The 57,129-nt window shown below is 72.0% G+C and carries 52 protein-coding genes, 1 pseudogene and 1 riboswitch (2 of these 54 running past the window's edge); of the genes and pseudogenes, 30 read left to right on the top strand and 23 right to left on the bottom strand.

Translation table 11 applies throughout. The annotated features are described in order from the left end of the window. From OG782_RS09565 to OG782_RS09550, 4 genes are all read left to right on the top strand, one after another. Window positions 1-1,177, top strand: the 3' portion of a protein-coding gene (locus tag OG782_RS09565; protein ID WP_406458959.1) for an NYN domain-containing protein. Its footprint begins 185 nt before the window's first position; only the last 1,177 of its 1,362 coding nucleotides appear in the window; its start codon lies off the left edge, out of view; the stop codon is at window positions 1,175-1,177. 284 nt (window positions 1,178-1,461) lie between these two features. After that, entirely contained in the window at window positions 1,462-2,487 is a 1,026-nt protein-coding gene (locus tag OG782_RS09560) for an NlpC/P60 family protein (RefSeq protein WP_406449280.1), read from the top strand. A 237-nt stretch (window positions 2,488-2,724) separates the two neighbouring features. Continuing rightward, a complete protein-coding gene (locus tag OG782_RS09555; protein ID WP_406449278.1) occupies window positions 2,725-3,756 on the top strand; it encodes an NlpC/P60 family protein in 1,032 nt (343 codons plus the stop codon). A 42-nt stretch (window positions 3,757-3,798) separates the two neighbouring features. Next, window positions 3,799-5,052, top strand: coding sequence for a hypothetical protein (locus tag OG782_RS09550; RefSeq protein WP_406449276.1), 1,254 nt, complete (start codon window positions 3,799-3,801; stop codon window positions 5,050-5,052). On the opposite strand, the gene OG782_RS09545 is transcribed toward OG782_RS09550, so the two are convergent. Beyond that, complete coding sequence (locus tag OG782_RS09545; protein WP_406449274.1) at window positions 5,009-6,280, bottom strand: glycosyltransferase 87 family protein; 1,272 nt, start codon at window positions 6,278-6,280, stop codon at window positions 5,009-5,011. The two genes, OG782_RS09550 and OG782_RS09545, sit on opposite strands and share 44 nt — an antisense overlap. Before the next feature lie 154 nt (window positions 6,281-6,434). On the opposite strand from OG782_RS09545, the gene OG782_RS09540 reads away from it, so the two are divergent. Continuing rightward, window positions 6,435-7,577, top strand: a complete 1,143-nt coding sequence (locus OG782_RS09540) for a glycosyltransferase family 4 protein (RefSeq protein WP_406449272.1) — start codon at window positions 6,435-6,437, stop codon at window positions 7,575-7,577. A 49-nt stretch (window positions 7,578-7,626) separates the two neighbouring features. On the opposite strand, the gene OG782_RS09535 is transcribed toward OG782_RS09540, so the two are convergent. After that, on the bottom strand, window positions 7,627-9,423 hold the full coding sequence (locus OG782_RS09535; protein WP_406449270.1) for an AMP-dependent synthetase/ligase: 1,797 nt from the start codon (window positions 9,421-9,423) through the stop codon (window positions 7,627-7,629). 277 nt (window positions 9,424-9,700) lie between these two features. On the opposite strand from OG782_RS09535, the gene OG782_RS09530 reads away from it, so the two are divergent. The 6 genes from OG782_RS09530 (at window position 9,701) to OG782_RS09505 (ending at window position 14,684) form a co-directional block, all read left to right on the top strand. Next, window positions 9,701-10,507 (top strand): metallophosphoesterase, encoded by an 807-nt coding sequence (locus OG782_RS09530; protein WP_406449268.1) that lies wholly within the window; start codon window positions 9,701-9,703, stop codon window positions 10,505-10,507. A 117-nt stretch (window positions 10,508-10,624) separates the two neighbouring features. Continuing rightward, window positions 10,625-11,074, top strand: coding sequence for an SRPBCC family protein (locus tag OG782_RS09525; protein ID WP_406449266.1), 450 nt, complete (start codon window positions 10,625-10,627; stop codon window positions 11,072-11,074). Between the two features lie 4 nt (window positions 11,075-11,078). Then, window positions 11,079-12,299, top strand: a complete 1,221-nt coding sequence (locus OG782_RS09520) for an ArsA family ATPase (protein ID WP_406449264.1) — start codon at window positions 11,079-11,081, stop codon at window positions 12,297-12,299. An 83-nt stretch (window positions 12,300-12,382) separates the two neighbouring features. Beyond that, window positions 12,383-12,841 (top strand): DUF5304 domain-containing protein, encoded by a 459-nt coding sequence (locus OG782_RS09515; protein WP_406449262.1) that lies wholly within the window; start codon window positions 12,383-12,385, stop codon window positions 12,839-12,841. A 73-nt stretch (window positions 12,842-12,914) separates the two neighbouring features. After that, a complete protein-coding gene (locus OG782_RS09510; protein ID WP_406449260.1) occupies window positions 12,915-13,856 on the top strand; it encodes an ROK family glucokinase in 942 nt (313 codons plus the stop codon). 78 nt (window positions 13,857-13,934) lie between these two features. After that, window positions 13,935-14,684 (top strand): endonuclease/exonuclease/phosphatase family protein, encoded by a 750-nt coding sequence (locus OG782_RS09505; RefSeq protein ID WP_406449258.1) that lies wholly within the window; start codon window positions 13,935-13,937, stop codon window positions 14,682-14,684. A gap of 26 nt (window positions 14,685-14,710) precedes the next feature. Here the strand turns inward: OG782_RS09505 and OG782_RS09500 are convergent, their stop codons facing one another. Next, complete coding sequence (locus OG782_RS09500; RefSeq protein WP_406449256.1) at window positions 14,711-15,385, bottom strand: hypothetical protein; 675 nt, start codon at window positions 15,383-15,385, stop codon at window positions 14,711-14,713. Beyond that, on the bottom strand, window positions 15,378-16,157 hold the full coding sequence (locus OG782_RS09495; RefSeq protein WP_406449254.1) for an alpha/beta hydrolase: 780 nt from the start codon (window positions 16,155-16,157) through the stop codon (window positions 15,378-15,380). Before OG782_RS09495 ends, OG782_RS09500 begins: the two co-directional genes overlap by 8 nt. A 196-nt stretch (window positions 16,158-16,353) precedes the next feature. Between OG782_RS09495 and OG782_RS09490 the strand changes: the two genes are divergently transcribed. From OG782_RS09490 to OG782_RS09470, 5 genes and pseudogenes are all read left to right on the top strand, one after another. After that, a complete protein-coding gene (locus tag OG782_RS09490) occupies window positions 16,354-17,124 on the top strand; it encodes a lysophospholipid acyltransferase family protein (protein ID WP_406449252.1) in 771 nt (256 codons plus the stop codon). Between the two features lie 37 nt (window positions 17,125-17,161). After that, entirely contained in the window at window positions 17,162-18,385 is a 1,224-nt protein-coding gene (gene macS, locus OG782_RS09485; protein WP_406449250.1) for a MacS family sensor histidine kinase, read from the top strand. Next, window positions 18,382-19,077 carry a response regulator gene (locus OG782_RS09480; protein WP_406449248.1) on the top strand — a complete coding sequence of 232 codons (696 nt, stop codon included), beginning with the start codon at window positions 18,382-18,384 and terminating at the stop codon, window positions 19,075-19,077. Before macS ends, OG782_RS09480 begins: the two co-directional genes overlap by 4 nt. A 16-nt stretch (window positions 19,078-19,093) precedes the next feature. Next, window positions 19,094-19,213 (top strand): annotated as a pseudogene (locus OG782_RS09475) (6-phosphofructokinase); the annotation flags it as partial. 121 nt (window positions 19,214-19,334) lie between these two features. Continuing rightward, window positions 19,335-20,339 carry a 2-hydroxyacid dehydrogenase gene (locus OG782_RS09470; protein WP_406449246.1) on the top strand — a complete coding sequence of 335 codons (1,005 nt, stop codon included), beginning with the start codon at window positions 19,335-19,337 and terminating at the stop codon, window positions 20,337-20,339. A 35-nt stretch (window positions 20,340-20,374) separates the two neighbouring features. Here the strand turns inward: OG782_RS09470 and OG782_RS09465 are convergent, their stop codons facing one another. From OG782_RS09465 to OG782_RS09455, 3 genes are all read right to left on the bottom strand, one after another. Beyond that, window positions 20,375-22,243: an anthranilate synthase family protein gene (locus tag OG782_RS09465; protein WP_406458957.1), complete on the bottom strand. Its 1,869-nt coding sequence runs from the start codon at window positions 22,241-22,243 to the stop codon at window positions 20,375-20,377. Between the two features lie 124 nt (window positions 22,244-22,367). Beyond that, window positions 22,368-22,424, bottom strand: coding sequence for a trp operon leader peptide (locus OG782_RS09460; RefSeq protein WP_073735655.1), 57 nt, complete (start codon window positions 22,422-22,424; stop codon window positions 22,368-22,370). Between the two features lie 81 nt (window positions 22,425-22,505). Further along, on the bottom strand, window positions 22,506-25,253 hold the full coding sequence (locus OG782_RS09455) for an N-acetylmuramoyl-L-alanine amidase (protein WP_406449244.1): 2,748 nt from the start codon (window positions 25,251-25,253) through the stop codon (window positions 22,506-22,508). A 206-nt stretch (window positions 25,254-25,459) separates the two neighbouring features. On the opposite strand from OG782_RS09455, the gene OG782_RS09450 reads away from it, so the two are divergent. Both OG782_RS09450 and OG782_RS09445 read left to right on the top strand, forming a co-directional pair. Then, window positions 25,460-26,806 (top strand): class II 3-deoxy-7-phosphoheptulonate synthase, encoded by a 1,347-nt coding sequence (locus OG782_RS09450; RefSeq protein WP_406449242.1) that lies wholly within the window; start codon window positions 25,460-25,462, stop codon window positions 26,804-26,806. 170 nt (window positions 26,807-26,976) lie between these two features. After that, window positions 26,977-27,285, top strand: a complete 309-nt coding sequence (locus OG782_RS09445; protein WP_406449240.1) for a bacterioferritin-associated ferredoxin — start codon at window positions 26,977-26,979, stop codon at window positions 27,283-27,285. A gap of 31 nt (window positions 27,286-27,316) precedes the next feature. Here OG782_RS09445 and bfr read toward each other — a convergent pair whose 3' ends face one another. Continuing rightward, window positions 27,317-27,796: a bacterioferritin gene (bfr, locus tag OG782_RS09440; protein ID WP_073735557.1), complete on the bottom strand. Its 480-nt coding sequence runs from the start codon at window positions 27,794-27,796 to the stop codon at window positions 27,317-27,319. Between the two features lie 154 nt (window positions 27,797-27,950). On the opposite strand from bfr, the gene OG782_RS09435 reads away from it, so the two are divergent. Beyond that, window positions 27,951-28,583: a sulfite oxidase-like oxidoreductase gene (locus OG782_RS09435; RefSeq protein WP_406449238.1), complete on the top strand. Its 633-nt coding sequence runs from the start codon at window positions 27,951-27,953 to the stop codon at window positions 28,581-28,583. Window positions 28,584-28,607: 24 nt separating this feature from the next. On the opposite strand, the gene OG782_RS09430 is transcribed toward OG782_RS09435, so the two are convergent. From OG782_RS09430 to thiO, 6 genes are all read right to left on the bottom strand, one after another. Beyond that, a complete protein-coding gene (locus tag OG782_RS09430; protein ID WP_406449236.1) occupies window positions 28,608-29,156 on the bottom strand; it encodes a DUF4396 domain-containing protein in 549 nt (182 codons plus the stop codon). 101 nt (window positions 29,157-29,257) lie between these two features. Continuing rightward, window positions 29,258-30,115 carry a deoxyribonuclease IV gene (locus tag OG782_RS09425; RefSeq protein ID WP_406449234.1) on the bottom strand — a complete coding sequence of 286 codons (858 nt, stop codon included), beginning with the start codon at window positions 30,113-30,115 and terminating at the stop codon, window positions 29,258-29,260. 6 nt (window positions 30,116-30,121) lie between these two features. Continuing rightward, window positions 30,122-32,098, bottom strand: a complete 1,977-nt coding sequence (gene pknB / locus OG782_RS09420; protein WP_406449232.1) for a Stk1 family PASTA domain-containing Ser/Thr kinase — start codon at window positions 32,096-32,098, stop codon at window positions 30,122-30,124. A 113-nt stretch (window positions 32,099-32,211) separates the two neighbouring features. After that, window positions 32,212-33,006 carry a thiazole synthase gene (locus OG782_RS09415; protein ID WP_406449230.1) on the bottom strand — a complete coding sequence of 265 codons (795 nt, stop codon included), beginning with the start codon at window positions 33,004-33,006 and terminating at the stop codon, window positions 32,212-32,214. Window position 33,007: 1 nt separating this feature from the next. Continuing rightward, window positions 33,008-33,226: a sulfur carrier protein ThiS gene (gene thiS / locus OG782_RS09410; protein ID WP_406449228.1), complete on the bottom strand. Its 219-nt coding sequence runs from the start codon at window positions 33,224-33,226 to the stop codon at window positions 33,008-33,010. Further along, window positions 33,223-34,401 (bottom strand): glycine oxidase ThiO, encoded by a 1,179-nt coding sequence (thiO, locus tag OG782_RS09405; RefSeq protein WP_406449226.1) that lies wholly within the window; start codon window positions 34,399-34,401, stop codon window positions 33,223-33,225. The genes thiS and thiO overlap by 4 nt, the downstream gene beginning before the upstream one ends. After that, a riboswitch (TPP riboswitch) is annotated at window positions 34,398-34,511 on the bottom strand. Its footprint overlaps the gene before it by 4 nt. Before the next feature lie 128 nt (window positions 34,512-34,639). Between thiO and OG782_RS09400 the strand changes: the two genes are divergently transcribed. The 5 genes from OG782_RS09400 (at window position 34,640) to OG782_RS09380 (ending at window position 39,163) form a co-directional block, all read left to right on the top strand. Then, window positions 34,640-35,884, top strand: a complete 1,245-nt coding sequence (locus OG782_RS09400; protein WP_406449224.1) for an NAD(P)/FAD-dependent oxidoreductase — start codon at window positions 34,640-34,642, stop codon at window positions 35,882-35,884. A 97-nt stretch (window positions 35,885-35,981) separates the two neighbouring features. Beyond that, window positions 35,982-36,347, top strand: coding sequence for an Rv2175c family DNA-binding protein (locus tag OG782_RS09395; protein WP_406449222.1), 366 nt, complete (start codon window positions 35,982-35,984; stop codon window positions 36,345-36,347). Between the two features lie 98 nt (window positions 36,348-36,445). Continuing rightward, window positions 36,446-37,099, top strand: coding sequence for a thiamine phosphate synthase (gene thiE / locus OG782_RS09390; protein ID WP_406449220.1), 654 nt, complete (start codon window positions 36,446-36,448; stop codon window positions 37,097-37,099). Between the two features lie 151 nt (window positions 37,100-37,250). Continuing rightward, window positions 37,251-38,168, top strand: a complete 918-nt coding sequence (gene metF, locus OG782_RS09385; RefSeq protein ID WP_406449218.1) for a methylenetetrahydrofolate reductase [NAD(P)H] — start codon at window positions 37,251-37,253, stop codon at window positions 38,166-38,168. Window positions 38,169-38,218: 50 nt separating this feature from the next. Then, entirely contained in the window at window positions 38,219-39,163 is a 945-nt protein-coding gene (locus OG782_RS09380; protein ID WP_406449216.1) for a hypothetical protein, read from the top strand. A gap of 57 nt (window positions 39,164-39,220) precedes the next feature. On the opposite strand, the gene OG782_RS09375 is transcribed toward OG782_RS09380, so the two are convergent. The 5 genes from OG782_RS09375 to OG782_RS09355 form a co-directional block, all read right to left on the bottom strand. Then, entirely contained in the window at window positions 39,221-40,735 is a 1,515-nt protein-coding gene (locus tag OG782_RS09375; RefSeq protein WP_406449214.1) for a phytoene desaturase family protein, read from the bottom strand. Between the two features lie 31 nt (window positions 40,736-40,766). Continuing rightward, entirely contained in the window at window positions 40,767-41,384 is a 618-nt protein-coding gene (locus tag OG782_RS09370; RefSeq protein WP_406449212.1) for a DUF4126 domain-containing protein, read from the bottom strand. A 357-nt stretch (window positions 41,385-41,741) separates the two neighbouring features. Then, window positions 41,742-42,353: a TetR/AcrR family transcriptional regulator gene (locus OG782_RS09365; RefSeq protein WP_406449210.1), complete on the bottom strand. Its 612-nt coding sequence runs from the start codon at window positions 42,351-42,353 to the stop codon at window positions 41,742-41,744. A gap of 29 nt (window positions 42,354-42,382) precedes the next feature. Continuing rightward, on the bottom strand, window positions 42,383-44,470 hold the full coding sequence (locus OG782_RS09360; RefSeq protein WP_406449208.1) for a YhgE/Pip family protein: 2,088 nt from the start codon (window positions 44,468-44,470) through the stop codon (window positions 42,383-42,385). Further along, the gene (locus OG782_RS09355; RefSeq protein ID WP_406449206.1) at window positions 44,442-45,284 is read right to left on the bottom strand and encodes an ATP-binding cassette domain-containing protein; all 843 of its coding nucleotides are present in this window, start codon (window positions 45,282-45,284) and stop codon (window positions 44,442-44,444) included. Before OG782_RS09355 ends, OG782_RS09360 begins: the two co-directional genes overlap by 29 nt. 170 nt (window positions 45,285-45,454) lie before the next feature. On the opposite strand from OG782_RS09355, the gene OG782_RS09350 reads away from it, so the two are divergent. From OG782_RS09350 to OG782_RS09340, 3 genes are all read left to right on the top strand, one after another. Next, window positions 45,455-45,982 carry an SAV_6107 family HEPN domain-containing protein gene (locus OG782_RS09350; RefSeq protein ID WP_406449204.1) on the top strand — a complete coding sequence of 176 codons (528 nt, stop codon included), beginning with the start codon at window positions 45,455-45,457 and terminating at the stop codon, window positions 45,980-45,982. Between the two features lie 99 nt (window positions 45,983-46,081). Further along, window positions 46,082-46,840 carry a class I SAM-dependent methyltransferase gene (locus OG782_RS09345; RefSeq protein ID WP_406449202.1) on the top strand — a complete coding sequence of 253 codons (759 nt, stop codon included), beginning with the start codon at window positions 46,082-46,084 and terminating at the stop codon, window positions 46,838-46,840. A 284-nt stretch (window positions 46,841-47,124) separates the two neighbouring features. Further along, window positions 47,125-47,523: a DUF3040 domain-containing protein gene (locus tag OG782_RS09340; protein ID WP_406449200.1), complete on the top strand. Its 399-nt coding sequence runs from the start codon at window positions 47,125-47,127 to the stop codon at window positions 47,521-47,523. Window positions 47,524-47,804: 281 nt separating this feature from the next. Here the strand turns inward: OG782_RS09340 and OG782_RS09335 are convergent, their stop codons facing one another. The 4 genes from OG782_RS09335 to OG782_RS09320 all read right to left on the bottom strand — a co-directional run bounded on the left by OG782_RS09335 (window position 47,805) and on the right by OG782_RS09320 (window position 53,475). Further along, a complete protein-coding gene (locus tag OG782_RS09335; RefSeq protein ID WP_406449198.1) occupies window positions 47,805-50,216 on the bottom strand; it encodes a DUF3488 and DUF4129 domain-containing transglutaminase family protein in 2,412 nt (803 codons plus the stop codon). Between the two features lie 10 nt (window positions 50,217-50,226). Next, on the bottom strand, window positions 50,227-51,612 hold the full coding sequence (locus OG782_RS09330; protein ID WP_406449196.1) for a DUF58 domain-containing protein: 1,386 nt from the start codon (window positions 51,610-51,612) through the stop codon (window positions 50,227-50,229). Beyond that, window positions 51,612-52,661: an AAA family ATPase gene (locus OG782_RS09325; protein ID WP_406449194.1), complete on the bottom strand. Its 1,050-nt coding sequence runs from the start codon at window positions 52,659-52,661 to the stop codon at window positions 51,612-51,614. Before OG782_RS09325 ends, OG782_RS09330 begins: the two co-directional genes overlap by 1 nt. A 250-nt stretch (window positions 52,662-52,911) precedes the next feature. Then, window positions 52,912-53,475, bottom strand: coding sequence for a beta-class carbonic anhydrase (locus OG782_RS09320; protein WP_406449192.1), 564 nt, complete (start codon window positions 53,473-53,475; stop codon window positions 52,912-52,914). 381 nt (window positions 53,476-53,856) lie between these two features. On the opposite strand from OG782_RS09320, the gene rsmH reads away from it, so the two are divergent. The 3 genes in view from rsmH to OG782_RS09305 are tightly spaced (at most 49 nt apart) and all read left to right on the top strand, a layout consistent with a single transcriptional unit that may run on beyond the window. After that, window positions 53,857-54,822: a 16S rRNA (cytosine(1402)-N(4))-methyltransferase RsmH gene (gene rsmH / locus OG782_RS09315; RefSeq protein WP_406449190.1), complete on the top strand. Its 966-nt coding sequence runs from the start codon at window positions 53,857-53,859 to the stop codon at window positions 54,820-54,822. 49 nt (window positions 54,823-54,871) lie between these two features. Continuing rightward, window positions 54,872-55,489: a septum formation initiator gene (locus OG782_RS09310; protein ID WP_406449188.1), complete on the top strand. Its 618-nt coding sequence runs from the start codon at window positions 54,872-54,874 to the stop codon at window positions 55,487-55,489. Window positions 55,490-55,493: 4 nt separating this feature from the next. Beyond that, window positions 55,494-57,129, top strand: partial view of a penicillin-binding transpeptidase domain-containing protein gene (locus tag OG782_RS09305; protein WP_406449186.1) — the 5' portion only. The gene runs 362 nt beyond the window's last position; the window shows 1,636 of its 1,998 coding nt (coding positions 1-1,636); it begins with the start codon at window positions 55,494-55,496; its stop codon lies beyond the right edge, outside the window.

The raw sequence follows: 57,129 nt of genomic DNA, 5'->3' as shown, positions 1-57,129 counted from the left end.
CCGGCGCGCCAAGTTCGCCGGGAACGCCATGGCGGCCGCGCTCGAGGGCGACGCTGCGTTCCGCCGGCGCATCGGTGAACGGCTCAGGGAGACGCAGCCGGAGCTGGCCGCCGCCCTGGAGGCGGGTTCACCGCCCGCCGCCGCCGACCCCGTCGACGTGGCCGCCGCGGCCTATGTGCTGCGTCCGGCGGGCTGGGCGAAGCTGGTCGCCGCCGCGGGCGAGGAGGTCCAGCGGGCCGACGCCGAGCGGGCCGACGAGGAGAGCCGGCTCGAACTGGAACGGCTGCGCGAGGAACTCGACCGGGCCCGGTCCCAGACGAAGAGCGAGACGGAACGGCTCCGCGTCGAACTGGACGCGGCCCGCAAGGAGGCCGAGTCGCTGCAGCGCAAACTGCGCAGCGCGGCCAACGAGGTGAAGCGCGGCGAGGCGGCGCTGCGCCGGGGCAGGGCCGAGAGCGACGCCGTAAGGGCCGAGGCGGCCGCCCAGGTGTCCGCGGCCGAGAGCGAGACCCGGCGGCTGCGGGCGCGGCTCGGCGAGGCGGAGGCGTCCGCCGAGGCGGGTCGCAGGGCCGCAAGGGAGGGGCGCTCCGTCGAGGACATGCGGCTGCGGCTGCTGCTCGACACGGTGCTCGACGCGGCCTCCGGGCTGCGGCGCGAACTGGCCCTGCCGCCCTCGTCGATGCGTCCCGCGGACGGTGTCGACGCGGTCGAGCCGGGGCGGATGTCGCCCAAGGACATCGCGGCCAGGGCTCTTTCGGAGACCGATCCGGCGCTGCTGGACCAGTTGCTGGCGCTTCCGCAGGCCCATCTGATCGTGGACGGCTACAACGTCACCAAGACCGGCTACCCCCAGATGCCGCTGGAGAAGCAGCGGTTGCGGCTGCTGGGAGGTCTGTCGATGCTGGCGGCCCAGACGGGCGCCGAGATGACCTGTGTCTTCGACGGGGCCGAGCTGGCCGCGCCGGTGCTGCTCGCGCCGCCGCGCGGGGTGCGGGTGCTGTTCAGCAAGCCGGGTGTCACGGCCGACGAGCTCATCCGTCAACTGGCGCGCGCCGAGCCGTCCGGACGGCCGGTCGTGGTGGTCTCCACCGACCGCGAGGTGGCCGACGGCGTGGCGAAGGCGGGAGCCAGGCCCGTTGCGTCCGCCTTGCTCCTGAAGCGGCTTTCGCGCGTCTAGCGGGATTTGTTGAGACTTGCCGGAAATGACGGAACGGACCGTCAAGTCGCCGCTACGCGCCGTGTGATGTGGGTAAAGAAGTGCCTGCTGCGGCGAGATTTTTCCTGTGGGGATTTGAACTGATCACAAGATGGTCACTAAGGTCGGGCCTCGAACCTTCGCACGGTTGATCACCCATCCGGGGTGGCAGTGAAGGAACCGCCGAGGCCGTGACGTCACGGAGCCGGGGATCTCATCCTCCCCGGAACCCGGTAGGCGGCTCGAGGAAGAAGGAGCTCGCCTTCGTGGGGTCCCACCGTCGTCCCAAGCCGCCGAGCCGCACCCGCGTGACCGTGCTCACCGCGACCGCCGCCGCGGCCGTGGCCCTGACCTCCCAGGCCGCGCACGCCGACCCCAAGCCGACCAAGAGCGAGGTCAAGGCGAAGGTCGACAAGCTCTACCACGAGGCGGAGGCGGCCACCGAGCTGTACAGCGGGGCCAAGGAGAAGCAGGAGAAGCTCGAGAAGCAGATCGGCGCACTCCAGGACAAGGTGGCCCGCGGTCAGGAGGAGCTCAACACGCTCCGCTCCGGCCTCGGTTCCCTCGCCGCCGCGCAGTACCGCTCCGGAGGCATCGACCCCTCCGTGCAGCTCTTCCTCGCTTCGGACCCGGACAGTTTCCTCGACCAGGCCTCCGCGCTGGACCAGCTGACGGGCAAGCAGGCCGAGTCGCTGGCGAAGGTCCAGGAGAAGCAGCGGGCCCTCGCGCAGGAGCGCAAGGAGGCCCAGGACAAGCTGAGCGACCTCGCCGACGTCCGCAAGACACTCGGTGAGAAGAAGAAGCAGCAGCAGACCAAGCTCGCCGAGGCGCAGAAGCTGCTCAACACCCTCACCGCCGCCGAGCGCGCGAAGATGCGCCAGGACGACCAGCGCGCCAGCCGCGCCGCCGGTGAGCGGGTCGACCTCGGCAACGAGGCCCCCGCCTCCGCGCTCGGCGCCGCCGCGCTCCAGGCCGCCAGCACCCGGGTGGGCATGCCGTACGCCTACGGGCACACCGGCCCCAGTTCCTTCGACTGCTCGGGTCTGACCCAGTGGGCCTACGCCCAGGCCGGTGCCAACATCACCCGCGTCACGCAGACCCAGATCAACCAGGGCACCCAGATCGCCCGCAGCCAGCTCAAGCCGGGCGACCTGGTCTTCTTCAGCAACACCTCGCACGTGGGCCTCTACGCGGGCAACAACACCGTGCTGCACGCGCCGAAGCCGGGCGCCTACGTGCGCTACGAGTCGATGAACACCATCGGGGCCTACCAGACCGCGGTGCGCATCTGACCACGCCCGAACGGGCGAATTCCCGCGCCCCGTACTGACGGCCGCCCCGCCGGAGACCACAGGTCACCGGTGGGGCGCCGCTGTGTGCGCCTCCTGTGCGACCGGCGCGGCCTTCGTCCGCTCCGTGATCGCGCGACTACTGTCTGCCTGCTGTGCAGCTCCCGTTCGTCGGTCCGCCCGCCCCGGGTGGCAGGGGCTGCGCGCGTCTGCGTACAGCGGAAGGGAGTGCGGCGTCCTGTGGTGTCCCATCGCCGTTCCACACAGCCCGGCGTCAGCCGGAGCGTCCGGGTCACTGTCCTGTCGGCCGCGGCGGCGACCGCTGCCGCCGCGCTCGGCGCGGCCACCGCGAACGCCGAGCCCCATGACACCCCGCAGGCCGCCGGCGCCCGGGTCGACCGCCTCTTCGCCGAGGCCGAGCGGGCCACCGAGCAGTACAACGAAGCGGGTGAGAACGCCGGACGGCTGCGCGGTGAGGTGAGCCGCGCCCAGGACCGGGCCGCCCGGGGCCAGGAGCGGATCAACCGGATGCGTACGGAGCTCGGCTCCGCCGTCCGTGCGCAGTACCGTTCCGGCGGCATCGACCCCTCGCTCGCGCTGCTGCTCTCCTCCGACCCCGACACCTACCTCGACCGGGCCGCCGCCCTGGGCCGGGTGAACGACCACCGGGCCACCGTCCTGGCCGGACTGCTCAGGGCCCAGCGGGCGCTCGCCCAGACGCGTGCGGAGGCTGCCCGCTCGCTCGCCGGACTGGAGCGCAACCGCGAGGCTGTCGCCCGCCACAAGCGGACCGTCGAGCGCAAGCTCACCGAGGCCAGGCGGGTGCTGAAGTCGCTGCCCGGCGCCGACCGGGCGGCCTTCGAACGGGCCTCGCGCACCGGCCGCGGCATCGGGGCCGGTCCGGCGGCCGGTCTGCCCGCGGGCTCGGCGCGGGCGGCAGCCGCCGTCATGGCCGTTCAGCGGGCGCTGGGCCGCCCGTACGTCTGGGGCGCGAACGGACCCTCCGGGTTCGACTGTTCCGGGCTGATGCAGTGGGCGTACGCCCAGGCCGGGGTGAGCCTGCCGCGGACCTCCCAGGCCCAGCGGTACGCCGGCCGCATGGTGCCGCTGTCCGAGGCCCGCCCCGGAGACCTGGTCACCTACCGGGCGGACGCCAGCCACATCGGGATGTACGTCGGCAACGGCCAGGTCATCCACGCCCCGTACCCGGGCGCCCCGGTCCGCTACGACCCGGTCGGCATGATGCCGGTGTCCTCGGTCACCCGGGTCTGACCTTCTGCTCGGATACCCGGGACAGCCCTTACCCTCGGTCCTGTGGCTGATCAGGGGCGTACCGCGGGGCGGGCGCGCGGTGGACGACGGCGCGCGGCGGGTGCCGTGCTCGCCGCGCTTCTGTGCGCGGCCGCCTGCACGGCCCCGGGGGACCGGGCCCCCGACACCGCCGCCCGCGACATCCGCGCCACGCTGGAGCGCCGTGCCGCCGCCGTGCTGGACCACGACCCTGCCGCCTACGCCGCCGTCGTGGACCCGGACGCCACGGCCCTGCGGGCCGCCCAGCGCCGGGAGATCGGCCACCTCGCGGACGTGCCGATCGGCTCCTGGACGTACCGCCTGACGGACCTCGCCGCGCACGGCGCCGACCGGGCCACCGCCGACGTCCGGCTCGGCTACCGGATCAAGGGATACGACAGCGCGCCGGTCTCCGTCGACCGGGTGCTCGCCCTGGAGCGGGACCCGGCGGACGGACGCTGGTACATCACCGCGGACGAGGCCGCCGACGGCGGGGGCAGGCAGCTCTGGGAACAGGGCGACATCGAGGTGGTGCGCGGCACGCACAGCCTGGTGCTGGGCGTCGGCCGCTCCCGGGAGGAGCTGGACGGGATCGCCGCCACCGCGGACCGGGCGGTGCCCGACGTCTCCGCCGCCTGGCCGGAGCGCTGGGCCGGGCGGGTGGTGGTGCTGGTCCCGGACACCGTGAAGGACATGGCGGAGCTGCTCGGATCGCCCGCCGCGAACTACCGGGGCATAGCGGCCGTCACCACCGGCGAGACCGGGGGCTCCGGTAAGGCGCCCGCCGACCGGGTGATCGTCAACCCGGAGGCGTACGCGATGCTCGGCGCCTTCGGGCAGAGCGTCGTCCTCACCCACGAGACCACCCATGTGGCCACCCGTACCCGCACCTCCGCGGCCACCCCGGCCTGGCTCTCCGAGGGCTTCGCGGACTGGGCGGCCTACCGGGACCAGGAGCGCACCGCCGACGAGATCGCGCCCGAACTGGCCGAGGCCGTCCGCGGCGGCGACGTGCCCGCCGCGCTGCCCACCGACGAGGACTTCGGCTTCGCCGGTGACGCGGACCGGCTGGCGAGGGCGTACGAGGGCGGCTGGCTGGCCTGCGAGCTCATCGCCGACCACTGGGGCGAGGCGAAGCTGTTCGCCTTCTACCGGGCCGTCGGGGGGCACCCGGGGCGCGACGGAGCGGTGGAGCAGGCCCTGCACGAGGTGCTCGGCACGGATCCGCAGGACTTCACGGTGCGCTGGCGGGAGTATCTGGAGAGCCGGCTCGGCTGAGCGGGGGCGCGGCGGGTGCCGTGCCCCCGGCCGGGACAGCGCCGGCCGGGCCGCGCACCGTGTCCCGCCACAGCCGCGCGCACGCGACCAGACACGCCGCGACCAGCAGCCCGTTGCGCAGGAACATCAGGGTCACGCCCGTCGCGTCGCTGGTCACCACATGGATGAAGCCGAGCGGGAACTCCAGCTGGGTGACGCCCGTCGCCACCAGCACCAGACCGGCCGGCCAGGCCATCCGGCTCTCCCGGAAGACCAGGCACACCGCGGCCAGCCCGACCAGCCACAGCATGTACTGGGGGCTGATCACCCGGCTCGTGGTGGTGAACAGCAGCACCGCGGTGAACGCCGCGTCCGCCGGCGTACTCACCCCGAACGTGCGCGCCCGCAGCCGCCACACCAGCAGCCAGCCGAACGCGATCACGCTCAGCCCCAGCGCGAGCGTGCTCACCAGCGGCACGTGCGGACCGAGGAACTCCAGCGACCCGTAGTGCAGCTCCACCCGGCCCTGCCAGCCGAACTGCCGGGCCACATGGAAGACCAGCGCCCCCAGTGACTCGACCTCGGTGCCCCGGTCGCGCTGGAAGCCCAGGAACGCCAGCGCGCCCGGCGCCGCCGCGGTGCACAGCACCAGCAGCCCGGCCGCCACCCCGGCCGCCGTCGTCCACGCCAGACGCGTCCGGCGCCCGGGGGCCGTACCGGCGAGCAGCAGCACCGGCCACACCTTCAGCAGCGCCCCGAACGCCGCCAGCGCGCCCAGCACCCGCGGACGGCGCACCCCGGCCAGCAGCGCGGCCACCGCGACCGCCGTCACCATCACGTCGTACCGGGCGTACGCGGTCGTGCCGAGCAGCGGCACCCCCGCCACCCACACCCACACCCCGGCCGTCCGCCGGGCGGCGCCCCGGCTCGCGTACATCAGCAGACCGAGCACCAGCGCGTCGCACAGGAACGCCAGGACGAAGAAGGCCGAGGCGTAGTCCAGGAAGGGCAGCAGGGCGGGGGAGAGGATCGCCAGCGCCGCGACCGGCGGGTACTGCCAGGTGACATCGGACTGCGGATAGCTGCCCGACCTCAGCACGTCGTACCAGCCGTGGTAGATCACCGACACATCGCTCGTCACGTCCGGGCCCGGCAGCGTGATCACCTTGATGACACAGAGCAGCAGCAGAGCTCTGGTGAGTGCCCACACCGCGAACGCCGCCGGACGTGTGCCGCTCGAACCCGTCATGCCCTGCCCTCGTCCGTCGTGTCGGTCGTACGAGGAGCCATGATGCCCGGCCCGTCCGTGCGCGGGCCGCAGGGCCCGGTCCCGGTCGCCCCGTGGCGTCGCGGCGCAGCTCGGACCGGGCCGCGGGCAGGGCTGCCCGGTACTGTCGGCGGCGATGGACAAGACCTTGATCGTGACCAATGACTTCCCGCCCCGCCCCGGTGGCATCCAGGCGTTCCTGCACAACATGGCGCTCCGGCTGGACCCGGAACGGATCGTCGTCTACGCCTCCACCTGGAAACGCGGCCCCGAGGGCGCGGCGGCCACCGCCGCGTTCGACGCGGAGCAGCCCTTCACCGTGGTCCGCGACCGTACGACGATGCTGCTGCCGACCCCGCGCGTCACCCGGCGCGCCGTGCAGCTGCTGCGCAGCCACGGCTGTTCGTCCGTCTGGTTCGGCGCCGCGGCCCCGCTGGGGCTGATGGCACCGGCGCTGCGCCGGGCCGGCGCCCGCCGGCTGGTGGCCACCACCCACGGGCACGAGGCCGGCTGGGCGCAGCTGCCCGCCTCCCGGCAGCTGCTGCGGCGGATCGGCGAGTCCACGGACACCATCACCTACCTCGGCGAGTACACCCGCTCCCGGATCGCCGCCGCGCTCACCCCGGCCGCCGCCGGCCGCATGGTGCAGCTGCCGCCCGGCGTCGACGAGAAGACCTTCCACCCGGACTCCGGCGGCGACCGCGTCAGGGCCCGGCTCGGGCTCACCGACCGGCCCGTCGCCGTCTGTGTGTCCCGGCTGGTGCCCCGCAAGGGCCAGGACACCCTGATTCTCGCGATGCCCGCGATCCTGGCCCGGGTGCCCGACGCGGTCCTGCTGATCGTCGGCGGCGGACCGTACGCCGGGGACCTGGAGAAGCTGGCCGAGCGGACCGGGGTGCTGGACTCGGTGCGGTTCACCGGACCGGTGCCGTGGGAGGAGCTGCCCGCGCACTACGGGGCCGGTGACGTCTTCGCGATGCCGTGCCGCACCCGGCGCGGTGGCCTGGACGTGGAGGGCCTCGGGATCGTCTACCTGGAGGCGTCCGCGACCGGGCTGCCGGTGGTGGCGGGCGACTCGGGCGGCGCTCCGGACGCGGTGCTCGACGGCGAGAGCGGGTGGGTGGTGCGCGGCGGTTCGGCCGAGGAGTCGGCGGAGCGGATCGTCGCGCTGCTCGGTGACGCGGAGCTGCGCCGGCGGATGGGGGAGCGGGGCAGGGCCTGGGTCGAGGAGAAGTGGCGCTGGGACCTGCTGGCGGAGCGGCTCAGGGAACTGCTCTGAACGTGCGAAGGGGCCCGCAGAGCGGGCCCCTTCGCACGCGGCACAGGCGTCAGGCGCGGTAGATCGACTCCACCTCGTCGGCGAAGTCCTTCGCCACGACGTTCCGCTTCAGCTTCAGCGACGGCGTGATGTGGCCCGCCTCCTCGGTGAACTGGGCGGCCAGGATGCGGAACTTGCGCACCGACTCGGCCTTGGACACGGCGGCGTTGCCGTCGTCGATCGCACGCTGCACCTCGGCCAGCAGCTCCGGGTCCTCGCGCAGCGACACGGCCGTCGATCCGGCCGGCTTGCCGTGCTCCTCGGCCCAGTGGCGCAGGAACTCCTCGTCCAGCGTGACCAGGGCGCCCACGAACGGGCGGCCGTCGCCGACCACCATGCACTCCGCCACCAGGGCGTGCCCGCGGATGCGGTCCTCGATGACGGCGGGGGCGACGTTCTTGCCGCCGGCCGTGACGATGATCTCCTTCTTGCGGCCGGTGATCGCGAGGTAGCCGTCCTCGTCGAGGGTGCCGATGTCACCGGTGTGGAACCAGCCGTCGGCGAGCGCCTCGGCCGTCGCCGTCTCGTTGTTCCAGTAGCCGGAGAACAGGTGCTCGCCGTGGAGCAGCACCTCGCCGTCGTCGGCGATGCGCACGACGGAGCCGGGCAGCGGCTGGCCGACCGTACCGATCTTCTGCCGGTCCCACGGGTTGAAGGCGGTGGCCGCGCACGTCTCGGTCAGGCCGTAGCCCTCCAGGACGGTGAAGCCGATACCGCGGTAGAAGTGGCCGAGCCGCTCACCGAGCGGCGCACCGCCGGAGATCGCGTACTCGCCGCGTCCGCCGAGCACGGCCCGCAGCTTGCTGTAGACCAGCCGGTCGAAGACCTTGTGCTTGAACTTCAGGCCCATCGACGGCCCCTGAGGCGTGCCCAGCGCGCGGCTGTAGGCGATCGCCGTGTTCGCGGCCTTGTCGAAGATCTTGCCCTTGCCGTCGGCCTGCGCCTTGGCCCGCGCCGAGTTGTAGACCTTCTCGAAGACCCGCGGCACCCCGAGGATCAGGGTCGGCCGGAACGAGGCCAGTTCGTCGGTGAGGTTCTTGATGTCCGGTACGCAGCCGAGCTTGATCGGGGCCATCACCGAGGCGACCTCGACCAGCCGTCCGAAGACGTGCGCGGCGGGCAGGAAGAGCAGGACGGAGCATTCGCCGGTACGGAAGAGGGGCTTGAGCCGCTCCACCACGTTGCCGCACTCCGCGAAGAAGCTGCGGTGCGTCAGCACACAGCCCTTGGGGCGGCCGGTGGTGCCCGAGGTGTAGACGATGGTGGCCGGGTCGTCGGCGCGGGCGCTCACGCTGCGCAGGTCCACGGTCTCCTCGGAGACCTCGGCGCCGGAAGCCGTGAGCGCGTCGACCGCGCCCTTGTCGATCTGCCACACATGGCGCAGCTCAGGCAGCCGGTCGCGCACCGAGGCCACGGCCTCGGCGTGCGCGTCGCTCTCCACCAGGACCGCGACCGCTCCGGAGTCGCCGAGGATCCACTGGACCTGCTCGGCGGAGCTGGTCTCGTACACCGGCACGGTGACGGCGCCCGCGCTCCAGATCGCGAAGTCCAGCTGCACCCACTCGTAGCGGGTGCGGGACATCAGGGCGACCCGGTCGCCGGGCTCGACACCGGCGGCGATCAGTCCCTTGGCGGCGGCCCTGACCTCGGCCAGGAACCGTGTGGCGGTGACGTCCGTCCAGACGCCCGCCACTTTGCGGCTCATCACCGCGACATCGGGATGCTGAGCGGCATTGCGGCGGATGAGATCCGTCAGGTTGCCGTCCGAGGGGACCTCGTACAGGGCCGGAAGGCTGAACTCGCGCAAGACTGCTGCTCCTCATCGGGCTCCGGTGCCACGGCTCTGTGTGACGCACCGGCGCGGTCCGAGACGGCGGGTGCTCAGTGGGGTGAGCACGACTGGACTGCCCGGACGTTACCCACCAGTACTCGGTTCCGGATAGGGGGTTCCGGCCAGATGTCTTATGCATCACACATATCGGTGGTCCTCATCCGCACAGTAGTGCACCCAGGCCCGCTCATGGAGGTAACCGCAGGTCCGGGGCCTCTACCCAGGTGGACGCCATGGTTCTAGGGTGATCTTCATGCCAGCCGGAACGAACAGCCGGGGGGCCGCCCCCCGGCGGCGCACCCGTATCCACGTGGTCAGTGACGTGCACGGCAACACCGAGGCCCTGGCCCGCGCCGGGGACGGCGCCGACGCCCTCGTCTGCCTGGGTGACCTGGTGCTCTTCCTCGATTACGCGGACCATTCCCGCGGCATCTTCCCCGACCTGTTCGGTGTGGAGAACGCCGACCGGATCGTCGCCCTGCGCACCGCACGCCGCTTCGAGGAGGCCCGGGACTTCGGCCGGGAGCTGTGGGCGGGCATGGACCGCAACGCGGCGATCACCGGAGCGGTACGCAAGCAGTACGCCGAGATGTTCGCCGCGCTGCCCACCCCGACGTACGCGACCTACGGCAACGTCGACATCCCCGGCCTGTGGCCCGAGTACGTCCGCCCCGGCACCACCGTCCTGGACGGCGAGCGTGTCGAGATCGGCGGCCGCGTCCTCGGCTTCGTCGGCGGCGGCCTGCAGAGCCCGATGCGCACCCCGTACGAGATCAGTGACGAGGAGTACGCGGCGAAGATCGAGGCGGTCGGCCCGGTCGACGTGCTCTGCACCCATATCCCGCCCGATGTCCCCGAGCTGACGTACGACACCGTGGCGCGCCGCTTCGAGCGCGGCAGCCGCGCCCTGCTCGACGCCATCCGCCGCACCCGCCCCCGCTACTCGGTGTTCGGTCACGTCCACCAGCCCCTGGTCCGCCGGATGCGGATCGGCGCCACCGAGTGCGTCAACGTCGGCCACTTCGCCTCGACCGGCCGGCCGTGGGCCCTGGAGTGGTGACCGCACCCCCCGCCGCTCCCGGCCGGGCCCTGGGACAAGGCGCCGCGCACACGCGATAGCCTTCTGGCGGCAGGCCTCTGCCGACCGACCGGCACACCGCACTGGAGGGCCACAGCGATGGCTGAACACACCAGCTCGAGCATCACGATCGAGGCGGCGCCGGCCGACGTCATGGGTGTGATCGCCGACTTCGACCGCTATCCGGAATGGACCGGCGAGGTCAAGGAGGCCGAGGTGCTCGGCACCGACGGCCAGGGCCGCGCCGAGAAGGTCCGCCTCGTCCTGGACGCCGGTGCGATCAAGGACGACCACACCCTCGCGTACACCTGGATCGGCGACTACGAGGTCAGCTGGACCCTGGTCAAGTCCCAGATGCTGCGCGCCATCGACGGCTCCTACGCCCTGGCGCCGCTCGGCGACGGCGACCGTACCGAGGTCACCTACCGGCTGACCGTCGACGTCAAGATCCCGATGCTCGGCATGATCAAGCGCAAGGCCGAGAAGGTCATCATCGACCGCGCCCTGGCCGGTCTGAAGAAGCGCGTCGAGTCCGTCCCGAAGGGCTGAACCGGTGCGTACGGTCCTGGTCACCGGGCTCGGCGGCGCCGGCCGTACCACCGTCGCGGCGGCCACCGCGCTGGCCGGGGCCCGGCAGGGCTCACGCACCCTGCTGATCTCCGCCGACGCCGTACCCGGCTTCCCCCCGGCCACCGAGCCCACCCGGGTCACCGGTGAGCTGTGGTCCGTACGCATCGACTCGGGCGAGCACTTCCGCAGCGAACTGCTGTCCCTCCAGGACCAGTTGTCCGGCATGCTCGATCTGCTCGGCGGCAACCGGCTGGACGGCGAGGAGCTCACCGAGCTCCCCGGCAGCACCGAATTCGCCCTGCTGCACTCCCTGCGCCGCGCCGCCCACGGCGACTGGTCCGGCGCCGGCTACGACCTCCTCGTCGTCGACCTGCCGCCGCTGCGCGAAGCCCTCGCCCTGCTGGCCCTGCCCGGACAGCTGCGCCGCTACCTGCGCCGGCTGCTGCCCCAGGAACGCCAGGCCGCCCGCGCCCTGCGCCCGATGCTCGCCCAGCTGGCCGGGGTGCCCATGCCCGCCCAGTGGCTGTACGAGGCCGCCGCCCGCCGCGACGCCGAGCTGGCCGGGGTCCAGGCGCTGATCGAGGACCGCGCCACCACACTCCGCCTCGTCGCCGAACCGGGCCCGGCCGCCGAGGACGCCCTGCGCACCGCCCGGACCGGACTCGCCCTGCACGGGCTGCGCGTCGACGCCCTGGTGGCCAACCGGGTGCTGCCGCGGCACTCGTCGGACCCGTGGTTCGCCGGCCTCGCCGCGCAGCAGGACAAGTGCCTGGGCCACTGGCGCGAGGAGTGGGCCGCCGGCGATCCGCCGGTGCAGGTGCCGCACCTCGGCCGTGACCCGCAGGGCCCCGACGACCTCACCGCCCTCACCGGCGCGGACGACGTGCTGGCGGTGCCGGTGGACGGCCGGGACGGCGGCCGCGCCGAGGACCCCTGGTGGATCGAGGAGGCGGGCGCCCCGGACGGCACGGACAGCGCCGACGGGATACTCGTCTGGTGCCTGCGGCTGCCCGGCGCCGTCAAGAAGGACCTCCACCTGGTGCGCCGAGGCAACGAACTGCTCCTGACCGTCGGCCCGTTCCACCGCATCGTGCCCCTGGAGTCCGCGCTGCGCCGCTGCACCGTCTCCGGCGCCGCCCTCACGGACGGGGTGCTGCGCGTCCGGTTCACCCCGGACCCCGCGCTGTGGCCCAGGACGAGCTGAACGGCCTACCACCGTTCGGGTAACGTCGGTAGTACGTGTCCGGTATGCCGGACCGCCGGCCATCCACGTCGCAGGAGTCCGCCATGAGCGAAGCCACCGATCGTCCCGTCGACGACGACGCGTGGGCGCAGGCCTGCGCCGAGGACCTCGCCGCCGAGAAGGCCCGCCGCCGTGCCGAGTACGGCCCGCCGCCCGGCTCCGCGGCCGAGGAGCTGCGCAAGCTGGTCGACGCCGTGGCCGACAAGCTCGGGTCGCTCCAGACGCCGCTGCTCGGCGCTGCGGCCCAGGGCGCCGTGCAGCAGGTCATCAGGCAGGCGAAGTCCGCCGTCGAGCCCGTCATCGAACGCAATCCAGAGGTTTTCGACCACATCGCCGCGGCCGGCAGCGAGCTTCTCGCCGCCTATCGCTCCGCGGTCGAGGGTCAGGAGCGCCGCTGGACCCAGGGTGCGGGGGATCCCGCAGGCGCGGAAAAGAAGGCGGACGACCCCACCGACCCCCGTGACGAGGGGCCGGCCGCCGGCGAACACATCGACCTGGACTGACCGGCGCCGCCTGGGCGGGGTCCGTCCTCGGGTACGGTTGCCTCAGCGGGGCTCGACCGGAACTGAGGGATTCATGGGACTCACCATCGGCGTCGATATCGGCGGCACGAAGATCGCAGCTGGAGTGGTCGACGAAGAGGGCCACATCCTCTCGACCTTCAAGGTGCCGACCCCGCCGACGGCCGAAGCCATCGTGGACGCGATCGCGGCGGCGGTGTCCGGCGCGAGCGAGGGGCACCCGGTCGAGGCGGTCGGCATCGGCGCGGCCGGATATGTCGACGACAAGCGTGCCACGGTGCTGTTCGCGCCGAACATCAACTGGCGGCACGAGCCGCTGAAGGACAAGGTCGAGCAGCGCGTCGGCCTTCCCGTGGTCGTGGAGAACGACGCCAACGCGGCGGCCTGGGGCGAGTACCGCTTCGGTGCCGGCCAGGGCCACGAGGACGTCATCTGCATCACGCTCGGCACAGGCCTCGGCGGCGGCATCATCATCGGCAACAAGCTGCGCCGCGGACGCTTCGGCGTGGCCGCCGAGTTCGGCCACATCCGGGTCGTCCCGGACGGTCTGCTCTGCGGCTGCGGCAGCCAGGGCTGCTGGGAGCAGTACGCCTCCGGGCGCGCGCTCGTCCGCTACGCGAAGCAGCGGGCCAACGCCACCCCCGAGAACGCCACGATCCTGCTGTCGCTCGGCGACGGCACGGTCGAGGGCATCGAGGGCAAGCACATCAGTGAGGCCGCCCGGCAGGGCTGCCCGGTGGCCGTCGACTCCTTCCGCGAGCTGGCCCGCTGGGCCGGCGCCGGACTGGCCGACCTCGCCTCGCTCTTCGACCCGTCCGCCTTCATCGTCGGCGGCGGCGTGTCGGACGAGGGCGAACTGGTCCTGGACCCGATCCGCAAGTCGTTCCGGCGCTGGCTGATCGGCGGCGAGTGGCGCCCGCACGCCCAGGTGCTCGCGGCCCAACTGGGCGGCAAGGCAGGGCTGGTGGGTGCGGCGGACCTGGCCCGGCAGGGCTGACCCCGCCGGACACGGACAAGCCGGACGCCCGTCGCGCCCCCTCGGGGAGCGGCGGGCGTCCGCCGTATCGTGAACTCCATGGCCACGATGTCGCTGCCCGACTCCCGTACCGAACCGGACGGCTCGGCCGTCATCAGAGTGCTCAGCTACAACATCCGGTCGATGCGGGACGACTGCCCGGCGCTGGCCCGCGTCATCCGCGCCTGCGCCCCCGATCTGGTCCTCGTCCAGGAGGCCCCGCGCTTCTTCCGCTGGCGCAAGTACGCCGCCCGGCTCGCCGCCCGCACCGACCTGGTGGTCCTCGGCGGCGGAGCCACCGCGGCCGGACCCCTGCTGCTCTGCTCGCTGCGCGCCTCGGTGGAGCGCACCGAGGACATCCTGCTGCCGCTCGCCCCGGGCCGGCACCGCAGGGGGTTCGCCACCGCCGTGGTCCGGATCGCGGGCACCCGGATCGGGGTACTGAGCTGCCATCTGAGCCTGCACCGCCAGGAACGCCTGGCCCAGGCCGAGCGCCTGCTGGAGACGGTGGACGCGATGGGCGTGGAGCATGTGGTCGTCGCCGGTGACCTCAACGACGTACCGGACGGGCCTGCCTTCCGGCGCCTGGCCGGGCGGCTCCAGGACTGCTGGGCGCTGCGCCCCAGGGGCGGCGAGCACACCTTTCCGCAGCGCGATCCGGACAAGAGGATCGACGCGGTCTTCGCGACGTCCGGGATCGAGGTGCTCGGCTGCGGTGTGCCGTCCGGGCTGCCCGGCGTCACCGAGGCCGATCTGCTGGCCGCGACCGATCACCTGCCGGTGCTGGCCGCGCTCCGGGTGCCCGCCTGACCGGCGGGCACCACGCTGCGGACCTTTCAGACCACCGCGCCGCGGCCGGGGTCGTCGCCGTCCTCGTCGTCGTGTTCCATACGCGCCACCAGCGTCACGAAACCGCCCAGGAAGCCGCCGACGCAGACCGTCGTCAGCCACCAGGTCATCTCCCACCGGAGCAGCACCGCGAGCAGCAGCAGGACCGGGCCGCCGATCACCGCCAGCCAGGCGAACTTCGCCGTGACATCGGCCTCCGGCAACGGCGGCGGCTCCGGCGGTACGAAGTGTCCCTCCGGGCTGTCGTCCTCGTCGTCGATGCCGCCATCGGCGGACTCGGCCGGCTCGTAGTCGCGCGGGCCACCGACCCCGGGGGCGAAGACCACCGAGCTGCCGAGCGGCTTCTCCGGCGGCCTGGGCGGCCGTTTGCCGATGCCCTTGTCCTGGTCCAGGGCGGCCGGTCCGTCCTCCGGCAGGGCCAGATCCTCTATGGACCGGAACGGCCTGGCGCCCGGCGGGTCCGGCGGCTCCTCGCCGTACCCGGCGACGATCGCCTGCCAGACGGCGTCCTCGTCGACCGGGGGCTCCCCGTCGCCGGCCGGCGCGGCGCCCGGGACATCGGGCGCCGGCGCACCACCGTCGTCGGGGACGGCAGCCCCCTCCGCGGGGAGCGGCTCGCGCTCCTCCTCGCTGCCCGCGCGCTCCGCGTCGTGCTCAGCCACCGGACGTGCTCCCCTTCTTCCCGACACTCGGAGCGAGGCGGCCGATGAACGCATAGCTCTCGTCGAAAATCCGCTCCGCATCGTGGTCCAACGTCGCGACGTGGTAGCTCTGTTCCAGCAGGATCTCCTCGACGTCCGTCGAGGACACCCGGCTCAGGATCCGGGCGGAGTCGGCGGGCGGCACGACATGGTCCTGCGGGCTGTGCAGCAGCAGGAGCGGCTGGGTCACCTGGGGCAGTTCGCCGTCGACCAGCCGGAAGAAATTGCGGCACGAATGGGCCGCGTGCAGCGGCACCCGGTCGTAGCCCACCTCGTCGGAGCCCGCCAGGGCGATATCGCTGGCCAGTCCCTTCGTCGTGGGAACCAGGTGGCGCAGGACCGGCAGCGCGTACGCCGCGAGGCCGTGCACCTTGTTGGCCGGGTTGACGAGCACCAGACCCCGGATCGCGTCACCGTGCTTCGCCGCGAGCCGCAGCGACAGCGCGCCGCCCATCGAGAGGCCGAAGACGAAGACCTGCTCGCACCGCTCCAGCAGCGCCCGCAGCTCCCGGTCCACCTCGGCGTACCAGTCCTGCCAGCCGGTCACCTGCATGTCCTGCCAGCGGGTGCCGTGCCCGGGCAGCAGCGGCAGCGAGACCGTCAGCCCGCGCTCCGCCAGGTAGTCGGCCCAGGGGCGCAGCGACTGAGGGGAACCGGTGAATCCGTGACAGAGGAGGACGCCGACCTCTCCGCCCTCGTGGCGGAACGGCTCGGCTCCAGGAAGGACCGGCACCGGGGTCTCCTGTTCGTGAGGCTCGAAGGGGAGCGAAAGGGGGGAGTGCAGAAGGATTACTTCACCGTACGCGACCGGGCCGACACCGACCAGGGCCGTCACCGGCCGGGGCCGCGGACGCCCTGCCCGTGCCGGGCGGGAGCGCGGGCCGCGGCACGGGTTAAGGTCTCTCGACAGCACACAGGAGGCACCCGAGTTGATCTACGGCGCTATGAAGTTCTCCATCGGCGGGTCTCTGAAGCTCGCCTTCAGGCCGTGGGTGGAGGGCCTGGAGAACATCCCCGAGCAGGGGCCCGCGATCCTCGCCAGCAACCATCTGTCGTTCTCCGACTCCTTCTTCCTGCCCGCCGTCCTGGACCGCAAGGTCACCTTCATCGCCAAGTCCGAGTACTTCACCGCGCCCGGCGTCAAGGGCAAGCTCACCGCCGCCTTCTTCAAGGGTGTCGGCCAGCTCCCGGTGGACCGCTCGGGCGCCCGCGGTGCCGGTGAGGCGGCGATCAAGGCCGGCATCGAGGTCATCGAGAGCGGCGGCCTCTTCGGGATCTACCCGGAGGGCACCCGCTCGCCCGACGGCCGTCTCTACCGCGGCAAGCCCGGCGGGCTCGCCCGGGTGGCGCTCGCCACCGGGGCCCCCGTCATCCCCGTCGCGATGATCGACACGGAGAAGATCCAGCCGCCCGGCCAGGTCGTGCCCAGGCTGATGCGCCCGGGGATCAGGATCGGCAAGCCGCTCGACTTCAGCCGCTACCACGGCATGGAGGGCGACCGCTTCATCCTGCGCTCGGTCACCGACGAGGTGATGTACGAGATCATGAAGCTCTCCGGCCAGGAGTACGTCGACATCTACGCGACCGCCGCCAAGCGGCAGATCGCCGACGAGGCGAAGCGGCAGGCGGACGCAGCCAAGCAGGCGGCGCCCGGCGGGCCGGACGGACCGGATACGGACACGGACCGCGCCGGCGCCTGAGCGCACGGCGGTCCGACGGGGGCGGGGGAGCAGCACGATGGCCAAGCGTGTGCGGGTCGTACGGATGTCGGTCGAGCAGCCGCTGTGGCGTGCCCTGACCGCGTACCGCATCCTCACGATGCTCTACGCGATCCTGCTCGCCGTCTTCGGACGCGACAAGTACGACCGGCCGTGGGTGGCCATCGCCTTCCTGACGGTCATGGCCCTCTGGACGCTCGCCACCCTGCCGAAGGTCGCGGGCGCCGTGGCCTGCACCAAGCGTTTCCTGGGCGCCGACCTCGCCCTCGCGCTCATCGGCATCCTCATCACCCCGCTCGCCGACTTCCAGGCCCAGCACGTCGACGGCCCGACCCTGCCGTCCATCTGGACCGCCGGTTCGGTCCTGGCCTACGCGATCAAGGGCGGCTGGCGGTGGGCGGCCTTCGCCTCCAGCTTCGTCGCCGTCGCCAACCTGATCGAGCGCGGCGAACCCAGCCGCGACACCCTGCACAACGTGCTGCTGGTCTGGGTCGCCTCCATCGCCATCGGGTACGTCGTCGAGGTCGCCCGCGCCAGTGAGCGCACCCTCGCCCGCGCCCTGGAGATCGAGGCCGCCACCCGGGAGCGGGAGCGCCTGGCCCGCGACATCCACGACAGCGTGCTCCAGGTCCTCGCGATGGTGCAGCGCCGCGGCACGGCGATCGGCGGCGAGGCGGCCGAGCTGGGCCGGATGGCCGGGGAGCAGGAGGTCGCCCTGCGCACCCTGGTCTCCAGCGGTCTGGTGCCCCCCACCCGGGTCTCCGAGGACGCGTCCGAGGGCGCCGTCGTGCGGACCGTCGAGACCGACGACGAGGCGGGGGCCCCGGCCGAGACCGATCTGCGCGCGCTGCTCGCCCCGCACGCGGGATCCCGGGTCAGCTTCGCGGAGCCCGGCGCTCCGGTGCTGCTCGCACCGGCGGCGGCCGCGGAGCTGGCCGCCGCCACCGGCGCCGCCCTGGATAATGTCCGGGTGCACGCGGGGGAGGGCGCCCAGGCCTGGATCCTGGTCGAGGACTGGCCGGACGAGGTGATCGTGACGGTCCGGGACGACGGTCCCGGCATCCCGGAGGGGCGGCTCGCCCAGGCCGAGGGCGAGGGGCGCCTCGGCGTCGCCCTGTCGATCCGCGGGCGGCTGCGCGACCTGGGTGGCACGGCCGAGCTGATCTCGGTACCCGGCCAGGGCACCGAGGTCGAATTGAAGGTTCCGAAGATGTCACGGGGGAAGGCGGGTTCAGTCCGATGAGCGCGGTACACGAAGAGGGCGCCGCACAGCAGCGGCCCATCAGGGTGATGGTGGTCGACGACCACCCGATGTGGCGCGACGCCGTCGCCCGCGATCTGGCCGAGTCCGGCTTCGACGTGGTGGCGACCGCGGGCGACGGCCCGCAGGCGGTCCGCCGGGCCGGGGCCGTCACCCCCGACGTCCTCGTCCTCGACCTCAATCTGCCGGGGATGCCGGGCGTCCAGGTCTGCAAGGAACTCGTCGGCGCACAGCCCGGACTGCGGGTCCTGGTGCTCTCCGCGAGCGGTGAGCACGCCGACGTACTGGAGGCGGTCAAGTCCGGCGCCACCGGCTATCTGCTGAAGTCGGCCAGTACCCAGGAGCTGACCGAGGCCGTCCGCAGCACCGCGGTCGGCGACCCGGTCTTCACCCCCGGCCTCGCCGGACTCGTGCTCGGCGAGTACCGCAGGCTGGCCTCCGATCCCGCACCCGTCGCCTCCGACGAGCCCAAGGCCCCGGAGCTCACCGACCGGGAGACCGAGGTCCTGCGCCTGGTGGCCAAGGGACTCTCGTACAAGCAGATCGCCGAACGGCTCGTCATCTCGCACCGGACCGTCCAGAACCACGTCCAGAACACCCTGGGCAAGCTTCAGTTGCACAACCGCGTGGAGCTCGTCCGGTACGCCATCGAGCGCGGCCTGGACGACATCTGAGATCAATTCCCGCATCGGGAAGATGGTCGCCCCGCACGGCACGGACATCGTGCGGGTGCCGGTCGCGGAGGCGACCGCCCGGCTCAGGACGGTGGATCCGGCGCTGTACGCGGAGGCGGGGGTCTTCTTCGGCTGAGCGGCGCACCGAGGAGTCCGGCCGTATATTCGCGATGACCGGCCCCGCAGGGCCCGCACCCTCCGCACCCCGGTGCACGGGCGGGCCCCGCACCTCGCCCGCATCAGTCACAGGAGACGTCGTGGAAATCCTGGCATTCGGTGTGCAGTCCGACGAGAAGCCGCTGATCGAGAAGGCCTTCGCCGGGAAGCACGAGGTGCGCTGTCTGGACGTCTTCCTGAACCAGGACACCGCACCCATCGCGGCGGGCTACGAGATCATCTCCACCAGCGTCAACGCCGATCTGGGCGGCAAGGTCCTGCAGACCCTCGCGGCCGGCGGCACCCAGATGATCGCCCAGCGCTCGACCGGCTTCAACAACATCGATCTGGACGTCGCCGAGCGCCTCGCCCTGCGGGTCGCCCGGGTCTCCTGGTACTCGCCCTACTCCGTCGCCGAATTCGCCTGGACCCTCGCCATGGCGGTCAACCGCCGTGTCGTGCGTGCCACGATCCGTACCCGGGACTTCGACTTCCGGCTCGACGGCCTGCTCGGCCGGGACATGCACGGCCGCACGGCCGGCATCATCGGCACCGGCAAGATCGGCGAGGCGTTCACCCGGATCGCCCATGGCTTCGGCATGAATCTGCTCGGCTGGGACGTCGCCGAGAACCCGGCCTGCGTCGAGCTCGGGATGCGGTACGTCGACAAGGAGCAGCTCCTCGCCGAGTCCGACCTGATCAGCCTGCACGTGCCGCTGCTGCCCTCGACCCACCACATCATCGGCAAGGACGCCCTGGCCCACATGAAGGACGACGCGATCCTGATCAACTCCAGCCGCGGCGGACTCATCGACACCTCGGCCCTGGTCGGGGAGTTGCGGGCGGGCCGGCTCCTGGGCGTGGGACTCGACGTGTACGAGGCGGAGGCCGGGCTCTTCTTCCTCGACAAGTCCCTGGAGGGCGTCGACGACGACACCCTGGCCCGCCTCGTCACCTTCCCGAACGTCCTCGTCACCTCGCACCAGGCGTACTACACCGAGGACGCGCTGGGCCAGATCATCGGGGCCACCGTCCAGAACGTCGACGACTACCTGGCCGGCCGCCGCAGCGACAACGTCCTGGTCCCGGCGACGGCCGGGTCCTGAGCGGCAGCACCCAGGACCCGGAGCCTGCCGCCGCGTCAGCCGCGTACCGGAAGCCCTGCCAGGAGTTCGCCCACGATCGCCGCCCCGCGCAGCGTCAGCACCGACTCCGGGTGGAACTGCACCGACGCGAAGCCGTCCCCGCGCAGCGCGTGCAGCTCCCCGGTCGCCTCGTCCAGGCTCGTCTCGATCCCGTGCGCCGCCAGCTCGGCGACCTCGGCGTCGTCGCAGCGCGCGGTGAAGCTGTTGTAGAAGCCGACGGTCTCCGGGCGCCCGAACAGATCGATCCGGGTCTGCGCGCCCTGGTACGGCACGGTCTTGCGGACGATCTCGAGCCCCAGCTCCGCCGCGATCAGCTCATGGCCCAGGCACACTCCCAGCAGCCCGTACCGGTGGTCCCGGACCAGTTCCGAGGCCAGCGCGCGCAGCAGCCGCATCTTCGGGTCGGCCGGATCACCCGGGTTCCCCGGCCCGGGACCCAGCACGACGGGCCCCTCGTGCGCCCGCACGGCCTCGCGCAGCCCCGGCTCGTCGTAGCGGCGCACCGTGACCTCCAGCCCCGACGCGCGCAGCAGATGCCCCAGCATCGCGGTGAAGGTGTCCTCGCCGTCGACCACCAGCGCATGGCCGGACAGCTCGCCGGAGCGCTCCTGCATCCGCAGCCAGAACGGCGCCAGCCCGTCCCGCCTGGCGTCCAGCGCCGCCCGCACCCGGGGGTCGTCGGCCAGCCGCGGCCGCGCCCCCTCGGCCTCGGGACGGCCCGGCCGCACGCCCAGCGCGGCCAGCACACCGGCCGCCTTCGCATGGGTCTCGGCGACCTCGCTCTCCGGGTCGGAATGGCGCACCAGCGTCGCCCCGACCGGCACCCGCAGCTCTCCCCGGGCCGAGATGTCGGCGGTCCGGATCAGGATCGGCGAGTCCAGCGTCTGCGTACCGTCGGGCGCCTGCCGCACCAGGGCCAGTGCTCCCGCGTAGTAGCCGCGCCCGCCGGGCTCGTACCGTTCGATGACCCGGCAGGCGTTCTGCACGGGCGAGCCGGTGACCGTCGCCGCGAACATGGTCTCCTTCAGCACCTCCCGCGCATCCAGCGAGGAACGTCCGCGCAACTCGTACTCGGTGTGCGCGAGATGGGCCATCTCCTTCAGCCGAGGCCCGATCACCACCCCGCCCATGTCGCCGACGGTGCACATCATCTTGAGCTCCTCGTCGACCACCATGGAGAGCTCCTCCGTCTCCTTGCGGTCCCCGAGGAAGTCCAGCAGGCTCTCGGCGCTCGGCCCCTCGGCGGGGTAGCGGTAGGTGCCGCTGATCGGATTCATCACGACCGTCCCGCCGGACATCCGCACATGCACCTCGGGGCTCGCGCCGACCAGTGTCCGGTCCCCGGTGTTCACCACGAACGTCCAGTACGCCCCCCGCTCACCGGCCAGCAGCCGCCGGAACAGCGCCAGCGCGTCCGCCCGGCCGAAGCCGGGGATCTCGCCCCGGAAGGTCCGCCGGATGACGAAGTTCGCGCCCTCGCCCCGGCCGATCTCGTCCTCGATGACGCGCCGCACCGTCCCCGCGTACTCCTCGTCGGAGACGTCGAACGCACCGTCCTCGACCCGCACCGCGTGGCGGGGGAGCAGGTCCAGCGCCTCGTCGATCGGCATCGTGTACGTCTCGTCCGCGACCAGTACGGCCAGCGGCGTCCCGTCGTCGCGTACGTCGAAGCCGCGTTCTGCGATCTGACGGAAGGGCACCAGGGCCAGTGAGGGCTGCTCACCCACCGGGATGCCGGCGAGCCGGTCCACCTCCCGCACCCGGCCGATCAGCACCTCGGCGGTGTCGTGGTCGTGTCCCGGGGTGCGCCTGCGCAGCAGGGCGAAGGGCGGGCAGTCGTCGCCGAGGAGCCTCTGGACGATCATCTGCGGTGTCACGTGGGGTGTCATGCGGGGTGTGTTCCTTCCACTGGATTCAGCTGGGAGGAACGGCCCCTGGACATGAAAAAGGCCGCCCCTCGGGCGGCCTCTGCTCGATGTGTACGCGCAGTCAGTGGGCCGCCGGATGAGCGGTCCACCACCAGTTACGGGTCGAGTGCGCGAACATGCCCGTACCTTAGCCCACGCCGTGACACGACGGGGCCCGCTCCACCCGGCCGGTGGAACGGGCCCGCGCTCACCGCTCTGCTCAGAAGAGCAGGTTGTAGATCTGCCAGCCGGTCCCGACCTGGGACTTCTTGGCGAAGGGAGCGGTCGCGCTGCCGGTGGAGCGGTAGAACCAGAAGTTCCCGGAACCGTCCACGCCGACCAGGTCGCCCCGGCCGTCACGGTCCAGGTCGCTCGGCCCGAGCAGCAGCTTGTACGCGCCCCAGCCACTGCCGATCAGGACCCGCTTCGCATACGGGGCCGTGGCCGAGCCGGTGCCGCTGTAGCTCCACAGCGCCCCCGACTTGTCCCGGGCCACGAAGTCGGCCTTGCCGTCACCGTTCAGGTCGCCGGTGGAGACCACCGCGTCGTAGATCTGCCAGCCGGTGCCGATCTGGGCCTTGGGCGCGAAGGGCTTCGCCGGGGTGCCCGTTCCCTTGTAGAAGAAGATCGCCCCGGTGCTGTTGCGGGCGATCAGATCCGCCGTGCCGTCGCCGTCGAGGTCACGCATGCCCCACAGGCTGTTGTACTGGTTCCAGCCGCTGCCCACCTTGAGCCGGGCCAGATACGGCTTGTCCGGGTTGCCGCTGCCGCGGTAGTACCAGAGCACGCCGTCCTTGTCGCGGGCCACGATGTCGCCCGTGCCGTCGGCCCGCATCGCGGTCATCGCGGTCAGCGCCGTGTAGTTCTGCCAGCCGTAGCCCGCCTGGTAGCGGCGGTAGTACGGGGAGGAGGCGCTGCCGGTGCCCTGGTACTGCCAGACGCGCCCGGCGCTGTCCCGGGCCAGCACGTTGTAGCGGTCGGTCCCGGCATCCGGGACCGTGCTGCTCGCCTGCTGGACGTCGCTCGCCTTCACCCAGGCGATGCGGTGGTTGTAGCGGATCGGGACGTAGGTTTCCGTGCCCACGACCCGGGTCTGCGAGGAGCCGAAGTAGTCGTCTCCCAGGACGTCGTCCCCGGCCCGCACATAGGCCTGCCCGGCGGGCAGCTTGTACTTCGACAGGTAGTCGGGGTTGTCCGTCGGGGCGGTGGTACCCGTTCCGGCGTAGGCCGAGGCCTCCGGGAAGGAGCGGCCGTAGAGCCGGGCCGTGGCACCGTCCTTGAGCGTCACCACCGACGGGGCGGGGCCGGCGACGCGCGCGGTGAACTGGCCGCCCGGGTTGGAGAACCACGCCTTCTGCCCGCCGTACCAGATCGCCGTCCAGTCCCCCCGGGCCTCGGCGACGACGTACTTGCCGCCCGCGACGACCTTGTTCCCCCAGTTCGGGCCGTCCGTGGCCTTCACGTTCGGGAAGTACGGGTCGGTGAGGGTCGCCGCCGTCGTCGAGGGCGAGGTGTACAGGTAGCCGAAGTTCGTCGGCTGCTTGGCGACCGCGGAGCCCTGGTACGTCAGCGCCGGCTGGTTGGCCGTGGTGAACGGGGGCACGACCCGGACCACCTGGCCGGCCTCGACGGGCCCGCCGGCGCCGTCGGAGCCGGTCGGGGCGCCCATCAGCGACATGTAGTGGTTCCAGTCCCAGAAGGGGCCGGCGTCCCAGTGCATGCCGGCGACTTCGCCGTCCAGCGTTCCGGGTACCTCGTCGTGGCCGATGATGTGCTCACGGTCCAGCGGGATGCCGTACTTGCCCGCGAGGAACTTCACCAGGGCCGCGGAGGACTCGTACTGCGGCTCGGTGAACCACTTGCCTGCCTTGATGGCGAAGCCCTCGTGCTCCACGCCGATGGAGTGCATGTTGAGCGACCAGTTGCCCGCGTGCCACGCCAGGTTCTTGTTCTCGACCATCTGGGTGACCAGACCGTCCGAGGCGCGGATCAGGTAGTTCGTGCTCACACCCTGCGCCGAGTTCCGGAAGGTGTCCAGCGAGGTCTGGTAGTCGCCCTCGGTGTCGTGGATGACGATCTGACGGATGTCGAATCCGCCGGCGGGCCTGCTGCCCAGGCTGTAGTTGCGCGTGCCGGTCTTCGGGTCCTCGGCCGGAATGAAGTTGCAGACCAGGCTGGACGGGCACTCCGGCGTGGGGGTCGCCGTCGTGCTCGCGAACGTCGCGGCCAGGGGGAGCTTCGACGGCTTGACCGGCTCGGCCGAGGGGTCGGCGGCAAGCGTGACCTGCTGGCCGTCCGTGGTGAGCCGGCGCTCACCCGTCCTGATCGAATCGAAGACCCGCTCGGCGAAGAGACCGGCGCCCTTCGTGTCCGGCGACTGGCTGTACCGGGCCACCGCGGGATACCACTCGCCCGCGGTGTCCGGCAGCGAGTCGGTCGCCTCCCGCTGGTACTCGGCAAGCAGCGCCGCACCCGCGCGGATGCTCTGCTCCGTGCTGTTGCGGACCGATTCCGTCCCGGCGTCGATCAGCCCGGCCGCCTTGTCCAGCGTGTGGAGCCGGGGGTCGTCGGTGTCGACGGCTTCCTTCGGCAGGCTGCGCAGCGCCTTGCCGGCGTCGTACTTCCGCTCGACCTCGGGGCTGTCGCTCGCGTTGGAGTGCGCGAGACGCTCCTTGTCGTCCGGCCGGACGACGTCCTGCGGAGTCACCCGGGTGAGCCCCATGACGTTGTACGCGCCGCTGGTGCTCGGCTGGCCGTCGTGGCTCTCCCACAGCGTCTGCCGGTACGAGACCGCCATCAGCACGCTCTGCGGTACGTCGAACTCGCGCGCCGCGTTCTCGAACTGCGCCTGCAGCACGGCGGCCGCCGGTGCCGGCTTGCCGTCGGTGGCCGCAGGATCCTGCGAGGCCATCGCGAGGGTGCCGATCGTCGCGGTCGCGACGACCGCGGCGCCGGCCCCGTACAGCATCCGTCTCTTCTTGAGGTCCCTACGGTGATTCCGCTTCAAGTCCCCACCCCTGCTTGTTTACTTGTACACACTGTTCGGATCCGAAAGGCGTGAGGTTAGCAGGCCGGAATGTGGCCCCGGTCACTGACCGTGCCGAGACGTCCGTCTCAGTCGCTGAGCACCAGAAAAAGCAAGGGACGCGACCCCGTAATGTGGAGCCCGTGACCGTGAACGCCAATACCTCCGTCGCCGGTGGCAACACCTGGCGAGACCTTCCCGCGGCGCAGCAGCCCGAGTACCCCGACTCCGAGGCGCTGCGCGATGTACTCGCGGACCTCGCGTCGTATCCGCCGCTCGTCTTCGCCGGCGAGTGCGACCAGCTGCGCGCCCGCCTGGGAGCCGTCGCCAAGGGCGAGGCGTTCCTGCTGCAGGGCGGTGACTGCGCCGAGGCCTTCGACGCCGTGTCGGCCGAGCACATCCGCGCCAAGCTGAAGACCCTCCTCCAGATGAGCGCCGTCCTCACCTACGCGGCCTCCGTGCCCGTCGTCAAGGTGGGCCGGATCGCCGGTCAGTACTCCAAGCCGCGCTCCAAGCCGACCGAGACCCGCGACGGCGTGACGCTGCCGACCTACCGCGGCGACTCCGTCAACGGCTTCGCCTTCACCGAGGCCGAACGCATCCCGGACCCGGACCGGCTGAAGCGGATGTACCACGCATCCGCCTCCACGCTGAACCTCGTCCGCGCCTTCACCACCGGCGGTTACGCCGATCTGCGCCAGGTGCACGCCTGGAACCAGGACTTCGTGAAGTCGTCCCCGTCCGGCCAGCGCTACGAGGCCCTGGCCCGCGAGATCGACAACGCGCTGAACTTCATGAAGGCGTGCGGCACGGACCCGGCGGAGTTCAAGGCCGTCGAGTTCTACTCCTCGCACGAGGCTCTGCTGCTGGACTACGAGTCGGCGCTGACCCGCACCGACTCGCGCACCGGCGAGCTCTACGACACCTCGGGCCACATGGTGTGGATCGGTGAGCGCACCCGCCAGATGGACGGCGCGCACATCGAGTTCGCCTCGAGGATCCGCAACCCCATCGGCATCAAGCTCGGCCCGACGACCACCGTCGACGAGGCCCTCGGCTACATCGAGCGCCTCGACCCCGAGCGCGAGCCCGGCCGGCTGACCTTCGTCGTCCGGATGGGCGCCGACAAGGTCCGCGACAAGCTCCCCGAGCTGGTCGAGAAGGTCACCGCCTCCGGTGCCACCGTGGCCTGGGTGACCGACCCGATGCACGGCAACACCTTCGAGGCCGCGTCCGGCCACAAGACCCGCCGCTTCGACGACGTCCTGGACGAGGTCAAGGGCTTCTTCGAGGTGCACAAGGGCCTCGGCACGCACCCGGGCGGTATCCACGTCGAGCTCACCGGTGACGACGTCACCGAGTGCGTCGGCGGCGGCCACGAGATCTTCGTGGACGATCTCCACCAGCGGTACGAGACGGCCTGCGACCCCCGGCTCAACCGCAGCCAGTCGCTGGACCTCGCGTTCCTGGTCGCCGAGATGTACCGGGACCAGTAGGCGTCACCGCAGGTAGCGCACGTACGACTGTGGGGCACGGATCGATGTGATCCGTGCCCCACAGGGCGTTCGGGGGCTTTTGCGGACCCTGAGCGACGGGTAAGGTTAGGTTAGCCTCACCGATTATCGGGGCGGCGCCCACGATCCATCCCGTCGGGAGGTGAAACCGCATGTACGTCTGCTCGTGCTTCGGCGTTACGGAGCAGCAGGTCAAGAAACATGCGGAAGCCGGCGCCTGCACGCCCCGCCAGATAGCCTCCGCCTGCAAGGCGGGGACCGACTGCGGTGGCTGCGTCCGCACCATCCAGGCGCTGCTGGGCCGCGGTGCGTGCCCGCGCCGTGAACTGCTCGACCAGAAGCAGACGCCCGGCACCGCCGACCGTCTCGCGGCCGGCGCCGCTCCCGATGCCGATCCCGGCATCGCCCCCGGCACCGGCCCCGCCCTTGTGCCGGCGGCCGTGCTTCCCGACGCCGCCTGAGCGTGGCCCGGCATCGGCGAGGACGCGCCGGTCAGCTCTCCGGCTGCTCGATCAGCTGCGCGATGTAGAGCGGCTCGCCGAGCTTCTCGACCAGTTCCAGCTGGGTGTCGAGATAGTCGATGTGGTGTTCCTCGTCCGCCAGGATCGACTCAAAGATATTTGCGGAAGTGATGTCGCCCTTGGCGCGCATCAGCTCGATGCCGCGCTTGAGGCGGTCGATCGCCTCCACCTCGACCTGGCGGTCCGCCTGGAACATCTCGGTGACCGTCTGGCCCACGCGTACGTGGAAGAGCCGCTGATAGTTCGGCAGTCCATCGAGGAAGAGGATCCGGTCGGTGAGGATCTCGGCATGCTTCATCTCGTCGAAGGACTCGGACCGCGTGTACTTCGCGAGCTTCGTCCAGCCGAAATTGTCCTGCATCTTTGCATGCAGGAAATACTGGTTGATGGCCGTCAATTCGGCGGTCAGCTGTTCGTTCAGGAACTCGAGGACCTCGGGGTCGCCCTGCATCGCAGAGGCTCCTTCCAACCGGTGAACTGGGCAAGTTGGCCGCATCCTCGCATCGCACCCGGTGGGCGTCCAGTAAGTGCACGCTTAGTACGAGTTGCCCGAATCGCGTCTTCCCTGGTCATGACCACCCCTGCCTGTCTGTCACCATGGAGTCATGGGTCAGCCGGAAAGCCGGGAACACCGCGCATCAGAGCAGTCCGAGCTTCCGCCGGGGCAGCGACTGCAGCGTGGATGGCCGGTTACCCACTACGGGCCGGTGCCCAAGTTCAAGCCCGACCGCTGGGAGTTCCGGGTCTTCGGGGCCACCGCCGACGGCGAGAAGCGCTGCTGGAACCATGAGGAGTTCTCGGCGCTGCCGTTCTCCTCGGTCGTCGCCGATCTGCACTGTGTGACCAAGTTCAGCATGCTCGGCGCCGAGTGGGGCGGAGTGCTCGCCCGTGACGTCGTGGCGCTGGCGCCGCCCTCGCCCCAGGTCACCCATGTGATGGTCTGGGCCGAGTACGGATTCAGCTCCAACCTCCGGCTCGAGGACTTCGCCTCCGACCGGACCCTGTTCGCGACCCACAAGGGCGGCGAGCTGCTCACCGCGGAGCACGGCTTCCCGCTCCGGCTCCTCGTGCCGCACCTGTACGCCTGGAAGGGCCCCAAGTGGGTCCGCGGCATCGAGTACATGACCGCCGACCGCCGGGGCTTCTGGGAGGAGCGCGGCTACCACAACATCGGCGATCCGTGGAAGGAACAGCGCTACTCCTACCAGGAAGAGCCCGGGGACGGCCCCGAGCTCTGATCCCGCTGTTCCTCCCGTGCCGCCTCAGTGGTGGTACTGGTGCACCACCGCGTGCCCCTTGCCGCGGCCGATCATCCACTTGTTCACCGGTGTGGTGACGACGAACGCGACGGCGAGCGAGATCGCGAGCGCGCCCCAGAACAGGGTGTCCGAGAGCATCGCGTCCATGGCGCCCGGCCACAGGACGATCACTCCGTTGTCGATCAGTTCCATCACCGCGATGGAGAGTGTGTCGGCCGCCAGAGCGACCCGGAACGCCGTCCTGAAATCGACCCCCGCCTTCAGGATCGACCGCAGTGTCAGCGTGTAGCCGAAGAAGAACGCCAGGACGATCGCGAGCACCATCGTCGGCATGTTGCCCCAGCCGAGTGCCGTGCCGATCACCATGCCGAGGATCTCGCCGATGGCGCATCCGGTCAGGCAGTGGAGGGTCGCCCGCGCCGCCATCGCCCATCCGACGCCGCCCTCGCTGTGGTCGGCGTGGCCGATGTGGTGGGCATGGCCGGCATGTCCCTCGTGCACGCTGTGGTCGGAGTGACCGGCGTGCTGCGCGTGCTCCGTGTGGTCCTGCATGGTGATCCCCCGATGCTGAGGAGCGGTTCCTGCCGACAGCAAGAACCATATACCCCCCAGGGGTATTCCTCGATGGGTGTCCGCCGCTGCGGGCCGCCCGCTCAGCCCCGCCCGCGCAGCTCCTTGAGCCGGGCCACATCGGCCGCGTGGCCCTCTGTGCCGCCGGGTGTCTCGATCACCAGAGGCACGCCCTCGGTGGCCGGGTGGGAGAACAGCTCCCGGAACGGCTCCTCGCCGATGTGGCCCGCGCCGATGTTCTCGTGCCGGTCCTTGTGGGCTCCGGCCACGTCCTTGGAGTCATTGGCGTGGATCAGTTTCAGCCGGCCCTCGCCGACCGTCTCCACCAGCAGGTCGAGCGTCTCCTTCATGCCCGCCGGACGTGCCAGATCGTGCCCCGCGGCGAAGATGTGGCAGGTGTCGAGGCAGATGCCGAGCTTCGGATGGGCGTCCAGCGCGTCGAAGTACGGGCCGAAGTCCCAGGTCCGTGAGCAGAGCGAGAAGCCCTGGCCGGCGGTCGACTCCAGCAGCAGGAACGGGTCGTCGTCGTGTGTCAGCTCGTCGAGCAGCGGCCGCATATGGGTGCGTACCTGCGCCAGCGCCTCCTCGCGGGGGCGCCCGTTGGTCGCGGAGCCGGTGTGCACCACGACGCCCAGCGCGCCGATCTCGCGGGCGCGGCGCAGCGAATGGCGCAGCGATTCCACGGACTTCTCCACGGTCGCCGGCGTGTGTGAGCCGAAGTTGATCAGATACGGGGCGTGGACGTACGCCGGTATGGACTCGGCGGCGCACTCGGCGCGGAACAGCTCGTCCTGCGCCGGATTCCCGGCCGGGGTCGCCCAGCCGCGCGGATTGGCGACGAAGACCTGGACGGCCTCCGCGCCCATCTCGCGGGCGTAGGGGAGGCCGGCCCTGGCGAGGCCGCCGGCCACCGGAACGTGACCGCCGACAGGGTTGCGCATACGGATCTAGAGCCCCTTGGTCTTGATGGTGATGGTGCCGCCCTCGGGGGCCCGCTCGCCGCCCTCGACGGACTGGCTCGCGACGGTGTTGCTGAAGGAGAGGAACGGACGGTCGACCTCGACCTCGAAGCCCGCTTCCTCGAGCACGCTCCGGGCCTCGCTGACGTCCTTCCCGGTGACGTCCGGTACGTCGATCATCCGGGGCCCCTTGGAGACCGTCAGCTTGATGGAGTCGCCCTCGGCGGCCTCGGTGCCCTCGGCCGGCGACTGACGGGCGATGTCGCCCGCCTCCTCGGGGGAGTTCACCCGGCCGGACAGCACCTCGGCCTTCAGCCCCTGCTCGTCCAGTGCGGCGGTGGCGTCCTCGACGGAGAGCCCCGTGACGTCGGGGACGTCGACCGGGCTGCCCTTGGAGACCACGATCGCGACCGCGGAGTCCGGGTGGCGCTCGGCGCCCGCCTCGGGATCCGTACGCAGCACCTCGCCCGCCGCCACGTCCTCGCTGAACTCCTTGGTGACCATGCCGGGCACCAGGCCCGACCTCTTCAGCTCCCGCCTGGCTTCGGCCAGCCCGGTGCCCTGCACATCGGGCACCTCCACGATCTCGGGCCCGCGCGAGACGACCAGCGAAACCGAGCCGTTGCCCCGGATCCGGGCGCCCGACTTCGGGTCGCTGCTCAGCACCTTGCCGCGGTCGACGGTGTCGCTGTAGGCCCGCTTCACGCCCTTCAGCTCCAGGCCGGCGTCCGAGAGCCGCTCCTTGGCGGCCTTCTCGCTCTGGCCGAGCAGTGACGGCACATGGGTGAACTGTCCGGAGTTGATGTACCAGACGCCACCGCCGGCCACGAGCACCAGCAGTACCGCGAGGACGGCCACGAGGATCCCGCGCCGCGGTCCGCGACGCCCGCCGCTGTGGAAGGGCAGGGGCTGCTGCGGCGGCGTGGGCCTCTCCAGCCGGTTGGTGTGGTGGGCGGTTCCCTGGTCGCGCGGCAGCAGCCGGTCGGTGCGGTGGGCGTCGTCCTGGTCGCGCGGCAGCGGCCGGGGGATCACGGTCGTGTGGTCGTCGGCCTCGTCCTCCTCCTCCGCCCCGGGGGTCTCGTCGGCGATGGCCTGCGGCGGTACGGCGTCCAGCTGGGCGTCCGTGAGGCCGGAGCGGGCCCGGCGGGTCTCGGCGAGCAGCGCCACCGCGTCGAACGGACGGACCTCGGGGTTACGGGCGGTGGCGCTCGCGACCAGGTCGTCGAGCTCGACCGCGAGCCCCGGGACGACGGCCGAGGGGGCCGGGACGTCCTCGTTGAGGTGCTGGTAGATGACCTGGGCGGGGGAGTCCCCGTCGCGCGGCTTGGCGCCCGTGAGCATCTCGTACAGCACGACACCGCAGGCGTACACGTCCGCGCGGGTGTCCGCCGTCCCGTGCTCGATCTGCTCGGGCGCGAGATACGAGACGGTGCCCAGGATGGTCCCCGTGGTGTTCGTGACCGATCCCACAGCCCGGACCAGGCCGAAGTCGGCGACCTTGACCCGCCCGTCGTCGCCGATCAGCACGTTCTCCGGCTTCATGTCGCGATGCACGAAACCCGCCCGGTGCGCGGCGCCGAGCGCGGCGAGCACCGGCTCCAGGATGTCCAGCGCGGCCCGTGGCTGCAGTGCGCCGCGCTCGCTCAGCACGTCGCGCAGCGTGCACCCCGCGACGTACTCCATCGCCAGGTAGACGTACTGCCCCTGGGCTCCCTGGTCGAAGACGGCGACCACATTGGGGTGCGCGAGCAGCGCCACCGACTTGGCCTCACGGATGAAGCGCTCGACGAACGTGGCGTCGGTCGCGAGCGCCGGGTGCATCACCTTGAGGGCGAGCACCCGGTCGAGCCGGGTGTCCATGGCCCGGTAGACCGTGGCCATGCCGCCCACGGCGATGCGGGCATCGACGCGGTAGCGGCCGTCGAGCAGCTGCCCGACGAGAGGGTCCTGGAGGGTCGTATCCACCATGCGAGTCTACGAGCCGCCACGGACACCGCCGACGCTCCGGGCGAACCCGGGGCCGTACTGCAGCCGAGCCGTGACAGGGACATGCGATCCGCTGCCGCGGTGCTCCGGGCTCAGAAGGCCGGGCGCTCCGGATCCAGTGCCGCCCGCCCCGTCACCGGCGAGGACGCCTCGGCGAAGTGGCGGCGGGGGATCCGGCCCGCGCGGTGAGCGAGCCGCCCGCCCCGGACCGCATGGCGCATCGCGGCGGCCATCAGTTCGGGCTCCTGCGCCCGCGTCACCGCCGATGCCAGCATCACCGCGGCGCACCCCAGCTCCATGGCGAGCGACGCGTCCGACGCCGTCCCGGCGCCCGCGTCCAGGATCACCGGGACCCGCGCCTGCTCGACGATCAGCTGGAAGTTGTGCGGATTGCGGATGCCCAGACCCGAGCCGATGGGCGAGCCGAGCGGCATGATCGCCGCACACCCCACGTCCTCCAGCTTCCGGGCCAGCACAGGGTCGTCGTTGGTGTACGGCAGGACCGTGAAGCCGTCGTCCACCAGCGTCTCCGCGGCGTCCAGCAGCTCGACCGGGTCGGGCAGCAGGGTGCGCTCGTCGGCCACGACCTCCAGCTTGACCCAGTCCGTACCGAGCGCCTCGCGCGCAAGGCGGGCCGTGAGCACGGCCTCGCCCGCCGTGAAGCAGCCCGCGGTGTTCGGCAGGACGCGGATGGACAGGCGCTCCAGCACGGAGAGCACGGAGCCCTGCACGGTCGGGTCGAGGCGCCGCATCGCGACCGTGGTCAGCTCGGTGCCGGAGGCGGTCAGGGAGCGTTCCAGCACCTCCAGGCTGGGTGCCCCGCCCGTCCCCATGATCAGCCGGGAGCCGAAGGAGGTGTCCCCGAGGGTGAAGACGTCGTCGGACACGTCAGCCTCCCTGGACCGCGGTCAGGACCTCGACCCGGTCGCCGTCGGTGAGTGCGGCGGCGGACCATTGGCCGCGCGGCACCACGGTCTCGTTCAGGGCGGCGGCGACACCCGACGGCGCCCCGGTCAGCGTCGCGACGAGGGCGTCCAGGGTGGTGCCCGCGACGACGGAGACCGCCTCGCCGTTCACGGACACGGAGAGGGCGGGGGGCTCGGTCATGCGGGCTGCTCCTGACGTGCGGGGGCGGCCGGTGAGAACCGGCCGGGGGAGAAGGGGCGGGCCACCTCGGGCAGCTCGCCGTCGGCCAGCAACTGCGCCATGGCGTCACCGGTGACGGGAGTGAGCAGCACCCCGTTGCGGTGGTGGCCGGTGGCGAGGTGGAGGCCGGGCAGGGCGGTGCGGCCGAGCAGCGGGGCGTTGTCGGGGGAGGCGGGGCGCAGACCGGCGCGGGTCTCGGTGAGCGGCAGCTCGGTGATACCGGGCACCAGCTCGTGCGCGTCGCGCAGCAGCTCGTACACACCGCCCGCCGTGACGGTGGTGTCCCAGCCCATCTCCTCGCTGGTGGCGCCGATGACCAGCTCGCCGTTCTCGCGCGGTACGAGATAGACATGGCTGCCCCGGACCACCGCGCGCACGGTGCGGGAGAGGAAGGGGGCGTACGCGGTGGGTACGGTCAGCCGCAGCACCTGGCCCTTGACCGGTCGGACGGGCGGCAGGACGTGGTCCGGCACCCCGGCGAGCCGCCCGCTGAGGCTGCCGGCGGCGAGCACGACCTGATCGGCGGTCACCTCCCTGCCGTCGTCCAGCACGGCGCCGGTGGCCCGGTCGCGCACCACGGAGAGCCGCTCGGCCCGGTGGCGGTGGAAGACGACCCCGGCCCGCTCGCACGCGGTCAGCAGCGCGGCGGCCAGCCGGCGCGGGTCGACCTGGTGGTCGCCGTCGACCCGGAGTCCACCGCGTACGCCCGGCGCGAGCATCGGCTCCAGCCGGCGGCACTCACGGCCGGTGAGCCATTCCGACTCCAGCCCGGAACGCCGCTGCAGTTCGTGCAGTTCCCGCAGATGGGCCCGGTCGTCGGCATCCAGCGCGACGGCCAGGGTGCCGCAGGCGCGATAACCGATGTCCTGTCCGCTCGCGGCCTCCAGCTCGGCCGTGAACGACGGATAGCGCTCGGCGGAGGCGACGTTGAGACCCAGCAGCGTCTCTTCGCCGTAGTGGAGCTCGGTGACGGCGGCCAGCATTCCGGCCGCGACCTGGGCGGCTCCGCCGCCCGGTCCGGGATCGGCGACCGCGGTGGACAGGCCGCGCCGAGCCGCCCGCCAGGCGGTCACGAGGCCGATGACGCCGCCCCCGATGACGAGGACGTCCGACCCGTTCGTGCGGTGGATGCGCATGGGCGTCCAGCCCCTCCCTTCGCCGGCATGACCCGGATCAGGTTCGTACGGTCGGAGGCCGTCCAGCCTCCCTCTCAGCCCGGTACGTCCGGGCTCCCGCGAGTTTCTTACGGGGGCCACCCTAGACCCCGCCCGCCGGACCGGGGGAGGGAGCCGTCGCCGCGGCCGGGGGGCGGCGGCGGGAGCGCGGTGGGCCGGCCCTCTTCCTGACGGTTCGTCAGATGATTAAGGTGTACGGGTGAGCGAGCAGCAGCGGACAGAGCAGCCGGGGCGCCGGGTCGTCGTCGTGGGCGCGGGCATGGCGGGGGTGCAGACCGCGGTGGCCCTGCGGGAGCAGGGCTTCACCGGCACCGTCACGCTGATCGGCGCCGAACCCCATCAGCCCTACGACCGCCCCCCGCTGTCCAAGGCGGTGCTCCTCGGCAAGGCCGAGGAGTCGGCCTTCGACATCGACTTCGAGGCCCTGGACATCACACTTCGACTGGGCTGCGAAGTCACCGGCGTGCGCGCCGGGGCGCACGAACTGGACACGTCGGCGGGCCCCGTTCCCTACGACGTCCTGGTCATCGCCACCGGCGCCGAACCCGTCGTGCTGCCCGGCTCCGAGGGCGTGCCCGGCGTCCATCTGCTGCGCACCCTGGACGACGCGGCCCGGCTGCGGCCCGTCATCGAGGCACGGCACGCCGTCGTGGTGATCGGCGCGGGCTGGATCGGCGCCGAGTTCGCCACCGCGGCCCGTGAGGCGGGGTGCGCGGTCACCGTCGTCGAGGCGGCCGAACGGCCCCTCGCCGGAGCCCTGCCCGCAGAGGTCGCGGCCCCGATGGCCGCCTGGTACGCGCAGAGCGGCGCCGAACTCCTCACCGGAGCCCGGGTGGACCGCGTCGAGCCCGGCGCGGTGGTCCTGGCGGACGGCCGCACGCTCGCGGCCGACGCGGTCGTCGTCGGCATCGGGGCGCGGCCCGCCACCGGCTGGCTGGCCGGATCGGGCGTCGCGCTCGGGTCCGACGGGTCGGTCACCGCAGACGAGGCGCTGCGCACCTCGCTGCCCGATGTGTACGCCGTCGGCGACTGCGCCTCGTTCCCCTCCGCGCGCTACGGGACACGCCTGCTCATCCATCACTGGGACAACGCACTCCAGGGACCGCGCACCGCCGCCGCCCATATCGCGGGGGCGGCCGGCCCGGACGGTGCGGAGCCGCCGGCCTACGACCCCGTGCCCTACTTCTGGTCCGAGCAGTTCGGCCGGTTCGTGCAGTACGCGGGGCATCACGGCGGTGCGGACACCCTGCTGTGGCGCGGCGACCCGGACTCTCCCGCCTGGTCGGTGTGCTGGCTGCGGGGTGACGTCCTGGTCGCGGTCCTCGCCGTGGGCCGGCCGCGCGACCTGGCGCAGGGGCGCAAGCTCATCGAGTCGGGGGCGCGGATCGATCCGGAGCGGGCCGGCGACCCGTCCGTAGCGCTGAAGTCGGCGACCCGGCCGTAGCGGAATCCGGGACCGGGGCCTCTTCGGCGCGGCCCGCGAGACCCTGAAGGGCGGAGTCCGGGTATCGGCTGTCGGTCCGGGATGGCAGGCTTGTCCCGTGACCGAGATTGACGCAAAGATCGATGCTCTCGTCCCTTCCTGGCTCCACCTGCCTGACATCGCCGAATTGTTCGATGTCGAGGTGACGCGTGTGCGGCAGCTGGTCAAGGAGGGCCAGCTCATCGCCGTACGCCGTGGTGAGAACCGGGCACTCCAGGTGCCTGCTGCCTTCATCGACGGCAACAAGGTGGTCAAGGGTCTTTCGGGGACCCTGACACTCCTGAGGGACGACGGCTACTCCGACGCGGAGATGCTGGAATGGCTCTTCACTCCCGACCCGACCCTGCCGGGCACGCCCGCGCAGGCGCTGAGTGAGAATCGCGGCACGGAGGTGAAGCGCCGCGCCCAGGCGCTCGCCGTCTGACCGACAGCCTTACGGAGGACGCGGGCCGTGCACGACGCGGCCCGCGTCCACCGCCGCTCGACCGAACCGCTCATCGTATTCCCCGGGGGAACCTCATCATGTCCACGCCTCGCGAGCTGCTGTCCGACGCCCGGCTCTATCTGTGCACGGACGCCCGCAGGCGCCAGGGCGATCTGCCCGAGTTCCTCGACGCGGTGCTCGCCGCCGGCGTGGACATCGTCCAGCTGCGCGACAAGGGCATGGAGGCCGCCGAGGAGCTCGAGCACCTCGCGGTCCTCGCCGACGCCTGCAAGCGCCACGGCAAGCTCCTCGCGGTCAACGACCGGGCCGACGTCGCCCATGCCATCGCATCCGATGTGCTGCACCTGGGCCAGGGCGACCTGCCGGTCCCGGCGGCCCGCGCGGTCATCGGGCCCGACGTGGTCGTCGGCCGTTCCACACACGCAAGGTCCGAGGTCGACGCGGCCGTCGCCGAGCCCGGCGTGGACTACTTCTGCACCGGCCCCTGCTGGCCCACCCCGACCAAGCCCGGCCGGTACGCCCCCGGTCTGGACCTCGTCCGGTACGCCGCCTCGCTGGCCCCCGCGCGCCCGTGGTTCGCCATCGGCGGGATCGACGCCGGCAACCTCGACGAGGTACTGGACGCCGGAGCGCGCCGGGTCGTCGTCGTGCGCGCGGTCACCGAGGCGGCCGATCCGGGTGGAGCCGCCGCCGAGCTGGCACGAAGGATCCGGGAGCGCGCCGGCGCGTGACGCTGAGGGCCCGCAGTCCCCGGCGGCCCCGGCGCCCGGGACTGGCGTGTTTGGGACAGGAGTGTCCGAAGCGTGGACAAAGTAACGGTCAATTCGGGCAAATCGCACCGGTTCGGTTGGGTGGCCGCCCTGCCCTGGTTAACCTGCCGGTATGGCCCTTGGCACACCCTCCACCAGGACAGATCACGCGCGCACCGTGCGTGAGATGCTCGCGACCGGCAAGACCTCGTACTCGTTCGAGTTCTGGGCGCCCAAGACCGAAAAGGGCGAGCGGAACCTCTGGAACGCGCTGCGCAGGGTCGAGGCGGTCCGGCCGAGCTTCGTCTCCGTGACCTACGGAGCCGGTGGTTCCACCCGGGCCGGGACGGTGAAGGCGACCCAGGACATCGCCGCCGAATCCACCCTCACCCCGGTCGCCCACCTGACGGCGGTCAACCACTCCGTCGCCGAGCTGCGCAATATGGTCGGCCAGTACGCGGACGCCGGAATCCGGAACATCCTCGCCGTGCGCGGAGACCCGCCGGGCGACCCGATGGGCCCCTGGGTCGAGCACCCCCAGGGCGTGCGGTACGCGGCGGACCTGGTCCGGCTGATCAAGGAATCCGGCGATTTCTGCGTGGGCGTCGCGGCATTTCCCGAGCGGCATCCGCGCTCGTCCGACTGGGACACCGACATCCGGCATTTCGTGGACAAGTGCCGTGCCGGTGCGGACTATGCGATCACGCAGATGTTCTTCGCCCCCGAGGATTATCTGCGTATGCGTGACCGGGTGGTCGCTGCGGGTTGTGAAACCCCGATCATCCCCGAGGTGATGCCCCTGACGAGCGTCCGGCAATTGGAGAGATTCGCCCAGCTCAGCAACGCGACGGTGCCCGCTTCCCTGAAAGAACGCATCCTCGCCGCCAAGGACGATCCCGCCGCTGTACGCTCCATTGGCATCGACTTCGCAACGCAGTTCTGCGCGAAGCTGCTTTCCGAAGGTGTGCCCGGACTGCACTTCATCACGTTGAACAACTCGACGGCGACGCTCGAAATCTACGAGAATCTCGGACTGCACAAGCAGTCGTGACCGGCCGTACCCGCCACGATCCGGGGCGGTGGCCGTAGAAGGGGGCGGGCATGGGCTGGACGGTCCTCTACATCGCGTTCGGCATCGTTGCGCTGTGGCTGCTCGGTGAGGTGCTGCTGCAGTACAAGGCACGCCTGCGCTGGCGCCTGCTCGCCTTCACCGGTTTCGTCGGTGTGGTCATCGGTGTCCTGATGCCGTCCGTGTTCGTCATCGCCATAGGCGCGGTCGCCTTCGCGACCGGTCAGACGTACGTGACGCTTTCGTTCCGGCGCGGCTTCTCGACCGGCTGGGCCATAGGGGGGAGCCCCGGCGAGAGCCGGCGCCGCCGTGGCGGTGGCGACCGTGAGCCCCAACTCCAGGTCTCGGACGTGGAGATGGAGTACGACCGCGAGGCGCCCCAGCAGCCGGACGCCGTCCCGCGCCCCGGGCCGGCCGCCGTCTACGAGCCGGAGCCGATGCCCGACGACACAGGTCAGTACGGCATCTACACCGACCCCCGGCCGCAGCAGGAGCAGCACCAGGCGCCCCAGCAGCCCCAGGGCCAGCCGCAGTACGCCGCGTACGACCCCTACTCCGACTACTCCGCGTACCCCGGGCAGAGCCAGGACACCTATTCGGGCCAGGACACGTACTCGGGCCAGGACACGTACTCGGGCCAGGACAACTACGCGGGCGCCGGGCAGTACGACTACGGCACGGGCCAGCAGCAGTACGCCGCGTACTCCGACCCGTACATCGGCACCACCACCGGCACCCCGCAGTACGGCACGTACGACAGCTACGGGAACTACGACAGCCAGGGCGGCGGGCAGCAGTACGCCGACCCGTACGCCCAGCCCCAGCCGTACTCCCACGAGACCCCGCCGGGCGGCGTCTGGGTGCCGCAGCAGCGTGAGGGCGAGCAGTACCCGCCGATGCCGCCGGAGCAGCCCGCCCAGCCGGCCCCGTACCCGAACGGCTACGACCCGGGCTACAACGACCAGTACCGCTACTGACCGGTCCGGCGGCCGCCTTCCGGCCGCACGGGCCATCCGGTCCGGCCGCCGCGGACCTCACTGGGACCCGCGGAACCCGTCACCCTCGACGATGAGCCCCGCGACCAGCGCACCGGACATTCCCGCGTGCGCCGGACCGCCGCCCGGGTGCGACCAGCCGCCCGCCAGCAGCAGCCCCGGCAGCCGGGTGCGGTTGCCCGCGTGGAGACAGCTTCCCCCGGCACCCGCCAGCGCGGGTGCGGGAACAGCGCCGCCCTGCGCACCGGTCTCGGTCTCGGTCTGCGCGGGCGTGCGCACCTCCAGGTGGAGCACCCGCTCCCGCAGGCCCGGCACGGCCGCACCCGCGGCGTCGATCAGGGTGTCCGCGTACCGTGACCGCAGTTCCTCGTCCGTCCAGTCCACCGGGCCGTGCGGGGCGACCGTCGCCATCAGCGTCACGGCCTCGTGGTCCTCGTCGGGACGGGTCGACGGATCGTCCGGCCGCAGCACCGTCACCGTGGGATGCGCGGCGGGCCGGCCACCGAACACCGCCTCGCGCTCCGCCGCCCCGTCGGCCGGGTGCACCACCGTCCGGTGCACGGCATCCGCGGGCCGCGCGCCGCGCAGCGAGAGCAGGACCACGAACCGGCCGCTCGCTCCGCCGCCCGCCCGCGGCTGCACCGTCACATCGCCGTCCTGCCAGAGCTCCTGACCGGGCACCAGGCCCGGGTGCGGCCGGGCGCCCAGCACCACATGGGCGGCCTCCGCGACCGTCCCGTCCGCCAGCTCCACGCCCGCCGCCCGGCCGTCCTTCTCCACGACCCGGGCCACCTCGGCGCCGAAGACGAACTCCACCCTCCGGGCCAGGCACCGCTCGTACACCGCCTGCGCCAGCGCGCGCATACCGCCGACGACGTACCAGCTGCCGAACGTCTCCTCCATGTACGGCAGCAGGGCCGCACTCGCCGGGGCGGTCAGCGGATCCAGACCGTACGACAGCGCGTACCCGTCGAGGAGGGCGGCGAGCCGGGGGTCCGCCAGCTCCCAGGAACCGATCTGCGCCACCGTGGCCGCCTTCAGGGCCGGGCGCAGCAGCCGGCGGCGCACCGGCGCCGGGTAGGGATCGCGGGTCAGCACCTGCCAGTCGGGGCGCAACGGCTCCTCGAGCAGCGGCCTCCTGGACCGGTCCCAGGCATCCCCGGCCCGGTCCAGGAACGCTCCCCAGCTCCCGCCCGCACCACCGCCGAGCGCGGTGTCCAGGGCCGCGACGACCCCGGCCCGTGAGGCGTTCGGCAGGGACACGTCCGTACCGTCGGCGAAGACATGACGGCTCGCTGGATCGACCTGGGTCAGCGTGACGCACCGCTCCAGCGGCTCCTTGCCGGTCTTCACGAACAGGTCCCGGTAGACCGCGGGCAGATGGAGCAGACCGGGACCGGTGTCGAACACGAACCCGTCCCGCTCATGGCGGCCGAGCGATCCGCCATAGGTCTGCGACCGCTCGTACACCGTCACCCGGTGGCCTGCCACGGCCAGCCGTGCCGCCGCCGACATCGCGCCCATGCCGGCGCCGATCACCGCAATACGTGCCATGCCAGCGACCTTAGCGGCCGCCACCGAAGGCTCAGCCGTCAGGCCACTGCGAAGCGGCCCCGGCCAGGCGTTTCTCCTCGCGGCGCTGCGCCCTGCGGCGCAGGAACCGGCGGATCCGGGAGGCCAGGAAAATCAGTATCACCAGGCCGAGCACCAGCAGCGTCCCGGCGATGCCCGCGGCGATCCACGGATGGAATATGGCGAAGGTGACGACTCCGGCGACCCCGAGGTCCTCGGCCGTGCTCACCGCGATGTTGCTGAACGGTTCGGGGGAGGTGTTGACCGCCATCCGGGTGCCCGCCTTCACCAGATGGCTCATCAGCGCGGTGGAACCGCCGATGGCCCCGGCGGCGAGCTGCGGCAGCGAACCACTGTCGCCTGCCAGCAGCGCCGCCACGACAGCCCCGGCGAGCGGCCTGATGACCGTGTGCACCGAGTCCCAGACCGAGTCCACGTAGGGGATCTTGTCCGCCACCACCTCGCAGAGGAAGAGCACACCGGCCACGACGAGCACGTCGGTGCGCTGCAGCGAGGCGGGCACCTCGTCGGTCACGCCGGTCGCACCGAAAATGCCGAGCAGGAGGACCACCGCGTAGGCGTTGATCCCGCTCGCCCAGCCACTTGTGAACACCAGAGGGAGTACGGACACGGACGTGATCGTAACCAGATGGCGTAACGATGCGGCAGGGCCCGGATGCGCAGGTCTGAGTATCCGTACCCAGGAGGTGGGATGAGTAGGTGCGCGGATGGGCTGTGACCTGCGCGGACGGCAGAGTGGGGACCACGCGAGGGGCGCTGGTCCGGACCGCCGGCACGGGGCGGCGGTAGGGGCGGCGCTCCCTTGCGAACGGGGGTGCACGACGGAGGGCGCGGGGTCACGGGGGACACGGGGTCACGGGGGAAGGCTCTCCGGCTGCACGGAAGGCGCCGGTCAGGCGTGGCTCGGGGGGATCGGGCCGCGCCGGACCGGCGCCTTCGTGTATCCGGGAGGCGTGCGTGCCCGGATTCAGCGCCCGCTGACCCGCCCGTGCAGCAGCAGGGACAGTGCCGAGTGCACATCGTCGATGGACCGCTCCGGCTGGAACGCCTGCCAGTCCAGCGCAGCCACCAGCACCATGCCGACCAGTGCGGCCGCCGTCAGCGGGATGTCGATCTCCTCGCTGAGCTCGCCGCCCGCGACACCTTCCCTGAGTACCTCTTCGACCACGGCGACGGCCTCCTGGCGCACCACCAGCAAGGTGGCCTGCCAGGCGCGGTTGGTGCGCCACAGCTCGGCCACGTACAGCTGGGTGAAGGCCGGATAGCGGTCGATGAAGACCAGCCCGGCCCGGATCATGGCGTCCAGCGCCTCGACCCGGGTGCCGCCGCGTGCGTCGGTCTCCTGCGCCGCGGAGCTCAGCGAGGCGGTGAGCAGCCCGACGCCGTGGCGCAGCAACTCCTCGAAGAGCTCGGTCTTGCTCTTGAAGTTGTAGTAGACCGTGCCCTTGGCGACCCCGGCACGCTCGGCGATCTCGTCCACCGTGGTGGCCGAGAAGCCCTTCTCGGCGATGAGGGTCACGGCCGCCTCGTAGAGCTTCTGCCGGGTGGCCTGGCGGCGCGTGGTGCTACTGCTTTCCATGCTCCTGATTCTCACAGGTCCCGGAGCACTCACAGACTCAGCTCCGGATGCAGCCGGTCCAGGGTCCACACCTGCTTGCGGCGCGCGGAGACGGCGGTCAGCACGAGCGCCCCGGCGGTGAAGGCCACCAGCACCGCACAGCCCTGCCAGACAGGGCCGAGCCCGCCGCCGGTGATCAGCCGGCGCAGCCCCTCGACGATGTAGCTCATCGGCAGGTAGGGGTGGATCGCGTTGAAGAAGCCGGGGCTGGTCTGGACGGGGTAGGTGCCCCCGGCCGAGGTCAGCTGGAGCATCAGCACCGCGAGGACGAGGATGCGCCCCGCCGCCCCGAAGCGGGCGTTGAGCCACTGCACGATCGCCGCGAAGCAGCACGTGACCAGGGCCAGGAAGCCGATCGTCCCGGCGGCGTGGGCCATCTGCAGGCCGAGCCCCCAGTGCAGTACGGACATCAGCGCGGCCACCTGGAGCAGACCGATCGCGGCCACCGGCAGCCAGCCCGCGAGGGCGATCCGCCCGGCCGGGGCCCCGGCGGCCAGTGCGCGCCGGTTGAGCGGCTGGATCAGCATGTACGCCACCATCGCGCCGACCCAGAGGGACAGCGGGATGAAGTAGGGGGCGAAGCCGGTGCCGTAGTTGGGGGCCGTGTGCAGCGACCGGGAGGCCAGCTGTACGGGGTCGGCCATGACACCCGTACGGGCGTCGCGGTCCTTCTTGTCGTAGTCGGGGATCCTGCCCACACCGTCGGTGAGGCCCTGGGCGAGTGTGGCCGACCCGTCACCGAGCCGGATCATCCCGCTGTCCAGGTTCGTCGCGCCCTTCTTGAGCTCACCGACCCCGGTGTTCAGGTCGGCCGATCCGGACTTGGCCGTCGACAGACCGGTGTGCAGCTGGTCCGCGCCCTTGGCCACCTTGTGGGCACCGGTGTTCAGCGCGTTGATCTTCTTGACCGCGCTCTCCAGGTCCTCGTCCAGGTGCGGCGCGCGGTCCGCGAGGGCGTCGGCCTGCTTCTGCAGGGTGGTCAGCTGGGTGCGCAGCTTGCTGAGGTCCCCGTTCTGGTTCTTGACCAGGGCGTTCACGTCGTCGGCCACGGCGGCGACATCGGCGGCCGCCGTCGTGGCCCGCTTCAGGGGTGCGCACACGGTGGGGTCGGGGAGCGGCTGTTCCTCGCACCGGGTGCGGTGGACCTCGGTGAGGTCGTCGGATGCCGTGTGCGCGGCCGTGGCGGCGGTGGGCGCCGCCTTCACGAGCAGGCCGAGGTTGTCCCGCACGGTCTGCGAGGAGTCGGCGACCAGCCGGGCGGTGTCGCCGATCGACTTGCCGTTGTCCTTGAGGAACGGGCGTACGTCCCCGGCCACCCCGTTGACCTTGTCGGCGAGCAGCTGGGTGCCGGCCGCGACCTGGCGCGAACCGGTCTCCAGATCGCCCGCGCCCGTGTTCAGCTTGTCGATGCCGCCGGCCAGCCGGCTGCTGCCGGACCTGGCGTCCTTCAGCCCGTCCGCGAGGTCCTTCGACCCCTTCTTCGCCTTGCCGATCCCGCCCTTGAGATCGGTGGCACCTCTGGCGGCCTTCGCCGTCGCGTCATGGAGATCGGAGAAGTTGATGAAGATCCGGTCGAGGAAGCCCCGGGAGGCGTTGGTGGACGCGGCCGTGCGGACCTCGGAGAAGACCGTCCGGGAGATCTGCCCGACGATGTAGTTGTTCGCGTCGTTGGTACGCACCTGGAGCGCGCCGGTCTCGGGGGAGTCGCCCGAACTGGAGGCGATGCGCCTGCTGAAGTCGGACGGCATGGTCAGCGAGAGGTAGTACGTCCCGTCCTCCACGCCCGAGTCCGCCTCGGTGGCGCTCACCTCGTGCCACTCGAAGACCTTGGAGTCGAGCAGCTTGCCGGTGATCTCGTCCCCGGCCGCGATGCGCTCGCCCGCGACGGTGGCGCCCTTGTCGTCGTTGACCAGCGCGACCGGGATGCGGTCCAGGCGGCCGTACGGGTCCCAGAACGACCAGAGGTACAGGGCGCCGTACAGCAGGGGGAGCAGCAGGAGCGCGACGAGTGCGGCGCGCGGCAGCTTCCCCCGGCCGAAGCGCCTCAGCTCAAGCGTGGCCAGTCGCGGCGAACGCATCGGCCTTCCCTTCGTCGTGTGCCGGATCCGCCGGATCCGCCGGATCCGCCGGCTGCGCCGGTTCTGCGGTGCGGGTGGTCTTCGCCGCCCCGGTGGCGCCGGTGTTCCTCGTCGTCCCGGTGGCGCCGGTGCGCACGGTCACGGCGTCCTCGGGAGCCTGACTGCACACGGCCAGCACGGTCGTGCCGTCGTCGGCGAGGGAGCGCAGCAGTTCCCAGGCCTCGGTCCGCTCGGCGTCGGAGAGTCTGAGATCGGTGTCGTCCACCGCGAGCAGCCGCGGCCGGCCGATCAGCGCGAGGGCGACGGAGAGCCGCAGCGCCTCCAGCCGCTCCAGATCCCGTACGGAGGTCCGCTCGGCCTTGGGCAGGGTGGCGGGGTCGAGTCCGGCGGCCTCCAGCGCGGCGTCGATCCGTGCCCGGGCCGCACCGGCGCGTTCGCGGTGCGGACGCAGCAGGGCGCGCAGCGATCCGTCGTAGCGGCGCTGCATCAGGGCGCGTTCGCGCAGGTGCTCGGCGACGGTGAGGGCCGGGTCGAGATCGCTCACGCCGGGCACCGGGCCCAGTGCCGCGATACGGCGTACGGCGGCGGCCTTGCGCGGCAGGCGCAGCCCGCCCGTCGAGGCCTCGCCCCGCGTGGGGCGCATCCGGCCGGTGACGGCGAGCAGCAGGCAGGTGCGGCCGGAGCCGGACGGGCCCTCGATCGCGACCAGGGACCCGGGCCCGGCGCTGAACGTCACGTCCCGGAACGCCCATCCGCGCGGCCCCTTGAGGCCGAGACCGTCGGCGGTGACAGCTGCCCCGTGCGGGCTGTCCACAGACCCTCCCCTATTTCTTTGAACTGACCAGTCAGTGCAAAAAAGTAGCCCGAACTCGCGATCGAAGCAAAGTGCCAGGTCAGAGGGGTGTCGAGGGTGATTGTCAGTGGTGGTCGTCACGATGGATACAGACGGCCACGAAGCCGTTACACGAGACAGGAGGTTCTGTCATGGCCCACTCGTCCGCAGCAGCCGCTCCGCGACGCCGCGCAGACGGCCCTGCCCCCTCACCGACCGGTCCGGCGCACGATGTCCACCCCGTCGTCCGGCGCGCCACCGCGCCGCCCGCCGCTCTCGCCCTCCTCGCCCAGGCCCGCGCCGGCCTGGAGGAGGCAGCTGTCCTCGACGTGCCGAACGAGCGGTATGCCACCGCACACCTCGCCGCCCTGCGCACCGCCGCCGCGGTGCTCGCCGTCCGGGGCCGCCCCGAGACCTCCCGGCGCCGCCGGGAGAGGATCCGCAGCGCCTGGGAGGTCCTGCCCGAGCTTGCCCCCGAGCTCACCGAATGGAGTGCGCTGTTCGCCTCCGGAGCCGGCCGGCGAGCCCGCGCGGAGGCGGGGATACCGGGTGCGGCCGGCCGGCGGGATGCGGACGACCTGCTGCGGGACGCGGCGATGTTCCTGCGCCTGGTGGAGCGCCTGCTGGTCCTCCAGCCGGTGCTCCCCCAGCCCCGCGGGGAGCGGCCCGACGCGGGATGACGGTGACGGCGGCGCCAGGCAATAGGGTGGACGGGACCTATCACCTGCGCTGTTCACGCTCCGCCTCAAGGGCGGCACCGTGCCGAGGAGTCAACTGCCGTGTCGGACCAGCTGCGCCCCCGTGCCTCCCTCCGTACCGCTGTGGTCTGGGAGGTCCTCAAGGACGCCCTCGACCGCCGGGTCAAGGCGACCGGCAGGGACGCCCTGGACGTACTGGACACCGGCGGCGGCACGGGCAACTTCGCCGTGCCGGTCGCCCGGCTGGGCCACCGCGTCACCGTCGTCGACCCCAGCCCCAACGCCCTGTTCGCGCTGGAGCGCCGTGCCGCGGAGGCCGGGGTCGCCGACCGGGTCCGCGGGGTCCAGGGCGACATCCTCGGCCTGTTCGACGTGGTCGAGCGCGGTGGCTACGACGCGGTGCTCTGCCACGGGGTCCTGGAGTACGTGGACGATCCCGCCGAAGGGGTGCGGCACGCCGTCGAGGCGCTCCGCCCCTCCGGTGCCCTCAGCCTGCTCGCCGCCGGGCTCGGCGGAGCGGTCCTGGCCCGGGCGCTCGCCGGCCACTTCACCGAGGCCCGGCAGGCGCTCGGTGACCCGGCGGGCCGCTGGGGCGACGGCGACCCGATGCCCCGGCGCTACACGGCGGAGCAGCTGACCGAGCTGGTCTCGGCCGCCGATGTCGAGGTCGGCGCGGTCCATGGCGTACGCGTCTTCGCCGACCTCGTGCCTGGAGTCCTGGTGGACACCGAGCCGGGTGCGATGGAGGCCCTGCTCAAGCTGGAGGCCGCGGTCGCCGAACAGCCGGCCTTCCACGCGGTGGCGACGCAGCTGCACGTCCTGGGCACCAAGCGGGCCTGAGTCACCGGCCCGATCGGGGCGGCAGCGTGGCTGATCAGCGACGCAGCTGCAGACGGAGTACGCCCCAGCAGCCCCGATCGGAGCCTTCGCCCCGTATGATCGGGGGACACCATCCGGCATGACGGATCGGAGGTTGGGGAATCAACGCCTCAGCAGCTGAGCCGTCGTGGCGGCCCGGACTGGCTGATTGGCATTGAGGGCGGGTTTCACGGGGGCGAATCCCTGCCTATCCTGGAAGGGCCGCATACCGGCCGCCCCCCGCGGCCGACGACGAGGAGGACTCCGTGCCGCTCTCGGAGCACGAGCAGCGAATGCTCGAGCAAATGGAGCGAGCGCTGTACGCCGAAGATCCCAAGTTCGCGACAGCGCTCGAGGGAAGTGGGCTGCGTACGTACACCCGGCGACGGGTCTACCAGGCAGTTGCTGGCTTCCTGGTGGGTATCGCGCTCCTCATGGCCGGAATGGTCGCCCAGCAGATCTGGATCAGCGTGGTGGGCTTCCTCGTCATGCTGGGCTGCGCGGTGCTCGCGGTCACGGGTTGGCGCAAGGCGCCGAAGCCGGGCGAGCAACAGGCAGTCCGTACCGGAGGCGTGGGTGAGCGTCGACAGCCCAAACAGCGCCGGTCCGTGATGAACCGGATCGAACAGCGGTGGCAGCGTCGCCGCGATGAGCAGGGCCAGTAAGCGCTCGAAACACTTATGGGTGAGGGGCGGTCGCATTTCTGCGACCGCCCCTCATGCGTGCCCGCGCCGGGAGCGGGCACCCCGGACCGTGTGCCCTCCACCGCCGGGCGAGCCCGGAACGGCGCCCGCCGTCACCGGGCGGGCTGAAGGGTGCCGTCATGCACTGGGCGGGCCCCAACGGCGCCCTCTGTCGCTGAGGGCGGGCCCGGCATGCCCGACGTGGCGCTCGAGGGCAAGGGCCCGCCGGGCGGCCCGGAGGCCGGGGCCGGCGGGCGAGGGGGTCAGCCCTGCTGGCGGGACGGACGCCGTGACCAGGCCGGGCGCCGGGGCAGCCGCCACCGGCCGGCCAGTGCCGCCCGGCGTTCCGAGACCGCCCACACCACCCGTACGGCCGATCGCGGTGCCACGATCGCGCGGAACCCGGCGAACCTGCCGACGGAGGCCCGCAGACCGGCCCGCACGGTCCGCACATCCTCCGCCAGCCCCGATACCGGACGCGGCTGCGGCGCGTACAGCACCTGCTCCACCGCGCCCGCCACCTGGTGCACCGCCGCGGCCACCTCCGTGTCGAGCCGGCCCAGGCGTACCAGCCGGGCGGCGGTTTTGCGCGGGGTCCGGGACTCGTCCGGTTCGATGCCGTGGTCCCATGCCGAGTCGGTGATCTCCTGCCACGCCGCCAGCGTTCTCGCGGTCGCGTCGGCCGGGGTGCGGCCGGCCGACGCGCCCAGCCTGCGAGCCCGTACCCGGATGCGCCAGAGCATGGGCAGTACGGGGAGCAGCAGCAGGAGTACCGCCACCACGACGGCTCCGAGCACGGTGCCCGCCGGCGTTCCCGTGTCCGTCGGTGCCACGGCCCCCGGGGCCACCGTGCTGCCGCACTCGCCCAGCCTGCGGGCCTGCGCCGGGCAACTGTCCGAGGCGGACGGCGTGACCGCCACCGGAGCCGAGGCGCCGGCCTCGGGCCGGGCCGGATCCGCCGTGTCGCCGGAAGGCGCGTCCGGCAGGGTGTACGCCGGCACGGAGCCACGGGTCGGGGTCGGCTCGAAGCGGGTCCAGCCGATGCCCTCGAAGTACAGCTCGGGCCAGGCATGTGCATCGCGCAGCCCGACCGACATCGAACCGTCCGACTGCGCCGTTCCGGGCGTGAAGCCCACGGCGACCCGGGCCGGAATCCCCAGCGTCCGGGCCATCGCGGCCATCGTGAAGGAGAAGTGGACGCAGAAGCCCCGCTTGTCCTTCAGGAAGCGCGCGATCGCGGCGCCGCCGGTACCCGAATTGACCGAGGTGTCGTAGGTGAAGCCGCCGTCGGTGGAGAAGTAGTTCTGCAGCTTCACCGCCCGCTCATAGGCGTTCGAGGCACCCTTGGTCACCTCGTCGGCCGTCTCCTCGACCACCTTCGGCAGGGAATCGGGCACCCGGGTGTACTCGCGCAGCAGCGCCTGCGGGACCGCGCCCGCGCCCGCGAGCTGGGCGGCCGTCGGCTGCACCACCAGGCTTCCGACCTCGTACCGCGCACCGCCGGTCGTCTCCCCGTCGTCACCGACGAGGGTGCGGCCCTCGGGCTCGTAGCGCCAGCGCCCGCCGACCCGGACCTCGGTCGCCGGATAGGGGAGCGGCAGATAGGTCTGCTGGTAGGAGCCGGACGCGGAGATGTTCGTCCTGACCTCCGTGACGGCGACGTCCGGGGAGAGACCGGCCGGGTCCGGCAGCCGCTTGGGCACGTCCTTCAGCCGGCGGGTCGATGCCCGCCACTCGCTCCCGTTGAACTGGTCCAGGGCCAGGATGCGCAGATAGAAGTCCTGCGGGCTGGCCGAGTTGGTGCGGTACGACATCACCTCCCGGTTCTCCGGCTGGTTGAGGTTGTTCTGCAGCGAGACCAGCGGGTTCACCGCTGAGATGGTCCCGCCCCCGCTCCCCTTCCCGTTGCCGTTGCCCGTACCGGCCAGCAGCCCGCTGTCGAGCGCGGGCAGCGCCGCCGGGACGACCAGTGCGATGCCGAGCGCCAGCGCGCCGATGCGCCGCCCCGTGCGCACCGGGGCGAGCGCCCCGCGGCCGGCGGCGTCGATGCCGGAGGGCAGCCCGCTCCGGGGCCCGGCGGCCCCGGCGAAGACCCGCCCCCACTGGGAGAGCCGGTCACGTCCTTCGGCCAGCAGAAGCAGCAGATAGCCGCAGGCGGCCAGCAGGAACCACAGCCAGTCCGCACTGCCGTCGGAGAGTCCGGCGGCGACCGAGTAGAGGGCCAGCAGCGGCAGGCCGGCCGGCGCTGCGCTGCGGAACGACACCGCCAGTGCGTCCACCGCGATTCCGACCAGCAGGACACCGCCCACCAGCATCAGCCGGATGCCCGGTGTGGCCGGCGCCGGAATCGCGTAACGGCTGACGTCGTCCGCACCCGCCGTCAGCAGATCCGCGAGATGGCGCACCGACTGCGGTCCGGGCAGAAAGCCTGCCACCGCCTGTTCCCTGGCGAACACCACGGTCAGCAGGAACAGCATCACCAGGATCTGCGCGGCGGCCGTCAGCAGCCGCGGCAGTGGCACCCGGCGGCCGAGCGCCCCCACGCCGCACACGACGGCCAGCAGGAACGAGGCCTGCAGGATCCAGGTGACCGGGTCGACCAGCGGCAGCATCGAACACGCCGCCATCATCGTCGCCGCATAGGCGCACAGCGCCAGCCGACCACGACCGCTCATGAACGTCCCCTCATGACCAACCACCGGAGAAACCCGTCGTCCCGCCGCTCGCGCCGCCCACCGCGGCGGACTGCGCCTGCGAACCGTGGTGGGCGGCCTGCTGCCACAGCCGGGCGAGATCCGTGCCGGGCTGCACCGGCACCGCCGTCCACCCCGACTCGCGCAGCAGCCGCAGCCGCTGCTCCGACGCGGCCCGGGTGGCGGCCGACTCGCCGTGCACCCAGGCGGCACTGTCCAGGACGAACGCGACGGCCCCGCCGCAGCGCTGCCGCATCCGGGCCGCCACGGCCGCCTGCTCCTCGTCCAGATCGCCGAGGAAGGCGATCAGCAGCCCCTCGTTGCCCCCGCGCAGCACGTCGTACGCGCGGGAGAGGCCGCCCCCGTCGGAATGGTCGACGGCGGCGAGCGTGTCCATCATCAGTCCGGCCGAGTCCGCGGAGTCCTGGGTGGAACCGGCGAAGCCGTCTTCGCCCTCGCCCCGCGCCGCATGGCCCTCGTCGGTCAGCAACCGGACCGCGAAGCCCCGTTCCAGCATGTGCACCAGGGCGGAGGCCGCCCCGGAGACCGCCCATTCGAACGCCGAGTCCGGCCCCGTGCCCTGGTAGGCGATCCGCCGTGTGTCCAGCAGCACCGTGCACCTGGCACGCTGCGGCTGCTCCTCGCGGCGCACCATCAGCTCGCCGTAGCGCGCGGTGGAGCGCCAGTGGACGCGGCGCAGATCGTCTCCGTGCCGGTACTCGCGCGGGATCACGTCGTCGTCCCCGGCCAGCGCCAGTGACCGCTGGCGGCCCTCGCCGTACCCGGAGGCCTCGCCCGCCAGACGCACCGGCGGCAGTGGCTCGGTCCGCGGGACGACGACGAGCGTGTCGTAGGCGTTGAACGAACGCGTCAGTTCGCACATGCCGAACGGGTCGCTCAGCCGCAGTTGCAGCGGACCGAGCGGGTAGCGCCCGCGCAGGTCCGACCGCACCCGGTAGGACACCTCGCGCCGCCCGCCCGCCTCCACCCGGTCCAGGACGAACCGCGGCCGCGGCCCGAGCACGTACGGCACCCGGTCCTGCAGCATCAGCAGACCGGTGGGCAGCCGTGAGACGTTGTCCATCCGCAGGTGGACCCGGGCCTCGGAACCGGCCGGCACCCGCGACGGCGAGAGCCGCCGGGTGCCCGCGACGCGGTAGCGGGTCCGGTGGAGCACGGTCACACACACCAGGGGCAGCACGGCGAGCAGCAGCCCGACCCGCAGCAGGTTCCCCTGGCCCAGCACATAGGCGCAGACCGCCGCGGCGAGTCCGGCCGCGAGGAAGGACCGCCCGCGTGTGGTCAGCCCGCCCAGAGCGGCCCGCAGCCCGCCCCTGGCGTCGCCGTCGTCCATCGCGGTGGGCCCGGCGGCGGTCATCAGAGCCGCCGGACGCCGGGCTGCTGCCGGCCGCCGAACGCCGGGCCCGGCTGATGCTGCGGAGCCGGCGGGGCCGTGCCGCCCGCGGCCGTGGGCACCGCGGTCTGCTGAAGGATCTCCAGTACGACCTGCTCGGCGGTACGGCGGTTCAGCTGGGCCTGTGCGGTGGGCAGCAGCCGGTGGGCGAGCACCGCGACCGCCAGGGCCTGCACATCGTCGGGCAGGCAGTAGTCCCGGCCGCTCAGCGCGGCGGAGGCCTTGGCGGCGCGCAGCAGGTGCAGGGTGGCACGCGGCGACGCGCCGAGCCGGAGATCGGGATGACTGCGGGTGGCCCCGACGAGCTGCACCGCGTACCGCCGGACGGCTTCGGCGACGTGGACCGTGCGCACCGCGTCGATCAGCTTCACGATGTCGTGGGCGTGGGCCACCGGCTGCAGATCGTCGAGCGGCGAGACGCCGCCGTGCACATCGAGCATCTGGAGCTCGGCCTCCGGGCTGGGGTAGCCGATCGACACCCTGGCCATGAACCGGTCGCGCTGGGCCTCGGGCAGCGGGTACGTGCCCTCCATCTCCACCGGGTTCTGGGTGGCCACGACCATGAAGGGGTCGGGGAGCTCGTAGGTGTGCCCGTCGATGGTGACCTGGCGCTCCTCCATCGACTCCAGCAGCGCCGACTGGGTCTTGGGCGAGGCGCGGTTGATCTCGTCGCCGATCACGATCTGGGCGAAGATCGCGCCCGGTTTGAATTCGAAGTCGCGGCGCTGCTGATCGAAGATGGACACACCGGTGATGTCCGAGGGCAGCAGGTCCGGTGTGAACTGGATGCGGCGCACCGAGCAGTCGACGGACCGGGCCAGCGCCTTGGCGAGCATGGTCTTGCCGACGCCGGGGACATCCTCGATGAGCAGGTGTCCCTCCGCGAGCAGCACGGTCAGCGAAAGCCGTACGACCTCAGGCTTGCCCTCGATCACACTCTCCACCGACCTGCGCACCCGCTCCGCTGTGGTGGTCAGATCTGTGAGGCTCGCTCGATCGTCATAGGTCGTCACCCGGCCCTCCTCGGCCCTGCCCCGTGCTCACCAGGAGCACGGGATTCCCCAGTCACGGACCGGTGCCCTTGTGCGGTCCGGCCCACCCCGAAATACGGACACCGCGCCGGACGTGGTCCGACGGGGTGTCACACCCGCATTCTTGTTGCCGTTACCGCTTCGTGTCACTCGCCTGTGGATAACCGGGGCCGATATGTCGGGTTGGGAGGGAATTTCACTGCCGGAAGGTGTCTGTCCGGCGGCGTCCGGGTCAGGAAACCGGAAGGATCTCGCGCAGCAGCCCCGACGTCACGTCGAAGACGAAGCCGCGCACGTCGTCGGTGTGCAGCAGGAACGGCGAGGTGCGCACGCGCTGCATCGACTGCCGCACGTCCTGGTCCGCGTCGCTGTAGGCCTCCACCGCCCAGGCCGGCCGCTGGCCGACCTCCATCTCCAGTTCCTGGCGGAACTCCTCGGTGATCGACTCCATGCCGCAGTTCGTGTGGTGGATCAGTATGACGCTGCGCGTGCCGAGGGCCCGCTGGCTGATCGACAGCGAGCGGATCACGTCGTCGGTGACCACACCGCCCGCGTTGCGGATGGTGTGGCAGTCCCCGAGCGCCAGGCCGAGCGCCTTGTGGAGGTCGAGCCGGGCGTCCATGCAGGCGACGACGGCGACGCGCAGCACGGGCTTCGCGTCCATTCCGGGATCACTGAACTCGGACGCGTACTGACTGTTCGCCTCGACCAGGCGGTCGGTGACGGTGCCGCCGGTGCGGGCCTGGCCCGCGGCGGGAGCGGAGGGCTCGGCAGGGGAGTGCGCGGAAGTCGACATGGATAAGACGTTAGCCGCCGTCGGCGGGACCGGCGTGATGTGGAAGCGGACAAAGAACGTCAACGACGCTTGTTGTGAGGTAACCCACAAGCCTCACACTCGGTCACTCGGCCGGGTGAACAAAGTGAGGGCCGACGCGCTGTCGGGTTGATTGATCGGGAATCGATCGAATGGCAGGGTGGACTAAAGTGACGGGAAGTTACCGACACCCTGCACATTCCGATGTTTTCCCCGTGTGCGCGGCGTACGTACGGCCCGGCCCTCTCCCGCTCGCCGGTCGGCTGACGCCCCTTCCCCGGCGCCGGCGGGCCTCCCCTTCGCGAGCGGGCGGGGACCAGGCCGTACGTGCAGCGCCCCCGGGACCTGAGCCTGAGAGGGCGCATGAGCCAGACCCGACACGTCCCGGTGATGCTCCAGCGGTGCCTGGACCTGTTGGCCCCGGCTCTGGAGGCACCGGGGCAGCAGCCGCCCGTGGTCGTCGACTGCACCCTGGGGCTCGGCGGACACAGCGAGGCACTCCTCTCCTCCTTCCCCACCGCCCGGCTGATCGCGCTGGACCGGGACAAGGAGGCGCTGCGGCTCTCCGGCGAGCGGCTCGCCCCGTACGGCGACCGGGCCACGCTCGTGCACGCCGTCTACGACGAACTGCCCGAGGTGCTCGCCCGGCTCGGCATCCCCAAGGTCCAGGGGATCCTCTTCGACCTCGGCGTCTCCTCGATGCAGCTGGACGAGGCCGACCGCGGATTCGCGTACGCCCAGGACGCCCCGCTCGACATGCGCATGGACCAGACGACCGGCATCGGCGCGGCCGAGGTGCTCAACACCTACGCGCCGGGTGAGCTGGTCCGGATCCTGCGTGCCTACGGCGAGGAGAAGCAGGCCAAGCGGATCGTCTCCGCCGTCGTGCGCGAGCGCGAGAAGGAACCCTTCAGCAACAGCGCCCGGCTCGTCGAACTGATCCGTGACTCGCTGCCGCAGGCCGCCAAGCGCACCGGGGGCAACCCCGCCAAGCGCACCTTCCAGGCGCTGCGCATCGAGGTCAACGGTGAGCTCACCGTGCTGGAGCGGGCGATCCCGGCCGCGGTCCGGAGCCTCGCCGTCGGCGGACGCATCGCCGTCCTCTCGTACCACTCGCTGGAGGACCGGCTGGTCAAGCAGGTGTTCGCGGCAGGCGCCGCCAACACCGCGCCGCCCGGTCTGCCGGTCGTCCCCGAGCGCTACCAGCCCCGGCTGAAGCTGCTGACCCGCGGCGCGGAGCTGCCCACCGAGGAGGAGGTCGCCGAGAACCGGCGCGCCGCCCCCGCCCGGCTGCGCGGGGCCCAGCGGATCCGGGCGGAGGAGCGATGAGCCGTCGGCGCCCGGACACCCGCCCCGGGGCCGGGGACGGAGCGGTGCGGTGAGCAAACCGGCCGGGCAGCCGAAAGGGCGCGCAGCACGGCTCAGCCGGCTGATGCCGTCCGGGCCGAGCAACGCGGCCCGGACCCCGTTCGTCCTGCTGGTCGTCCTGCTCCTGGGCGGCGGCCTGATCACCCTGCTGCTGCTGAACTCCGCACTCAACGAAGGTTCGTTCCGGCTGAGCGAGCTGAAGAAGCGGACCACCGACCTCACCGACGACCAGCAGGCGCTCCAGCGCGACGTCGACAGCGCCTCCGAGCCCGACGCCCTGGCGCGGCGCGCCCGGGAGCTGGGCATGGTCCCCGGCGGCAGCCCCGCCTTCCTCGACCCGAACGGCACGGTCCGCGGCGTACCCTCCGTCGCCAGCGCCCCGCCGTCCACCGCACCGCCCCGGAAGACCACGTCCCCGGAGCCCCCCGCGTCGCCCGCCTCCTCGCCCCGCCCCACCCCTACGGGCTCCGCGGCCGGCACCCCCGCGCCCGGCGGATCCGCGGCCGCGACCGGAAAGCCCGCGACCTCGAAGCCCGCGGCCACGGCCGGCACCGCCCCCGTGAAGCCGAGCGGCTCCGCGAGCCCGCGTACCCCGGCAGAACAGTCCTCCACGAGCCCCGGCAGGTGATGCAGTGCCTTCCCAGGAACCACCGCGCCGCCGGGTACCCGGCCCGGCCCGCCCCCGTGGCGCCGCGGCCCGGTCCGGCCGCCCCCGGCCCGCCGCCCGCCCCGAGCCGCGCCGCCGGCCCTCCGCCGCCCCGCGCGGACGGACACCGCGCGGCCGCTCCGGCCGTCCGCTGCGCCTCGGCAGTCCGCGCCCGCGGCTGCGGCTGGTCAGCCTCGCGCTGACGCTCGTCATGATCGCGTTCGTCGTCCGGCTCCTCCAGGTCCAGGCCGTCGAGGCCAACGCGTACACGGCCAAGGCCCAGGCCAACCGCTATCTCAGTTACACCGTGGCGGCCGAACGCGGCGAGATCACCGACCGCGGCGGCATCGCGCTGGCCACCAGCGTGGACGCGTACGACATCACCGCCGACCCCAAGATGTTCACCCCGGCCGACAGCAAGGCCCCGGACGCCCCGCAGCAGGCGGCCGCCCTCCTCGCACCCATCCTGGACGCCGACGCGGCGCAACTGACGAAGAAGCTGTCGAAGCCCGGGAGCCGGTACGCGGTGCTGGCCCGCAGGCAGACCCCGCAGGTCTGGAAGCAGATCAAGGACCTCAAGTCCGTCTTCGCCGAGAAGGCCGCGAAGGACAAGGCGGCCGGCGGCCCGGGGGCCAACGTACTGGCCGGCGTCTTCCAGGAGTCGACCACCAAGCGGATCTACCCCAACGGCGGGCTCGCCGCCGGGATACTGGGATACGTCAACGCCGAGGGCAAGGGCGCGGGCGGCCTCGAATCGCAGCTCGACAAGGAGCTCGCGGGCGAGGACGGCACGATCAAGTACGCCCAGTCCGGCGGCCGCAGGGTGCCCACCGCGGGCACCAAGGAGGTCCCGGCCGTCGCGGGCTCCGACATCGAGCTGACCATCGACCGCGACATCCAGTGGGCGGCCCAGAAGGCCATCTCCGACCAGGTGAAGAAGTCCAAGGCCGACCGCGGCTACGTCGTCGTGCAGAACACCCGCACCGGCGAGGTGCTCGCCATGGCCAACGCCCCGGGCTTCGACCCCAACGACCTCTCGCAGGCCGACGCCGCCTCGCTCGGCAACGCGGCCCTCCAGGACGTCTACGAGCCCGGCTCCACCAGCAAGGTCATGTCCATGGCCGCCGTGCTGGAGGAGGGCGTGGCCACGCCCGGCACCCATGTCACCGTGCCCAACCGGCTGCACCGGGGCGACCGGCTCTTCAAGGACGACATCGACCACCCCACCTGGCACCTGACGCTCAACGGCGTACTCGCCAAGTCCAGCAACATCGGCACCATCCTGGCCACCGGACAACTGGGCAAGACCCAGGCCGAGTCCAACAAGGTGCTCTACTCCTACCTGCGCAAGTTCGGCATCGGCTCGCCGACCGGACTCCGCTACCCCGGCGAGACCCCCGGCATCCTCGCCAAGCCGCAGGACTGGTCGACCTCGCAGCAGTACACGATCCCCTTCGGCCAGGGCCTCTCGCTCAATGCCATGCAGGCCGCCTCCATCTACTCCACGATCGCCAACGGCGGGGTCCGCATCGAACCGACCCTCGTCCGCGGCACCAAGGGCGCCGACGGACGCTTCACCCCCGCCGAAGCCCCGGAGCAGTCCCGGGTGGTCAGCGAGAAGA

It is taken from the genome of Streptomyces sp. NBC_00876 (genome assembly GCF_045207435.1).
Lineage (GTDB): Bacteria > Actinomycetota > Actinomycetes > Streptomycetales > Streptomycetaceae > Streptomyces.
The sequence above is the reverse complement of the archived record's forward strand: the minus strand, read 5'-3'. Positions and strand labels throughout refer to the sequence as shown.

Bases quoted from the DNA above. Each gene is read 5' to 3' on its own strand.
- OG782_RS09430 (WP_406449236.1), bottom strand. From the start codon at position 29,156: ATGCAGGACCACACGGAGCACGCGCAGCACGCCGGTCACTCCGACCAC.
- rsmH (WP_406449190.1), top strand. From the start codon at position 53,857: ATGAGCCAGACCCGACACGTCCCGGTGATGCTCCAGCGGTGCCTGGAC.
- metF (WP_406449218.1), top strand. From the start codon at position 37,251: ATGGCCCTTGGCACACCCTCCACCAGGACAGATCACGCGCGCACCGTG.
- OG782_RS09360 (WP_406449208.1), bottom strand. From the start codon at position 44,470: ATGCGTTCGCCGCGACTGGCCACGCTTGAGCTGAGGCGCTTCGGCCGG.
- thiE (WP_406449220.1), top strand. From the start codon at position 36,446: ATGTCCACGCCTCGCGAGCTGCTGTCCGACGCCCGGCTCTATCTGTGC.
- OG782_RS09480 (WP_406449248.1), top strand. From the start codon at position 18,382: ATGAGCGCGGTACACGAAGAGGGCGCCGCACAGCAGCGGCCCATCAGG.
- OG782_RS09380 (WP_406449216.1), top strand. From the start codon at position 38,219: ATGGGCTGGACGGTCCTCTACATCGCGTTCGGCATCGTTGCGCTGTGG.
- macS (WP_406449250.1), top strand. From the start codon at position 17,162: ATGGCCAAGCGTGTGCGGGTCGTACGGATGTCGGTCGAGCAGCCGCTG.
- OG782_RS09350 (WP_406449204.1), top strand. From the start codon at position 45,455: ATGGCCCACTCGTCCGCAGCAGCCGCTCCGCGACGCCGCGCAGACGGC.
- OG782_RS09335 (WP_406449198.1), bottom strand. From the start codon at position 50,216: ATGAGCGGTCGTGGTCGGCTGGCGCTGTGCGCCTATGCGGCGACGATG.
- OG782_RS09530 (WP_406449268.1), top strand. From the start codon at position 9,701: ATGCCAGCCGGAACGAACAGCCGGGGGGCCGCCCCCCGGCGGCGCACC.
- OG782_RS09515 (WP_406449262.1), top strand. From the start codon at position 12,383: ATGAGCGAAGCCACCGATCGTCCCGTCGACGACGACGCGTGGGCGCAG.
- OG782_RS09330 (WP_406449196.1), bottom strand. From the start codon at position 51,612: ATGACCGCCGCCGGGCCCACCGCGATGGACGACGGCGACGCCAGGGGC.
- OG782_RS09540 (WP_406449272.1), top strand. From the start codon at position 6,435: ATGGACAAGACCTTGATCGTGACCAATGACTTCCCGCCCCGCCCCGGT.
- OG782_RS09435 (WP_406449238.1), top strand. From the start codon at position 27,951: ATGGGTCAGCCGGAAAGCCGGGAACACCGCGCATCAGAGCAGTCCGAG.
- OG782_RS09545 (WP_406449274.1), bottom strand. From the start codon at position 6,280: ATGACGGGTTCGAGCGGCACACGTCCGGCGGCGTTCGCGGTGTGGGCA.
- OG782_RS09465 (WP_406458957.1), bottom strand. From the start codon at position 22,243: ATGATCGTCCAGAGGCTCCTCGGCGACGACTGCCCGCCCTTCGCCCTG.
- OG782_RS09505 (WP_406449258.1), top strand. From the start codon at position 13,935: ATGGCCACGATGTCGCTGCCCGACTCCCGTACCGAACCGGACGGCTCG.
- OG782_RS09445 (WP_406449240.1), top strand. From the start codon at position 26,977: ATGTACGTCTGCTCGTGCTTCGGCGTTACGGAGCAGCAGGTCAAGAAA.
- OG782_RS09455 (WP_406449244.1), bottom strand. From the start codon at position 25,253: ATGCTGTACGGGGCCGGCGCCGCGGTCGTCGCGACCGCGACGATCGGC.
- OG782_RS09365 (WP_406449210.1), bottom strand. From the start codon at position 42,353: ATGGAAAGCAGTAGCACCACGCGCCGCCAGGCCACCCGGCAGAAGCTC.
- OG782_RS09510 (WP_406449260.1), top strand. From the start codon at position 12,915: ATGGGACTCACCATCGGCGTCGATATCGGCGGCACGAAGATCGCAGCT.
- thiO (WP_406449226.1), bottom strand. From the start codon at position 34,401: ATGCGCATCCACCGCACGAACGGGTCGGACGTCCTCGTCATCGGGGGC.
- OG782_RS09525 (WP_406449266.1), top strand. From the start codon at position 10,625: ATGGCTGAACACACCAGCTCGAGCATCACGATCGAGGCGGCGCCGGCC.
- bfr (WP_073735557.1), bottom strand. From the start codon at position 27,796: ATGCAGGGCGACCCCGAGGTCCTCGAGTTCCTGAACGAACAGCTGACC.
- OG782_RS09320 (WP_406449192.1), bottom strand. From the start codon at position 53,475: ATGTCGACTTCCGCGCACTCCCCTGCCGAGCCCTCCGCTCCCGCCGCG.
- OG782_RS09425 (WP_406449234.1), bottom strand. From the start codon at position 30,115: ATGCGCAACCCTGTCGGCGGTCACGTTCCGGTGGCCGGCGGCCTCGCC.
- OG782_RS09375 (WP_406449214.1), bottom strand. From the start codon at position 40,735: ATGGCACGTATTGCGGTGATCGGCGCCGGCATGGGCGCGATGTCGGCG.
- thiS (WP_406449228.1), bottom strand. From the start codon at position 33,226: ATGACCGAGCCCCCCGCCCTCTCCGTGTCCGTGAACGGCGAGGCGGTC.